43 protein-coding genes and 1 pseudogene are annotated in these 42,543 nt (G+C 65.5%); 15 read left to right on the forward strand and 29 right to left on the reverse strand.

Features of this window, described 5'->3' with window-relative positions:
* From ON44_RS29290 to mftA, 6 genes are all read right to left on the reverse strand, one after another.
* Positions 1–2,275, reverse strand: a 2,275-nt coding sequence (locus ON44_RS29290) for an AMP-binding protein (RefSeq protein WP_040695810.1), incomplete at its 3' end; no start/stop codon positions are given.
* Between the two features lie 431 nt (positions 2,276–2,706).
* Positions 2,707–4,062: a GAF domain-containing protein gene (locus ON44_RS29295; RefSeq protein WP_040695812.1), complete on the reverse strand. Its 1,356-nt coding sequence runs from the start codon at positions 4,060–4,062 to the stop codon at positions 2,707–2,709.
* A gap of 130 nt (positions 4,063–4,192) precedes the next feature.
* Positions 4,193–5,620 (reverse strand): mycofactocin dehydrogenase MftG, encoded by a 1,428-nt coding sequence (mftG, locus tag ON44_RS29300; RefSeq protein WP_040695813.1) that lies wholly within the window; start codon positions 5,618–5,620, stop codon positions 4,193–4,195.
* Positions 5,621–5,662: 42 nt separating this feature from the next.
* Complete coding sequence (gene mftF, locus ON44_RS29305) at positions 5,663–7,063, reverse strand: mycofactocin biosynthesis glycosyltransferase MftF (protein WP_040695816.1); 1,401 nt, start codon at positions 7,061–7,063, stop codon at positions 5,663–5,665.
* Positions 7,064–7,294: 231 nt separating this feature from the next.
* Positions 7,295–8,842 (reverse strand): mycofactocin radical SAM maturase, encoded by a 1,548-nt coding sequence (gene mftC / locus ON44_RS29310; RefSeq protein ID WP_083898215.1) that lies wholly within the window; start codon positions 8,840–8,842, stop codon positions 7,295–7,297.
* 14 nt (positions 8,843–8,856) lie between these two features.
* On the reverse strand, positions 8,857–9,057 hold the full coding sequence (gene mftA / locus ON44_RS29315) for a mycofactocin precursor MftA (RefSeq protein WP_083898214.1): 201 nt from the start codon (positions 9,055–9,057) through the stop codon (positions 8,857–8,859).
* 248 nt (positions 9,058–9,305) lie between these two features.
* Here mftA and mftR2 point away from each other — a divergent pair, with 248 nt between their 5' ends.
* Entirely contained in the window at positions 9,306–9,944 is a 639-nt protein-coding gene (gene mftR2, locus ON44_RS29320) for a mycofactocin system transcriptional regulator MftR2 (RefSeq protein WP_051182573.1), read from the forward strand.
* 40 nt (positions 9,945–9,984) lie between these two features.
* Positions 9,985–11,040, forward strand: a complete 1,056-nt coding sequence (locus tag ON44_RS29325; RefSeq protein WP_040695820.1) for a ferredoxin--NADP reductase — start codon at positions 9,985–9,987, stop codon at positions 11,038–11,040.
* 67 nt (positions 11,041–11,107) lie between these two features.
* On the opposite strand, the gene ON44_RS29330 is transcribed toward ON44_RS29325, so the two are convergent.
* The 3 genes from ON44_RS29330 to ON44_RS29340 are packed head-to-tail and all read right to left on the reverse strand — an operon-like array spanning position 11,108 to position 13,834.
* Positions 11,108–11,857, reverse strand: coding sequence for a DNA alkylation repair protein (locus ON44_RS29330; RefSeq protein ID WP_245567381.1), 750 nt, complete (start codon positions 11,855–11,857; stop codon positions 11,108–11,110).
* The gene (locus ON44_RS29335; RefSeq protein ID WP_040695822.1) at positions 11,844–12,605 is read right to left on the reverse strand and encodes a glutamate racemase; all 762 of its coding nucleotides are present in this window, start codon (positions 12,603–12,605) and stop codon (positions 11,844–11,846) included. The genes ON44_RS29330 and ON44_RS29335 overlap by 14 nt, the downstream gene beginning before the upstream one ends.
* Before the next feature lie 29 nt (positions 12,606–12,634).
* Positions 12,635–13,834 carry an NAD(P)/FAD-dependent oxidoreductase gene (locus tag ON44_RS29340; RefSeq protein ID WP_040695824.1) on the reverse strand — a complete coding sequence of 400 codons (1,200 nt, stop codon included), beginning with the start codon at positions 13,832–13,834 and terminating at the stop codon, positions 12,635–12,637.
* Between the two features lie 393 nt (positions 13,835–14,227).
* On the opposite strand from ON44_RS29340, the gene ON44_RS29345 reads away from it, so the two are divergent.
* Both ON44_RS29345 and ON44_RS29350 read left to right on the forward strand, forming a co-directional pair.
* Positions 14,228–14,584, forward strand: a complete 357-nt coding sequence (locus ON44_RS29345) for an SPW repeat domain-containing protein (protein WP_040695826.1) — start codon at positions 14,228–14,230, stop codon at positions 14,582–14,584.
* Positions 14,585–14,589: 5 nt separating this feature from the next.
* A complete protein-coding gene (locus ON44_RS29350) occupies positions 14,590–15,213 on the forward strand; it encodes a TetR/AcrR family transcriptional regulator (protein ID WP_085998642.1) in 624 nt (207 codons plus the stop codon).
* Between the two features lie 193 nt (positions 15,214–15,406).
* Here the strand turns inward: ON44_RS29350 and ON44_RS29355 are convergent, their stop codons facing one another.
* From ON44_RS29355 to hppD, 8 genes are all read right to left on the reverse strand, one after another.
* On the reverse strand, positions 15,407–16,216 hold the full coding sequence (locus ON44_RS29355; RefSeq protein WP_040695830.1) for an alpha/beta fold hydrolase: 810 nt from the start codon (positions 16,214–16,216) through the stop codon (positions 15,407–15,409).
* 353 nt (positions 16,217–16,569) lie between these two features.
* The gene (gene tuf / locus ON44_RS29360) at positions 16,570–17,760 is read right to left on the reverse strand and encodes an elongation factor Tu (RefSeq protein WP_040695832.1); all 1,191 of its coding nucleotides are present in this window, start codon (positions 17,758–17,760) and stop codon (positions 16,570–16,572) included.
* Positions 17,761–17,875: 115 nt separating this feature from the next.
* Positions 17,876–19,978 carry an elongation factor G gene (fusA, locus tag ON44_RS29365; RefSeq protein ID WP_040695833.1) on the reverse strand — a complete coding sequence of 701 codons (2,103 nt, stop codon included), beginning with the start codon at positions 19,976–19,978 and terminating at the stop codon, positions 17,876–17,878.
* Positions 19,979–20,118: 140 nt separating this feature from the next.
* Positions 20,119–20,589, reverse strand: a complete 471-nt coding sequence (gene rpsG, locus ON44_RS29370) for a 30S ribosomal protein S7 (RefSeq protein WP_014353063.1) — start codon at positions 20,587–20,589, stop codon at positions 20,119–20,121.
* A 1-nt stretch (position 20,590) separates the two neighbouring features.
* Positions 20,591–20,965, reverse strand: a complete 375-nt coding sequence (rpsL, locus tag ON44_RS29375) for a 30S ribosomal protein S12 (RefSeq protein WP_014353064.1) — start codon at positions 20,963–20,965, stop codon at positions 20,591–20,593.
* Positions 20,966–21,260: 295 nt separating this feature from the next.
* Positions 21,261–21,818 (reverse strand): DUF3558 domain-containing protein, encoded by a 558-nt coding sequence (locus tag ON44_RS29380; protein WP_040695884.1) that lies wholly within the window; start codon positions 21,816–21,818, stop codon positions 21,261–21,263.
* A gap of 11 nt (positions 21,819–21,829) precedes the next feature.
* Positions 21,830–22,357, reverse strand: a complete 528-nt coding sequence (locus ON44_RS29385; protein ID WP_040695838.1) for a DUF3558 domain-containing protein — start codon at positions 22,355–22,357, stop codon at positions 21,830–21,832.
* A gap of 197 nt (positions 22,358–22,554) precedes the next feature.
* The gene (gene hppD, locus ON44_RS29390) at positions 22,555–23,763 is read right to left on the reverse strand and encodes a 4-hydroxyphenylpyruvate dioxygenase (protein WP_040695840.1); all 1,209 of its coding nucleotides are present in this window, start codon (positions 23,761–23,763) and stop codon (positions 22,555–22,557) included.
* 159 nt (positions 23,764–23,922) lie between these two features.
* Here hppD and ON44_RS29395 point away from each other — a divergent pair, with 159 nt between their 5' ends.
* Together ON44_RS29395 and ON44_RS29400 are read left to right on the forward strand one after the other, a co-directional pair.
* Complete coding sequence (locus ON44_RS29395; RefSeq protein ID WP_040695886.1) at positions 23,923–24,447, forward strand: Lrp/AsnC family transcriptional regulator; 525 nt, start codon at positions 23,923–23,925, stop codon at positions 24,445–24,447.
* A gap of 46 nt (positions 24,448–24,493) precedes the next feature.
* Positions 24,494–25,660, forward strand: a complete 1,167-nt coding sequence (locus ON44_RS29400; RefSeq protein WP_040695842.1) for a low temperature requirement protein A — start codon at positions 24,494–24,496, stop codon at positions 25,658–25,660.
* A gap of 60 nt (positions 25,661–25,720) precedes the next feature.
* Here the strand turns inward: ON44_RS29400 and ON44_RS29405 are convergent, their stop codons facing one another.
* The 8 genes from ON44_RS29405 to ON44_RS29440 all read right to left on the reverse strand — a co-directional run bounded on the left by ON44_RS29405 (position 25,721) and on the right by ON44_RS29440 (position 34,063).
* Entirely contained in the window at positions 25,721–26,377 is a 657-nt protein-coding gene (locus ON44_RS29405; protein WP_040695844.1) for a GntR family transcriptional regulator, read from the reverse strand.
* Between the two features lie 31 nt (positions 26,378–26,408).
* Positions 26,409–27,401 carry an isopenicillin N synthase family dioxygenase gene (locus ON44_RS29410; RefSeq protein ID WP_040695847.1) on the reverse strand — a complete coding sequence of 331 codons (993 nt, stop codon included), beginning with the start codon at positions 27,399–27,401 and terminating at the stop codon, positions 26,409–26,411.
* Between the two features lie 27 nt (positions 27,402–27,428).
* On the reverse strand, positions 27,429–28,595 hold the full coding sequence (locus ON44_RS29415; protein ID WP_040695850.1) for a periplasmic binding family protein: 1,167 nt from the start codon (positions 28,593–28,595) through the stop codon (positions 27,429–27,431).
* A 19-nt stretch (positions 28,596–28,614) separates the two neighbouring features.
* Entirely contained in the window at positions 28,615–29,463 is an 849-nt protein-coding gene (locus tag ON44_RS29420; protein WP_040695852.1) for an ABC transporter permease, read from the reverse strand.
* Positions 29,463–30,185, reverse strand: a complete 723-nt coding sequence (locus tag ON44_RS29425) for an ABC transporter ATP-binding protein (RefSeq protein WP_051182577.1) — start codon at positions 30,183–30,185, stop codon at positions 29,463–29,465. The genes ON44_RS29420 and ON44_RS29425 overlap by 1 nt, the downstream gene beginning before the upstream one ends.
* 172 nt (positions 30,186–30,357) lie before the next feature.
* Positions 30,358–31,695, reverse strand: a complete 1,338-nt coding sequence (locus tag ON44_RS29430; RefSeq protein WP_040695890.1) for an amidohydrolase family protein — start codon at positions 31,693–31,695, stop codon at positions 30,358–30,360.
* 131 nt (positions 31,696–31,826) lie between these two features.
* On the reverse strand, positions 31,827–32,936 hold the full coding sequence (locus tag ON44_RS29435; RefSeq protein ID WP_040695854.1) for a winged helix DNA-binding domain-containing protein: 1,110 nt from the start codon (positions 32,934–32,936) through the stop codon (positions 31,827–31,829).
* A gap of 152 nt (positions 32,937–33,088) precedes the next feature.
* Positions 33,089–34,063, reverse strand: coding sequence for an NADPH:quinone oxidoreductase family protein (locus ON44_RS29440; RefSeq protein ID WP_040695892.1), 975 nt, complete (start codon positions 34,061–34,063; stop codon positions 33,089–33,091).
* Positions 34,064–34,210: 147 nt separating this feature from the next.
* Here ON44_RS29440 and ON44_RS29445 point away from each other — a divergent pair, with 147 nt between their 5' ends.
* Both ON44_RS29445 and ON44_RS29450 read left to right on the forward strand, forming a co-directional pair.
* The gene (locus ON44_RS29445) at positions 34,211–34,534 is read left to right on the forward strand and encodes an ESX-1 secretion-associated protein (RefSeq protein ID WP_245567383.1); all 324 of its coding nucleotides are present in this window, start codon (positions 34,211–34,213) and stop codon (positions 34,532–34,534) included.
* Entirely contained in the window at positions 34,531–35,670 is a 1,140-nt protein-coding gene (locus ON44_RS29450) for a transglycosylase SLT domain-containing protein (RefSeq protein ID WP_040695858.1), read from the forward strand. The genes ON44_RS29445 and ON44_RS29450 overlap by 4 nt, the downstream gene beginning before the upstream one ends.
* On the opposite strand, the gene ON44_RS29455 is transcribed toward ON44_RS29450, so the two are convergent.
* The gene (locus tag ON44_RS29455; protein WP_040695860.1) at positions 35,664–35,864 is read right to left on the reverse strand and encodes a helix-hairpin-helix domain-containing protein; all 201 of its coding nucleotides are present in this window, start codon (positions 35,862–35,864) and stop codon (positions 35,664–35,666) included. The genes ON44_RS29450 and ON44_RS29455 overlap by 7 nt on opposite strands.
* A gap of 137 nt (positions 35,865–36,001) precedes the next feature.
* Here ON44_RS29455 and ON44_RS29460 point away from each other — a divergent pair, with 137 nt between their 5' ends.
* Entirely contained in the window at positions 36,002–36,769 is a 768-nt protein-coding gene (locus tag ON44_RS29460; protein ID WP_040695861.1) for an acyl-[acyl-carrier-protein] thioesterase, read from the forward strand.
* A gap of 43 nt (positions 36,770–36,812) precedes the next feature.
* Here ON44_RS29460 and ON44_RS29465 read toward each other — a convergent pair whose 3' ends face one another.
* The gene (locus tag ON44_RS29465) at positions 36,813–38,483 is read right to left on the reverse strand and encodes an FAD-dependent oxidoreductase (protein ID WP_040695863.1); all 1,671 of its coding nucleotides are present in this window, start codon (positions 38,481–38,483) and stop codon (positions 36,813–36,815) included.
* A gap of 182 nt (positions 38,484–38,665) precedes the next feature.
* Between ON44_RS29465 and ON44_RS29470 the strand changes: the two genes are divergently transcribed.
* Positions 38,666–39,157 (forward strand): SixA phosphatase family protein, encoded by a 492-nt coding sequence (locus ON44_RS29470; protein WP_040695864.1) that lies wholly within the window; start codon positions 38,666–38,668, stop codon positions 39,155–39,157.
* 12 nt (positions 39,158–39,169) lie between these two features.
* Here ON44_RS29470 and ON44_RS29475 read toward each other — a convergent pair whose 3' ends face one another.
* Positions 39,170–39,373 (reverse strand): hypothetical protein, encoded by a 204-nt coding sequence (locus tag ON44_RS29475; RefSeq protein WP_040695866.1) that lies wholly within the window; start codon positions 39,371–39,373, stop codon positions 39,170–39,172.
* A 95-nt stretch (positions 39,374–39,468) separates the two neighbouring features.
* On the opposite strand from ON44_RS29475, the gene ON44_RS29480 reads away from it, so the two are divergent.
* Positions 39,469–39,837: a glyoxalase superfamily protein gene (locus tag ON44_RS29480; protein ID WP_040695867.1), complete on the forward strand. Its 369-nt coding sequence runs from the start codon at positions 39,469–39,471 to the stop codon at positions 39,835–39,837.
* Positions 39,838–39,907: 70 nt separating this feature from the next.
* On the opposite strand, the gene ON44_RS29485 is transcribed toward ON44_RS29480, so the two are convergent.
* Positions 39,908–40,486 carry a Uma2 family endonuclease gene (locus ON44_RS29485; protein ID WP_040695869.1) on the reverse strand — a complete coding sequence of 193 codons (579 nt, stop codon included), beginning with the start codon at positions 40,484–40,486 and terminating at the stop codon, positions 39,908–39,910.
* 159 nt (positions 40,487–40,645) lie between these two features.
* Here ON44_RS29485 and ON44_RS29490 point away from each other — a divergent pair, with 159 nt between their 5' ends.
* The 4 genes and pseudogenes from ON44_RS29490 to ON44_RS53800 all read left to right on the forward strand — a co-directional run bounded on the left by ON44_RS29490 (position 40,646) and on the right by ON44_RS53800 (position 42,384).
* Complete coding sequence (locus ON44_RS29490) at positions 40,646–41,116, forward strand: MerR family transcriptional regulator (protein ID WP_040695873.1); 471 nt, start codon at positions 40,646–40,648, stop codon at positions 41,114–41,116.
* Positions 41,117–41,237: 121 nt separating this feature from the next.
* Positions 41,238–41,531 carry a putative quinol monooxygenase gene (locus tag ON44_RS29495; RefSeq protein WP_040695894.1) on the forward strand — a complete coding sequence of 98 codons (294 nt, stop codon included), beginning with the start codon at positions 41,238–41,240 and terminating at the stop codon, positions 41,529–41,531.
* 64 nt (positions 41,532–41,595) lie between these two features.
* A pseudogene (locus ON44_RS53795) lies at positions 41,596–42,054 on the forward strand (carboxymuconolactone decarboxylase family protein); the annotation flags it as partial.
* A gap of 18 nt (positions 42,055–42,072) precedes the next feature.
* On the forward strand, positions 42,073–42,384 hold the full coding sequence (locus ON44_RS53800; protein WP_306306530.1) for a GNAT family N-acetyltransferase: 312 nt from the start codon (positions 42,073–42,075) through the stop codon (positions 42,382–42,384).
* The last annotated feature ends 159 nt before the right edge of the window (positions 42,385–42,543 follow it).

Below are 42,543 nucleotides of genomic sequence, written 5' to 3' on the forward strand. Positions count from 1 at the left end.
CCAGCGCCGCGGGCAGCGCCTCGCCGGACGCGAAGACCATACGCAGCGCGGTTCGGCCGGTGAACTCTGCCTGTGCCAGAAAGACTTCCAGCATTGATGGCACGAAATGTGCGGTCGTCACGTCATATTCGTCGATCACTACCCGCAGATAGGCCGGATCACGATGACCGTCGTGCTCGGCGAGCACCAGCCGCGCGCCGATCTGCAACGGCCAGAAGAACTCCCACACGGACACATCGAAGGTGGCGGGCGTCTTCTGCAGTACGACATCGTCTGCCGACAGCCGATACTGCTGCTGCATCCAGACCAGCCGATTCACGATCGCCTCATGGGTGACGGCCACCCCCTTCGGGAGTCCGGTCGACCCCGAAGTGAAGATCACGTACGCGGGCTGCCCCGGCCGGAGTGCGGCGGTGCGTTCCCGATCCCAGATCGGACCATCCGCGTAATCCGCGAGATCCAGCCCATCGAGACGGATGACCGGTACTCCGGCGAGCTCGGTGGCTTCAGTCGTCAGGACGCATGCCGGTCGCGCGGTCGCCAGAATGTGCGCCGTGCGCTCGGCCGGATGATCCGGATCCAGCGGCACATACGCCGCCCCCGCAGCGAGCCCGGCGTACATGGCGATTACCAGGTCCGGCGACCGACGGATGTTGAGCGCGATCAACGTCTCGGGTCCGACGCCGAGCCTGATCAAATACCGCGCCAGCCGATTACTGCGCGCCGCGAGCTCCCGATATGTCAGGTCCGGCACCCCCGCGAACCGCACCGCGACCGCATCCGGCGTCCGCGCGACCTGCGCCTCGAACATCGAAACCAGCGTCGGCGCACCGGCGACCGCCGCGGGCACATCGAATCCGGTCGAATTCCAGATCCGGGTGCTGACCTCGAGTTCCAGCTCGGTCGCCACCGCCACCGCCGCCAGCGGCGTATCGACCTCGGTCGCCACCAACCGCTCCAGATACCGCACGAACCGCGTCTGATGGCGCGCAATGTCATCGGCGGCATAGAGATTCGGATTCGCCTCGAAATCGACGTGCACGCTGTCGCGCTCGCCGTAATAGACATCGAGGCTCAGATCCTCCACCGGCCCGGTGGACAAAACGTGGTACCGGCCGACCGTACCGCCAAGGGTCAGCTCGCTGCCGAACAGCATGATGTTGGCCAGCGGTCCGAACAGCGCACGACGCGCAGGGCGCCCGTCGTGCTCGGCATCGCGGCGGATGTCCTCGTGCCGATACCGCTGGTGCCGCAGCGCACCCGCCACCTCGACGCGCGTCGCCCGCAGCAGGTCCCCCCAGGTGCCGTCGACCGCCAGCCGCAGCGGCACGATATTCGACAGCATTCCGGCCGACCGCCGCGTGAGCGCGGTGGTGCGTGCCGTCACCGGCAGACTCAGCACCACCTCGTCCCGATCGGTGAGCCGCCCGAGATATCCGGCGAAGGCCGCGAGCAGTACCACCGCCAGCGTCGAATCCTGGTTCGCCGCAAGCGTATTCATCCGATCGACGAGCGCGTCCGGCAATACCCGACCCACCACCAGATTGGTCGCCGAGCGCGGTGCCGTCCGCCCGTCCAGGCTGATCGCGCCGTCGAGCCCCGCGATCCGCTCGGCCCAGTGCGCCCGGTCGGTCTCGAAACGCGAACTGTCCCGGTAGGCGAGCTCACCGTCGACCAATTCGATCAGCGCACCCGGCTGGACCGCCTGCGGTTCCGTGCCGAGCACCCTGGCGGTATACAGCTGCGCCACCCGCTGCGTATTGGTCAACGCGCCGAACCCGTCGAGCACGATGTGATGCGCCCGCAGATACCAGAAGCACCGCTGGTCCGCGACGCGCAGCACGGCGCCGGCGAACAGTCGATCGGTCAGCATGTCGACCGGCGCGCTCGCATCCGCGCGCATCCATTCGTGCGCCGCGACCACCGGATCGGCATATTCGCGCAGGTCGATTGCCTGGATATCGACGGAATTCGCCGGATCTACGCACTGATTCGGCACACCGCCGGATTCGCCGAGGCGCACCAGCACCGATTCGTATTCCCGCGCCGCAATGACCGAAACCTCCTGCAGGATCGCACGATCCAGCACGCCGGGCACATCGACGTATTGGGCCACATTGATCGGCACGTCGGGATCGAGCAACTGCGCGTACCAGACCCCCAACTGCGCCGGTGCGAGCGGAAACGGCTGGTTGTCCGGAGCGTCCGGTAAACAGTCACTCGCCAGGCGCGCGGCCCCGTCCGGTCGCGCCCCACCCAACTCCGTACCGTGCACCAGAGCCTCCTTGTTCGGCGTAAAACAGCAGGCCGAACGCATTCGGGCAGCACGAATAAGCCGCTGCGGCAACACTGTTCAGCATTGACACATGGCTTCGACGCCACCACAAGAAGATTCGGCGAATGCGCGGGGCATGCGGACACCCGCGCGGGATCGAAACAGATTGCGCCCCGCGTGCGCCTAGCTCTTGATCGCTCCTCCAACGTCGCTGCCGCGGTGCGGGCGCCGCGGCGGTGTCAGCTACATCACACGGATGTGATCCGCATTGCGAACACTAGGCGCTTCGTTAATAAAAGGGAACTTTTTGCACTAAAAAAAGTTGGTCGGCCGTCCAGGGCGCTCAGCTGGGTCGACACAGCTGGGCAAAGCTGTGTTCGCGACCACAATTCGATCGCGGATGTGAGCCACAGCACTTTCGGATGTGCAGACTATGAGCGGGAACGTTGCATCCGCGTTGCATCGGCGCCGAGCCGCCGATCGAGTACCCGAATTTTGGCCTCGATCTGCGCATACAGCGGCGAATCGCGATCTACGGTCGCCCGATACGCGACCCAGGCCGCGGCGTCGTCACGCCCTTCCGCACATGCGGTCCATCGACGCAGTACCGCGGCGTCACCGGAACCGAGCACCGCGGCGCGCAGCCGGACCCGAAGTTCATCGCGGATATCGATAATTCCCGGCGCGGTCGAGCGTGGCAGCACCGGACCCGCGTACAGCCGTAATGCGGTATCGACAGCACCGGAATCGAGCGCGGCCCGCAGCGCCTCGATATCAGTCGCGACATGCACCCGCAACCGATATGGGCGCGAACCGAATACGTTCGGGCCGACCACCGCGCGCAACCGCGACATGGCGGCGCGGATGGTGCCGTTATCCAGATCCGTGTCGTCGAGCAGCAGTGCGAGATGATCCGCGCCCAGCCCCTCCGGATGTTCGGCGAGTAGCAGCAGAATTTCGGCGTGTCGCTGCGACAACGGAACTCGATCACCCGCGACGGTCAGCAGCGGCTGTCCGAGCCCGAGCACATCCAGACCCAACCGCGCCGCCGAGCTTTCACCGGTCGAACTCACCGTCCCGCGCTGACCCGCACGCATCGCGGTCAGCAGCAAATCCATTTCGGCCGCGGTGGAGGTCGCCTTCACCAAGGCCAGGATCTCCGGCTTCGCCACCCGCACGCCCCCGGCGATCATCAGCACCCCGACCAGCCTGCCGTCGGGATCGTGCACCGGCGCCGCGGCACCGGTGATCTGATGCATCCGGTGCAGAAAGTGTTCGGGCCCATGGATCCACGCGGCCCGCCCGGTGCGCACCACCAGGCCGACGGCATTCGTGCCGATGCGGCGTTCGCTGAGATCATCGCCCGCGCGCAGACCGATTTCGGCGGCGGCATCGACCTGATCGGGATTGCCGTGCACCCACAGCACTCGGCCGAACTGATCGGCGACCGCGACGATCAAACCCGTTCTGGCCGTGTCCTGTACGAGCAATTTGTCGATCAGCGGCATCAATGCGGCAATCGGATGCGCGTCGCGGTAGCGCTGCAGATCCGCGCCACGCAGGCCGCGCCCGTCGAGCGGATCCATCGGGTCGACACCGCCGCGCACACTGCGCAACCAGGATTCGAGCACGACCGGACGCAGCAGACCGGCAAGCTGCGACAGCTGCTCGCCACCCGCGCTAAGATATCCGTGTGCTTGTGCGGCATAGGCTTCCAGTGCGCCGAGCTGAGTGCCGGGTTCGACGCCGTGCCGTGGGGGCCGCCCACCTGCAAGATTGCTGACCATTTGCCTTTCTTTCCGCCCCAAACTGTACCGGCGCGCATAACTCGGACAAGGACGGTTGCCTTCGTTTGTCCGCCAGGTCACACCACGTTCAGACTTCGCGCAAATGTGACCTACCCATCTTCCAGACCCCCTAGGTGAGGTATTCGGCGACGCGTTCGGCGATCAGTACCGTCGTCGCCTGCGGACCGCGACTCAGCGGTACCGGAACAACGGAAAGATCCACCACGGATAAACCGGTCGTGCCGTGCACGCGGCACCGCTCATCGACTACCGCGCGTTCATCATCCGCACCGCCCATTCGGCAGGTGCCCGACAGATGTTGCGAAGTAGCCAGATTCGCGTGCAGCCACGCGTCATCCGGTATCGATTCCGGCGCGCGCACCAGCGGTATCGCGTGCAATATCTCGCGCGCCGCGGTAACCGCCTCCCGTAACCGAATCCGATCCGCTGCCTCGGATAGGTAGCGGTAATCGATGTGCGGCGGCACGGTCGGATCGGCAGAGCGGAGTCGGAGCACACCTTCGGAATGCGGGCGCATGAGCGCCACACCCAAACGTTGGGTATACGGGGTAAACGTTACGGCGTACGGACGGATTTCGACATCGTCGAGTTCCAGTACATATTCCAGCGGGATGCCTTCGGCGGTCGAGTGCGACGGATCGAAGCCGTAGTCGATGCCGATCTCGGGGTGATCGCTGAACCCGGCGCCGACGGGCGCGGGATGCACCACCGGAATATCCAGCGCCCGAAGTCGTTCCGGATCGCCGATACCCGAGCGCAACAGCAGCGCCGCGGATTCGATTGCGCCCGCGCACAACACGATGCGATCCGCGTCGAGTGCGCCCGGCTTGCCCTCGTGCACGTAGTCCACCCCGATGGCGCGTGTGCCGTGGAAACGGATGCGGGTCACCAGCACGGCGCCGGTCACCGTGAGATTCGGTCGCGCGAGTGCGGGTGCGAGATATGCCGATCCGGTGTCGACGCGCCTGCCGTCCTCGATATTCCACGGCACCGGCCCGAAACCATCGGCCGGACCTGTGCCGGGCAGCGCGTTCAGATCAGGTATGAGCGGAAGGCCGAGTGCGGTACATGCCGAGGCGAATTCGCAGCTCAGAGGCGCGGGAACAGCGGTGCGACGCACCGGTATCGGGCCTGTCGTACCGTGTCCCGGGTGGTCGCCGAAGTCATGGTCGCGCTCGAGTCGGCGATAGACGGGCAAGACCGCGTCGAAGGACCAGCCGTCGAGTTCCTTACTCCACGCGGCGAAATCCGCGGCCGTCGCCCGCACGAAGTAGCCGCCGTTGACCGCACCCGATCCGCCGATCACCTTGCCGCGCACGATATTCCCGGTGACCTCACCTGCCAGCGTGACAGGGTATCGCCACACCCACGGTGATTCGTGCCCGATCGGCATCCGAGTCGCATCGAGCAGTACCGCAGGATCGGTCGACACCGGCCCCGCCTCCAGCAGCCGAACCCGATGCTCCGGGTCCGCGCTCAGCCGGGCCGCAAGTACACACCCGGCCGAACCACCACCGATGATCAGTGTGTCGATCATCTACATCAGCTCATCGGGTGGTACAGCCATCACACGTTCGATTCAGCTCCGGGGCGTACTCGGCTTGAGCGATTCCAGACTGCGCGCGCGGAATGCGCCGAGCCACAAGCCCGTTCCGTAGGCGATATCGTCCATCCGCTTGTAGGCCACATAGCGGAACGGGTCGAGCCCGCCCGCGTCGCGATGGGTGAACCAATCGGCCAGACCGTCCGCCACCGCCATGGTGACCGCGATGCGCCGGACCCGCCGGGAAAGAATCATCGCCAACATGGTGACCGGCCAATAGTGCCGACACATCGCCGAGGCCAGTCGCCAGATACCCGCGAAATAGCCACGCGCCAGATAGATCGCCGCGATCCGGGTCGGGTTGTCCAGTCCGGTGAAGACCCGGCGTAGTCGGGCCAGCGCGGTCACCAGGGTGATGAGTCCGCCGAGCAGTCCCCACTTCGTCAGCGTGGCGAACAGCATGGTCGCGACCACCGTCCAGAACGGCACCGACAGCGGCGTCACCATCCCCGCATGCCGCTCGCCCAGCGGCGCGGCCCCGGTGCCGTAGAACAGCTTACGACCGAACCACGCGCGGAACGAGATTCGATGATCGTGCGCGACGTGCGCCGCAGGCTCATAGCGCAGCCGCCACCCCGCCTGCTCCAGCCGCCAGCACAGGTCGACGTCCTCGGCCACCTGCATCGTCTCGTCGAACCCGTCCTGCGCGAGCAGCGCCCGGCGGCGCACCAACATGGCCGCGCTGGGCACATACGAGACCAGTCCGCGCGATTGCACGGCCGATTCACGCCGACCGAGATCGAGCGAGGATCGGGTGTGCTCATAGCGCGCGAGCGCGTTCGACTCCGGATCCAGCGCGACGATCCGCGGCGCGACCAGCGCGACCTCCGGATCGCTGAAGTGTCCGAGCATCACCTCGAGCCAGCCGCTGCGCGGGACCACATCGGAATCCAGGAAGGCGACGAAGTCGGTTGTCGCGGCCCGCAACCCGGCATTGCGCGCGGCGGCCGGGCCCTGTCTGCGGTCGTGGCGCAGCACGGTCACCCGGCAGCGGGTGCCGCGGTTGCGCGGGATCTCGACAGGCTGATCCGAACCGTCGTCGACGACGATCACATTGTGTCCGCGCAATGCCGCGAGCAATCGGGCGAGGCCGTCGGCATTGTTGTGCAGTGGCACGATCACGGTCACATCGTCGAGGGACGGCAGCAACCGGGGGCGCGGATTACCGACGCCGGAGTCGAGCAGCCGTCTGGCAACAACGGCGGACTTCGGGCCGGTGACCTCGAGGTACCCGTCGCCGATCATCTCGGCGGCCTCCGGGGCAAGTCGCAGCAACCGGGCGGGTGAACCGCCGATCAGGATGCGTCCCCCGGAGTATGCGCGTACCCGTGGATCGATCCGCACCCCGAATCCGTCGGGCAGGCGATCGTGGCGCATTCCTGGCATGTTAGGCGGTGATTCGCGCATTGGCACCATCAGTCCGGAAAAAAGGATGGAAATCCGCACGAATCCGCCCGTGTGGCGCAAGAACTCCCGCCGAATCGTGTCTTCGGCGGGTCGCAAGCGACTCGCCGAAGACAGCTGGCAACGCGACGGCAATCATCGATTTGCCGCTCGATAGCCATCGTCGATCAACGAGATAGCGCATGGCTGGCTACCGGCCCGACATCAGTTCAGCGGACTTTCGTCGCAGGCCCGCGCGGGGCGCCGCTCCGGCGACTGGCGTTCGGACGCGGGCCGAGATACCGACAGTGTCAGCGGAATCGGGCCCGACTTACGCGAGCCGGGTCGGCTCGGCGCAATGCGCCGGGAGTGGTCCACCGACGAGCGCGGAATCATCCGCCCGGCCTCGGCCAGCGCCGCCTCGCCGTAGCCCTGGACACATTCCGGATCCGGTCCGTCGGCGGGCAGGCCGGTGAAGAACTTCGCCGCCATGCAGCCACCGCGGCAGGAGTCGTAGTGCGCACAGCCGGAGCACGCACCGCCGCCGCTCGGCTCGCGCAGTTCGGCGAAGAGATCCGATTCCTGCCACACGGTGCGGAAACCGCCGTCCGCCACCACATTTCCGGCGAGGAACTTGTCGTGGATGGCGAAGGGGCAGGCATAAACATCGCCGAGCGGATCCACCAGGCAGACCACCCGGCCCGCGCCGCACATATTCAATCCGGGCAGCGCCGCACCGAAGGCGGAGAGATGGAAGAACGAGTCGCCGGTGAGCACACCCTCGCCGTTGCGAACCAGCCAGTCGTAAAGCACCCGTTGCTGTTCCGGCAGCGGATGCAGGTCGTCCCACACATCGGCGCCGCGTCCCGACGGCCGCAGGCGGGTCAAACGCAGTGTGGCGCCGTACTTGTCGGCGATCGCCTTGAACTCGTCGAGCTGGGCGATATTGTGCCGGGTCGCGACCACGGAGAGTTTCGCGTCCGCGAATCCCGCGGCCGCCAGATTCTCCAGCGCCCTGATCGCCATGGCATAGGAGCCCGGTCCGCGCACGGCATCATTGACCTCGGCGTCCGCGCCGTCCAACGAAATCTGTACGTCCACATAGTCACTGGCGGCCAGGCGCGCGGCGACCTCGGGCGTGATGCGAACTCCGTTGGTGGAGAACTTCACTCCGACATGATGCGCGGTGGCGTAGTCGACGAGCTCCCAGAAGTCCGGGCGCACAGTAGGTTCCCCGCCGCCGATATTCACGTAGAAGATCTGCATGCGCTCGAACTCGTCGATCAGCGCCTTGCACTGCTCGGTGCTCAGCTCGCGCGGATCGCGGCGGCCCGAGGACGACAGGCAGTGCACACAGGACAGATTGCAGGCGTAGGTCAACTCCCACGTCAGGCAGATCGGTGCGGCCAAACCGTTTTCGAACTTATCGATCAGTCGCCCACCGGTGACGGTCGACGGCTGCCCGGCGAGCGGCAGCGGCGCGACCGCGGGGATCGGAGCACTGCCCGGCGCGGCCTGCCTGATCATGTCGGAGTCGGCCAGCTGATCCAATGCCCGAACATATTGTCCGGACAGGTCATCCGGCACGCCCGCCGCATGCAGGGCCGCGCGTGCCGAGACATGCGCGGGCAGCGACCGCACGATCTCGAGTATCCGCGGACTCTTCAGAAACGAGAGCTTCCGGGTGCCGAAGTGGTAGAGCAGCGCGCCGAAGGACTCCGGCCGCAGCGCCACCCGCGGATGCAGTTCCCATCGGGTATCGAGATCGAGCATGGTCACAGCGCCCGTCAGTAGACGCCGCACATACCGTCGATGGAGACCTCTTCGATGAGGGTCTCCTCGACCAGCGGCGCGTCCTCGATCGAACGGGACTCGGCTGCCCCGATCCGTCCGGTGTTGTCGGTATCGGTGTGTCCGATGGATCCGTACTCCGGCATGCCTACCTCCGAGATGTGACCGGGTTCCGCGGCCACTGCTGTAGCCGTCATCACACAATAACGTCACGAGCTGACAAAATGGAACAGGGAATGCGCAGCTCCCGCTCAACGCCCGTGCGGACGTACGCCGACCTACTCACAGCCGCGCGCTCTAGACTGCGGGTGGCAAGCAGCTGAACAGGACGTGACGGGCGATTCGACCCGCAGTGGTAGAGGTGGCATGGGAGTCGGACGAATGCAGACGAGCGGGGGCGGCGGCAATACCCCGCGGTGCGAGCTCAAGGCCCGGAGGCGGAAGCTTGCGTAACCACGTAGGGCCTGGGAGCACCGCAAATAGGACACTGTCGGAGTCCGAGATCGTCGAGGCCGCGTTGCGGGTGGTACGTGAGGATGGTGTGGAGAAGCTGTCGATGCGACGGCTCTCCCGTGAGCTCGGCGTTTCCCCGATGGCGCCGTACTACTACGTCGCGGATAAACGCGAGCTGCTCGATCTCGTCGCCACCGCGGCGCTGACCGGAGTTCGCAAACCACCGGCCGATTCCGGACCGTGGCAGCAGCGGCTGCGCGATCTGATCGACCAGATCGATGAGAAGCTGCGCAAGCATCCCGGACTCGGCGATGTGCTGATCGAACAGATGCTGGGCAAACAGCTCGACCTGATCGCCGCGATCATGGAGATCCTCTTCGAGGCCGGTTTCAACGATCGCAATGTGCTCGCCGGGTACGCGACGATCCACACCTACCTGTTCGGCCGTCGCCGGGTGAACCCGAGAGAGCCGCAACCGCTGGCGGATATCGCACTGCCCGAGTCGGTGGCACGAGCCACCAAATACATGCCCGACCTGCGCGGAAAGTACGCTTACGACTTCGGCATGGAAGTGCTGATCGCGGGTCTCGAGGCTCAGCTTGTCCGGCAGACCGATCCCGACGTACGATGAAACTGAAACACGTTCTAGTTTTGGTTTTCGAGAGGACGCCATGACCACCGTCGAGGTTCCACACGGTTCGCGTTCGGTCGTGCTGCGGGTAGCCGCGGTCATCACCGAGACGCCGGACACCTGTTCGCTGGTCTTCGACGTCCCCGACGACCTGCGTGAGCGTTTCAGCTATCAGCCGGGCCAGTTCCTCACCCTGCGCATCCCGAGCGATCTGACCGGGTCGGTGGCCCGGTGCTATTCGCTGGCCAGCTCGCCGTACACCGACGACAAGCCCAAGGTGACCGTGAAGCGCACCGTGGGCGGCTACGGGTCGAATTGGGTGTGCGACAACGTCAAAACGGGCGACGCGATCGAAGTGCTGCCGCCCTCCGGCGTTTTCACGCCGAAGGATCTCGATGACGATCTGCTGCTGTTCGGCGCGGGCAGCGGCATCACACCGGTGATGTCCATCTTGAAGTCGGCACTGGCGCGCGGCTCCGGCCGAATCGTATTGATCTACGCCAATCGCGATCACGAGTCGGTGATCTTCGCGGGCGAGCTGCGCGAATTGGCCGAGAAGCACCCGCAGCGACTGACCGTTATCCACTGGCTGGAGCACCTGCAGGGACTGCCGACCGCCGATGGTTTGGCCGCCCTGGTCGAGCCGTACACGAGCTATCACGCCTTCATGTGCGGGCCAAAGCCGTTCATGGACCGGGTGCACGACGCACTCGCCCGGCTCGAGGTGCCGCGCTCGCGCACCCACGCCGAAGTGTTCAATTCCCTTGCCGGAGACCCGTTCGCGGATCAGGCGCCGGTCGAGATGACCGACGAGGAGGCGGCCGATGCGGCCACCGTCGAGGTCGAACTCGACGGCGAGGTGCACGAGCTGAAGTGGCCGCGCAAGCAGACTCTGGTCGACATCATGCTGTCGAAGGGTCTGGATGTGCCGTACTCCTGCCAGGAGGGCGAATGCGGTTCCTGTGCGTGCACAGTACTCGAGGGCAAGGTCGAAATGGACAATGCCGAAATCCTCGATCCGGAGGATATCGAGAACGGCTATATCCTCGGCTGCCAGGCGCATCCGGTCACCGATCACCTGCGCATCCAATTCTGAGCTCCTGGGGTCCCCCGAACTGCGGGGCTTCGTCCCTTGGAACCTCCGGTCGGGCGGGCGCAACTCTCTACAGTTCGCGATAGTGGACGCGTAAGGCGGGATCGAGGCGTTCGGTCGCGTAACTCAGTGCGGTGCGGCCCATTTGCGGCGCGTGCTTGTCGAGGAAGCCGGTGAGCAGTCGCTCGTCGATGCGCTTGCCGACTTCGCGCAGCATCCAGCCGAGCGCCTTCTGGATCAGGTCGCGGCGGTCGTCGAGGAGCCGTTCGCCGAGTTCGAAGGTGGTCGAGGCATCGCCCGCCTTGATGAACGCAAAGGTTGTCAGCAGCGCTACTCGACGCTCCCAGAGCGAGTCCGCGCCTGCGAGTTCGAAGAGCAGGTCGCGGGGTCGGTCGAGTAGCCAGGGGCCGATGATGTTTTCGGCGGATACGTCGACCAGATCCCAGTTGTTCACCCGGCCTCGGCGCACTGCGGCGAGGTAGAGCTCGACCATTGCCGCCTGCGCATTGATATCGAGCGTACGCGGTTTGGCCGCCTCGGCGAATTCGGCGTTGAGGATGATCAGCGCGGCCAGGCGGTCCTCGTGCACGGCACTGTTCAGCAGTGTGTCGATCTCGTCGAGCGGAAGTGCCGCAAAGCGTTTCGCGATCGATCGCGTGACGGGCACGCGCACACCGAGGAAGACATCACCCTCGCCGTACTCGCCGGGCCCGGTCTTGAAGAACCGCTGCAAATGGATGGCATCAGCCGGGTCGGCGACCTCGGCCAGCGCCGCATGCACATCGGCGGCGGTCGGCAGCGCCGCGCTATCCCTGGGCACCCAGAATCCGCCCCGACTCGAAAGCCGCCGCGCTGGTGGGTAATTCACCCGGCCGACCGCTGTTCAGCACCCGCACCTCACCATTGCCGGTGGTCGGCCGGTCGAGCGCCGCCATGCGCCGAATCGTCTGCGCCGCAACGGCTTGTGCACTGTCGAACAGTCGCACGCCGTCCGGCAGTGCGGCCACAATCGCATCGATGACCAGCGGGTAGTGCGTGCAGCCGAGCACCACACCCTCCACATCGTCCGGCGTCTGTTCGGCCGCGCGCGCAATCGAATCACGGGCCGCGACCAGATCACCGCGATCGATCGAATCCGCCAGACCATGGCAGGCGATGCCGGCCACCTTCGCATCGCCGCCGAAGCGCGCGATCAGATCGGCCTGGTATCGGCTGGCCGTGGTCGCGGCGGTCGCCCACACCGCGACCGATTTGCATACCGCCGCGGCGGGTTTGATCGCAGGGACCGTGCCGATTACCGGAATACCGGGCCCAACCTCGGCGCGCACCTCGTCCAAGGCGGTGACGCTGGCCGTATTGCACGGCAGCACGAGCACTTCCGCGCCGAGCACCACCGAGCTCCGCGCGGCGTCGACCACCCGGTCGGTCACCCACTGTTCCGGCTTGGGACCCCACGGCGCGCCATCCGGGTCCAACTGGAGTAGCAGGTCGACATCGGGCCGCAGCTTGCGCAGCCAGGCGGCCGTGGGCAGCAGCCCCAGCCCGGAATCGATGAGCGCGACGATCACCCGACCACCGTATTACAACGGAATAATCGCTACGGCTGGGCGGCCTCGAGCAGGTCCGCGATCGGCGCACCCGCGGCGATCTTCGCGCGGACCTTCATCACCTGAGCGGTCTTTCCCGCGCCGACCACGCCGGTCAGATTGCCGTTCTGCGAGTAGTAGGCGAGGAACTTGCGGCCATCATCGGAGACGATGTGGATTTCGTCATCGGCATTCGGGGTGCCCAGCGCCTGGATCTTCACGTCGTACTGATCGCTCCAGAAGTACGGCACCCGCGCCGCGGTCGGCGGTTCGGCGCCCAGCAGCGCACACGCCAGCAGCCGCGCCTGCTCACCGGCATTGGTCCAGTGCTCGACGCGCTTGCGCTGACCGGTCTCGTGCAGCCATGCCGACACATCGCCGACCGCCCACACACCCTCGACCGAAGTGCGCCCGACCTCGTCCGCGAGTACGCCGCCACCGGCTGACGGTTCGGCGAGTGCGATACCGGAATCGGCGAGCCATTCGGTGACCGGCCGGGAGCCGACACCGATGACCACCAGATCGGCGGCCACCTCGCTGCCGTCGGAGAGCCGGGCGCCGCGGACTCGGTCGTTATCGGAGAGGAAGGTGTCCAGGCCGGTTGCACAGCGCAGATCCACGCCCTCATCACGATGCATGCGGGCGACCAGCGCACCGATCTCGGCGCCGAGCACCGAGGCCAGCGGCGTCGGCTGCGGTTCGACGAGTACGACCTCGACGCCGCTGGCCCGGAAGCTCGCGGCGAGTTCACAACCGATGAATCCGGCCCCGACCACCAGCGCGGTACCCGCACCGGACAATTCGTCGCGCAGTGCGGCGGCGTCGGCGTAGCCGCGCAGAACATGCACGCCCTGCAGATCGGGCAGCCCGGGCAGGCGACGTGGCCGCAGACCGGTCGCGATGATCAGCTGGTCGTAGTCGAGCGTGCCGCCGTCGGCCAGGCGCACCTGGCGGGCGGCGGTGTCGACGCCGACCGCCTCGGTATTCAGCCGCAGGTCGATCTGCTTCTCGTCGAAGAATTCGGCGGGGCGCAGGGTGGTGTCGTCGGTTTCACCGCGCACGAACTGCTTGGACAACGGCGGGCGATCGTAGGGCAGCCGCGACTCCTCGCCGACGAGGAGCAACTCACCCGCGTACCCGGCGCGGCGCAGTTCCTCCGCCGTGCGCAAACCGGCCAGACCAGCTCCGATTATCACAATCGGCCCGTTCATGCCTCCACCTCGCTGCGCTCGGCTCCGGCATGACCGGGCCACCCGGCTCTGTTGATGGTTCGCTCGCTGCGCTCACTCACGCGTGCCTCCACCTCGCTGCGCTCGGCTCCGGCATGACCGGGCCACCCGGCTCTGTTGATGGTTCGCTCGCTGCGCTCACTCACGCGACCTTCCCTTCGTCGTGCCTGGCAGGCGCCGGGTCGAGTTGGCATCCGTCACCGACGGGTGACGCAGCTAACCCTAACCTTTGCTTGGGTGCGAATCGCCGTGATGGCCGTCACTCCGCGTGACCCGGCCGATCGGTGCGCAATCGTAGCCATACCTATATTGATCGGGCGGTCAATCAGAGTTAGATCTGAGTAAGGAGAACAATTCAGCCTGAGGAGGCACCCCATGTTCACCGAAAGTCGCGCGCAGGACTTCCTAGCCGTTGTGCTGGGCGTCTTTACCGCGCTGTCACCCCTGTGGGTGACCCACAACGACAACGCCATGTGGACGCTGATCGTGCTCGGCGTGCTCATCGCCCTCACCGGCCTGGCGCAGATGTACCGGCCGACCCTGGCGGCCGCCGACTACGCGATGGGCCTGTTCGGCGCGTTGCTGTTCATCTCCCCATGGGCGATGGACTACACCGACTACCGCGGCGCATCCTGGACCGCATGGGTAGTGGGCGTGGTGACGGTAGCGGTCGCGGTGGCGGCGCTGCCGACGGTGTCGGGCCGGTTGCACGACATGGCGCCGCATCACTGATGCAGATGCCGAAAGCCCGGCGAGGCGGGCGTCGTCGTAGCGCAAAAGTCGACGGCGACGCCCGTCAGCTCATTCTCGATGCCGCAGAACGACTCTTCGCGGCACAGGGATTCGACGCGACGGCAACAGCGGCCATTGCCGAGGGCGCCGGTGTGCCCAAGGGTCTGGTCTTCTATTACTTCCCCACCAAGGATTCGATCCTGTCCGTACTGATGGCCGAGCGGGTGCCCGCCCAGCCCATCACCGATATCCGCACCGTGGTCACACCGGGCGATCCGGCGGCCAGTCTGATCAATCTCGATGCCGCGCTCAATCTGCGCGATCACCATTCGTCGGTGCTGCGCGTGATCATGTGGCGCGAGGCCGATACCCATCCCGACGTGCGCCGTCAATTGCGCCGCCTGCGCGATCAACTGCTCGACGTCACCGCTCGGGTGCTGCAGGCAAGCGCGCCCGGCCCGGTCCAGCCCGGCACGTTGCGCGCGTGTGCCGCGGCCTGGGTTTCGGCGATGTTCGCCATCGCCAGCAGTGATCGGCTGCATGCGCTCGACGGACTGCCGCTGCCGACGGCGGATGAAATCTGCAATGTGGCCCAGGTTGTCGCGGCGGGTATGACCCAACTCGGCTGAGCACCGAGATCTGAAAGACTTCGCCTTCTCAATGCGGGTGCACGGTGCGTGATACAAGTTCCAGTTGTGGAGATCAATCGAATCCTTCGAGATCTCACCGCCCCGAACACCTGAGTGCCGCCATCCTCGGCATCCCCTCGGTGCTCTCCTGGCTCGCCGCGCGCTTCCGCGGCGAACCAGCGCCGAACAACTGCTAGTCGGCGAGAAAGGCGACGACGTCGGGAACGAACCGCTTCACGACCCCGATATGCGTGGTATTCGGATAGATGATCAAGTGCGAGTCCGGGATGCCGTCGGCGGTGCGACGGAAGGTCTCGGTGCTGTAGGCGCCGTCACGGTCGCCACCGAGGACAAGGGTCGGCGCGGTGATATCTCCGAGCCGAGCGCCGAGGTCGAAGGAGTCCTCGGCACGGATGAAAGCCAGCGTGTCCGCCGGATTCTTCGGCCGCGCAAGGGGATCGGCCAGCCACATACCCGCAGCGGCGATGCGCTGCGCGATCGGCGAGGTGGAACCGACGGCGGCCATATGGTGCAGTGCGCGCCTACCGGCATAGGCCGCCTCGCCATAGGCCAGTTGCGCCGCGCGGGTGGCGTTTTCCAGGGTGTAGCCAGATGAGGCGATGATCAGCCTGCGCACCGCGGCAGGTCGATCCGCCGCGAGTTGCAGCGCCAGCGATCCGCCCGAGGAGACGCCGAGAACATCGACAGGAGCACCGAATTCGGTCCACAATGCGTCCGCGTGCTCGGCGGCGATATCGGCCATTGTCGTCCCCTCCGCCATACCGGGCGCGCGGTTCACCGCATACACCCGAAAATGCGCCGCGAGCGGCGCCAACGTCTTGATTTCGGACTGTCGCATCAACCCCGTCGGATTGGCATGATCCGGAGTGAACCACCGCAGGAAGACCAGCGGGCGCCCCGCTCCGAGCGCGAGATACGGCATACCGTGCGACAACGTCCCCTCGGTGACGTCGAGTGCGCTGGCCAGCGCCGAACTCCTCATTGCATCCTCCGATCAACCGGTCTTTACCCCTTTTGCCCGACGTTAACCAAAGTGGCCGTGAGACGCGATGACCACCGCGTCATGGACAGGAATACCGTCCCCCGGCAGGGCACACGGAAAACACGAGCGGCGCCGCACCTTTCGATGCGGCGCCGCATTTCGTCCAGGCGGTCGCGATGATCTGCTTCGACACGGACGCGAAGTCGGACGAATCCTTTTTGTGCACAACGCCATCCAGCAGCACGACGTCGACCACCGCTCGGGCCGGTTACCGAGGCACTCGAGAACGCTCCCGAAATGCCGAACGGCGCCGCCCCTTTCGGAGCGACGCCGTTCGAAAGCGATTCAGAGAATCACTTGATGATCTTCGTGACGCGACCGGCGCCGACGGTGCGGCCACCCTCGCGGATCGCGAAGCGCAGACCCTCGTCCATGGCGACCGGCTGGATCAGCTTGACGGACATCTCGGTGTTGTCACCGGGCATGACCATCTCGGTGCCCTCGGGCAGGGTCACAACGCCCGTCACGTCCGTGGTACGGAAGTAGAACTGCGGACGGTAGTTGTTGAAGAACGGGGTGTGGCGGCCACCCTCGTCCTTGGACAGGATGTAGGCCTGACCCTCGAACTCGGTGTGCGGGGTGGTGGTGCCCGGCTTCACGACGACCTGGCCACGCTCGACATCTTCGCGCTTGATACCACGAACCAGCAGACCGACGTTGTCACCGGCCTGGCCCTGGTCGAGCAGCTTGCGGAACATCTCGATACCGGTGACGGTGGTCTTGGTGCTCTTCTCGCGGATGCCGACGATCTCGACTTCCTCGTTCACGTTGATCACACCGCGCTCGACACGACCGGTGACGACGGTGCCACGACCGGTGATCGTGAAGACGTCCTCGACCGGCATCAGGAACGGCTTGTCGGTCTCACGAACCGGGTCCGGGATGGACTCGTCGACCGCGTTCATCAGCTCAACGATCGCCTCGGTCCACTTCGGGTCGCCCTCGAGCGCCTTCAGACCGGAAACACGCACGACCGGCGCTTCCTCGTCGAACTCCTGGGCGGCCAGCAGTTCGCGGACCTCCATCTCGACGAGCTCGAGGATTTCCTCGTCGTCGACCATGTCCGACTTGTTCAGCGCGACCAGGATGTAGGGCACGCCGACCTGACGGGCGAGCAGCACGTGCTCACGGGTCTGCGGCATCGGGCCGTCGGTCGCGGCGACCACGAGGATGGCACCGTCCATCTGCGCCGCACCGGTGATCATGTTCTTGATGTAGTCGGCGTGACCCGGCGCGTCGACGTGTGCGTAGTGGCGCTTCTCCGTCTGGTACTCGACGTGGGAGATGTTGATCGTGATACCACGAGCCTTCTCCTCCGGCGCCTTGTCGATCTGATCGAAGGCAAAGCTCTCGTTCAGATCCGGGTACTTGTCAGCCAGCACCTTGGTGATCGCTGCGGTCAGCGTGGTCTTGCCGTGGTCGACGTGACCGATGGTGCCGATGTTGACGTGCGGCTTCGTCCGCTCGAACTTCGCCTTCGCCACTTGGTGTCCTCCTGGACTTGTTGGTGCGTGCAGTTGCAGCAGTGCGGTTTACATATTGGGGGTCGTGCATGACTCCCGGCTGATAGGGGCAAGTCTTGCACCTGCCCCAATCGGACTATTCGCCGGTCGCCTTGGCGATGATCTCCTTCGACACGTTGGCCGGAACCTCCGCGTACGAATCGAACACCATGGAGTAGTTCGCCCGGCCCTGGGTCTTCGACCGCAGATCGCCGATGTAACCGAACATCTCCGAGAGCGGAACCAGCGCCTTGACGACACGGGCACCACTGCGTTCCTCCATGGCCTGGATCTGGCCACGGCGGGAATTCAGGTCGCCGATCACATCGCCCATGTAATCCTCGGGCGTGATGACCTCGACCGCCATCAGCGGTTCGAGGATCACCGGACCGGCCTTACGGGCCGCTTCTTTCAGGGCCTGCGAGCCGGCGATCTTGAAGGCCATTTCCGACGAGTCGACGTCGTGGTAAGCGCCGTCGAGCAGCGTGACCTTCAAGTTCACCAGCGGGTAGCCCGCGAGCACACCGTACTGCATGGCATCCTGCGCGCCCGCGTCCACCGAAGGGATGTATTCGCGGGGCACGCGGCCACCGGTGACCTTGTTCTCGAACTCGTAGGTCGCGCCGTCCTCGCCGACGAACGGCTCGACGGCGATGATGACCTTCGCGAACTGGCCGGAGCCACCCGTCTGCTTCTTGTGGGTGAACTCGAGCTTCTCGACCGGCTTGGTGATCGTCTCGCGGTAGGCCACCTGCGGCTTACCGACGTTCGCCTCGACCTTGAACTCGCGCCGCATGCGGTCGACGAGGATGTCGAGGTGCAGCTCGCCCATGCCGCCGATGACGGTCTGGCCGGTCTCCTGGTCGAGCTTGACCGAGAAGGTCGGGTCCTCTTCCGAGAGGCGCTGGATCGCGGTGCCCAGCTTCTCCTGGTCGGACTTGGTCTTGGGCTCGATCGAGACCTCGATGACCGGGTCCGGGAAGGTCATGGACTCGAGCACGATCTGGTTCTGCGGATCGCACAGGGTGTCGCCGGTGGTGGTGTCCTTCAGGCCGATGACCGCGTAGATGTGACCCGCGACGGCCTCGGTGACCGGGTTCTCCTTGTTGGAGTGCATCTGGAACAGCTTGCCCAGACGCTCCTTCTTGCCCTTGGTCGAGTTGATGACCTGGGCGCCGGAGTCGACCTTGCCCGAGTACACGCGGACGTAGGTCAGCTTGCCGAAGAAGGGGTGCACGGCGATCTTGAACGCCAGCGCCGAGAACGGCTCGCTGGTGTTCGCGTCGCGGTGGATGATCTCCTCTTCCTTGCCCGGGACGTGGCCGTCGGTGCCACCATCGTCCAGCGGGGTCGGCAGGTAGTCGATCACGGCGTCGAGCATGGGCTGCACGCCCTTGTTCTTGAACGCCGAACCGCACAGGATCGGGTACAGCTCGGAGTTGACCGTCATCTTGCGGATGGCGCCCTTGATCTCCTCGATCGAGAGCTCCTCGCCGCCGAAGAACTTCTCCAGCAGCGCCTCATCCGATTCGGCGACGGTCTCGAGCAGCTCCTGGCGGTACTGCTCGGCCTTCTCCTTCAGATCGGCCGGGATCTCTTCGATCTCGTACTTCTCGCCGAGCTTGGTCTCGCCCTTCCAGACCTTGGCGTGCATCTCGACCAGGTCGACGACGCCCTCGAAGGTGTCCTCGGCGCCGATCGGCAGCTGGATGACCAACGGCTTGGCGCCGAGGCGGTCCTTGATGGTCTGCACGGTGAAGTAGAAGTCCGCACCGAGCTTGTCCATCTTGTTGACGAAGCAGATCCGAGGCACGCCGTACTTATCGGCCTGACGCCACACCTGCTCGGACTGCGGCTCGACGCCTTCCTTGCCGTCGAACACCGCAACGGCGCCGTCGAGCACGCGCAGCGACCGCTCCACCTCGACGGTGAAGTCGACGTGCCCGGGGGTGTCGATGATGTTGATCTGGTTGTCGTTCCAGAAGCATGTGGTGGCCGCGGAGGTGATGGTGATACCACGCTCCTGCTCCTGCTCCATCCAGTCCATGGTGGCGGCGCCATCGTGGACTTCACCGATCTTGTAGGTGATGCCGGTGTAGAAGAGGATGCGTTCAGTTGTGGTCGTCTTGCCCGCATCAATGTGGGCCATGATGCCGATGTTGCGGACCTTGTTCAGGTCGGTGAGCACGTCCTGTGCCACGGAAATCTTCCCCGCTCGTAGCTAGTTGGGATTTTCGGGGACGACCCTGTGGTCGTCTCTATGTCAACGCCGGAAGCGGCAGGTAAGTGCCGCTTTCCGACTGTGCCTCCCGACCCAGAAAACGACGGGCCGGGTAGACGTCACCAGCGGTAGTGCGCGAAGGCCCGGTTGGACTCGGCCATCTTGTGGGTGTCCTCACGACGCTTCACCGAAGCGCCGAGGCCGTTGCTGGCGTCGAGCAGCTCGTTGGCGAGGCGCTCGACCATGGTCTTCTCACGACGGGCGCGCGAGAAGTTGACCAGCCAGCGCAGCGCCAGGGTGTTGGCACGGCCGGGACGAACCTCGACCGGCACCTGGTAGGTGGCGCCACCGACGCGGCGGGGCTTCACCTCGAGGGACGGCTTGACGTTGTCGAGCGCGCGCTTGAGGGTGACGACCGGATCGGTGCCGGTCTTCTCGCGCGCCTGCTCCAGCGCGCCGTAGACGATGCGCTCTGCGGTGGACTTCTTGCCGTCCAGCAGGATCTTGTTGACCAGCTGAGTAACCAGCGGCGAACCGTAGACCGGGTCGTTGATCAGCGGACGCTTGGGTGCGGGGCCCTTGCGTGGCATATCAGCTCTTCTCCTTCTTGGCGCCGTAACGGCTGCGGGCCTGCTTGCGGTTCTTCACACCCTGGGTGTCGAGCGAGCCACGGATGATCTTGTAGCGGACACCCGGAAGGTCCTTCACACGACCGCCGCGAACGAGCACCATCGAGTGCTCCTGCAGGTTGTGGCCCTCACCCGGGATGTAGGCCGTGACCTCGACCGCGCTGGTCAGGCGAACACGCGCGACCTTGCGCAGCGCGGAGTTCGGCTTCTTCGGGGTGGTGGTGTACACGCGGGTGCACACGCCACGACGCTGCGGGCTCCCCTTGAGGGCCGCAGTCTTGGTCTTGGCGACCTTGTCGCGACGACCCTTGCGGACCAGCTGGTTGATGGTTGGCATAGACCGGCTTTCCTTAATTAGTTAACGCGGTGTCTGGAACTTCATGTCTTTGTCATCGAGCTTTCACTCGCACGTCCGGCCGCGTTTCTCGCGTCCCGAGGTCGGGCGTGTCGCACGCAAGACATATCCCGAATTCCGGGCACGCCGGAAAGGTCAGCCGCTCTCGCTGGCCTACGTTTGCGCACGAACTTGCCCGCATGCTTCCGGGCACAGCGGTCCACGATACTCGTGGACGCGACACAGGGTCAAAGTGGGGTCGGTTCGCACGCCCTACTGCCCTTTACCACCTGCCAGGCTACCGCGCCAGATTCAGCGTCAGCTCGACCAGTTTCTGCGCACCCGCGCACGGATCGGGATGGCCGCCGGGATGGTAGTTGATCCACCAGCCGATGATGCCGGTGTCGGCGGCTCCCGCACTCACCCCGCACGAGTCGGGATCATTCGGACGCGTCGTCTTCAGACCGCGTCGCCCCTGCACGGTGATGTTCTCGGTGTTGTAGCCGAGCTTGTCGTTATTGGACTTCTCGTTGTTCAGCGAGCCTTCCTCGTACCAGTTCAGGGTCACCATGGCCGAGCCGCCGGGCGCGTCCTCGACATCCCACATGCACACCGCGCCGTTGAAGGATGGGGAAACGACCGACGCATTGCCGACCGCCGCCCCGATCTGGTCGAGCCCGACCACCTCGCATTCGCGCAGCAATTTGTCGAAATTGGTATTGATCGTGGTGGTGCCGCTGCCGCCCGCCGGATGCGCCGAACCCTTGACGGTTTTGCCGCAGCCGCCCGCGGACATCGCGACCGCGAGCACCGCGGCGGCGACGGCCGCAACCCGCAGACCAGGACGTGAACTCATCCGCATTCCCCTCATTGCAGCCGCTGCACGGTCAACTCGGCCAGCTTGCGGGTCCGGTCACACGGATTGCCCTGCTCGGAGAACAGTCCGTAGGACATCGACCATTCGAAGAAATCGTCATCGAGCTGCACCGCGAGATCGCAGACCGAACCGCTGGGATCGAGTGCCTGGAAGCCCTTGCGGCCACCGACATCGATGGTCTCCGGATCGCGCCCGACATTGGAGACCCAGGCCTTCTCGCGATCGATCGGGCTACCCCGATAGGACGCGAAAGTGACACTCGGCGAAGCGAGTCCGGCGGATTGGAAGTTGCAGCCGACCGAATTCCGGTTGACCCGCGCGAGTTGGCTCAACCCGGCGATATCGCGCACCTCTTGATCGGTGACATGGCCGCACTCACCGACGAACGGGCCGAGCGTCGCGACCTTCGGCGGCGGGCGCAGCGGAGCGTTCGAGGAATCGGAGTCACCGTCCGAGCCGCAGGCCGACAGCGTCAATGCCAAGGCCAGACCGGTGATGATCGCCGACGGGATCCGCATGCGATGAACTCTACTGAATATTTGGCAGCGCCTCCGGCGCTGCGTGTTCGCGGCCCCCCGCTGTCTCGCGTCCGAGCCGTCGAGACTCGCGACTACGTCGCATGCGCTTCGACGACTCGGACGCGAGACGGGCCGCGAACTCCTCGCTCGTAAGACTCGCTCCGTCGTGGCTGGTAGTGCGGTAATCGGACGTGCGGCTAGAGGTTTCCGCGGGCGGCTTGTTCGCGTTCGATCGCTTGGAACAGGGCCTTGAAGTTGCCCTTGCCGAAGCCGAGTGAGCCGTGGCGTTCGATGAGTTCGAAGAAGACGGTCGGGCGGTCGGTGAGCGGTTTGGTGAAGATCTGCAGCAGGTAGCCGTCTTCGTCGCGGTCGACCAGGATGCCGCGGCGCTGCAGCTCGCGCACCGGGACGCGGACGTGACCGATGCGAGCGCGCAGTTCGGGATCGGAATAGTAGGTGTCCGGCGTTTCGAGGAATTCGACGCCCTCGCGGCGCAATACATCGACGCATTCGAGGATGTCGCTGGTGGCCAGCGCGATGTGCTGCACGCCCGGGCCGCGGTAGAACTCCAGGTATTCGTCGATCTGAGAACGCTTCTTACCCATCGCGGGTTCGTTGAGCGGGAACTTCACCCGGTGATTGCCATTGGCCACCACCTTGCTCATCAGCGCCGAGTATTCGGTGGCGATATCGTCGCCGACGAATTCGGCCATATTCGTGAACCCCATGACGCGGCGGTAGAACTCGACCCACTCGTCCATCATGCCGAGCTCGACATTGCCGACGACATGGTCGATGGCCTGGAACAGCCTGGTCGGAGTGCCGACGCGGGGCTGATATCCGGAGCGGCGGGCGACATATCCGGGCAGATACGGCCCGTAGTACTCGGAGCGGTCGATCAGCGTATGCCTGGTCTCGCCGTAGGTGGCCAGGGCGGCCGAGCGGACGGTGCCGAATTCGTCTGTGTCGTCATGTGGTTCGACCAGGACCGTCGCGCCGTGCGTGCGTGCCCATTCGATGCAGCGGTCCACATCCGGAACCTCGAGCGCGATATCGACAATGCCGTCGCCGTGCCGATCGTGGTGTGCGACCAGCGGACTGTCCGGGGCGACCGCGCCGCTGACGACGAATCTGGCCGCGCCGCTGCGCAGCACATAGGCCTTGTGATCTCGGTTGCCGGTCTCCGGCCCCGAGTAGGCCTCCAGCCGCATGCCGAAGGCGGATTCCAGGAAGTGCGCGGTCTGGGTCGCGTTGCCGACCACCCAGACCAGTGCATCCCAGCCGATGACCGGGAACGGATCGACGCTGTCGTCGTGGTCGACCAGACCGACCAGCCGGCGCAACTCACCGTCGGAGGGCAGCGGGCCGCTCTGTCGCTGGGCGTTCCGCAGATGCTCGATGGTCATGATCCAAGGAAATCGCCGACCCTTCGGATAGGCAACATCATCGATTTCGGTTAGACACTATGGCGAAATCGGCTAGCAAGTCACCCCTGATGCTGGACAATTTGAATAGCACCACAAGTGACCCGCACCACGCCGGTCGCGCCCCGAACGGAGGCCGTCATGTCGCGCACGCCCGCGAAACTGGATGAACTCGATCTCGCCATCCTCACCGCGATGCACGAGTATCAGAAGGCGGGCATTCTCGAGCTGTCCCGGCGCACCCGGGTCGCCAGGGCCACCGTCCAGTCGCGCATCGGGCGGATGGAGGAGTCGGGCGTCATCTCCTCCTATGATCCGCAGATCGATGTCACCGCAGCGGGTTTCGATGTGCAGGCCTTCGTCACCTTGGAGATCGCACAGGGTGCGCTGGATGCGGTGGCGACCGAACTCGACGCGATTCCCGGTGTGCTGGAGGCATATGCGACCACCGGCTCCGGCGATGTGCTGTGCCGGATCGGCGCGGATTCACATGCCGGACTCCAGACGGTGTTGTTGAGCATCGACCGGACGAGTTCGGTGGTGCGCTCGCACAGTGTGATCGTGCTGTCGACGGTGGTCGCGCACCGGACGCTGCCGCTGTTGCGCACGCTCACACCGACCGGAACGACGAAAGCGCCCGCGTACCGGGACACCCCGGAGCGCTGAATCCATCTAAGCTCGTACTTCCTGTGTCACCGAGTACGAGATTTCGATGAGCGAGCCTGCCGAATCCACTACCGCAACACCCCATGCCCGCGCCACCTGGGCGGAACTATTCTTCGACCTGGTCCTCGTCTTCGCGGTCACGCAGACCGCGCATGTGCTCGGCCACCACACCTCGATCGGCACGCTCGGCCATGCGCTGGTGCTGTTGGCGCCGCTGTGGTGGGGGTGGGTCGGGGTCACCATCCTGGTGAATACGGTGGAGGAGAACAACGCTCAGCGCTTGGTGCTGTTCGGGTCCGGGCTGTGCATCTTCCTGATGGCGGTGGCCGCGCCCGCCGCGCTGGACCAACCACGCGGGGCCGCAATGGTTTTCGCGGGTGCGCATCTATTGCTGCGGATCGTCTTGTTCGTCGCCGTCATCCGCACCAATGGGTTCGCGACCACCATCAACCCCTTCAGCATCGGATTGGTCACCGGCATAGCGATATTCGCGACCGCGCCGCTACCTGAGCACACACGGATATGGGCCTGGACCTGCGCGCTCGTCGTGCAGTTGGCAGCACCGCTGCTGTACGCCCGGGCCTTGCGCGATCGGACGATCGGGGTCTCGCATCTGGTGGAGCGGTTCGGTCTATTCATCATCATCGCGCTGGGCGAATCGGTGGTCGACGCGGGCGCGCAGGCCACCGCGACCGGCCTCGATCCGGCGGTGGTGACCACGTTGGTGCTGGCCTTCCTCGTCGGCGCCGGGCTGTGGTGGATCTATTTCCACCGCTCGGCGCGACTGCTCGAGCACGCCCTGGCGACGATGCCGACACCCGGGCTGATCGTGCGAGATGTGCTGAGCTATGGGCATTTAGGGCTGGTGTCCGGGTTGGTCGCGGTGGCTGTCGGGCTGGGGCATGCGGTCGCCGATCCCGTGCACACCGCGCACGGGGTCGCCGCCGCGCTGGCACCGGGTGGTGCGGCGCTATTCCTCGTCGCCCTGGTGGTGAATCGGTGGCGGATGCTCCGCAATGTGGCCACGACTCGCCTCGCCGCGGCCATCGCGTTGATCGTGGTCGCCATGGTGTCTTCGACGCTGCCCGCCATCGCCGTGGTGGGACTCACCGCAGGTGTGCTGATCACGACCGATATCGTCGAGCAGTTGGTGGCCGGGCCCGGTCAGCCGTTGCCCGCGGTACGGGTCGGACGTCGACCACGTTCGACGTAGCGCAGGAGTGGCGACCCCGCGACACGAATCCGCTACCGCCGCAGGCAAACCCGATACCGGTCAGCGTCGGCCGAGGCGGGTGGTGAGTCCGCGGACGTGCGCCTCGGCCGCCGCGCGCGCGTCCTGCGCGTGCCCGGATTCGAGGGCTTCGACGATGCGGCGATGTTCGCGCAGGGCGACGCGACGGTTGAGTTCGGAGCGCCAGAGATCGCCGCGGTAGAGATGCGCTTGGGCTTCGAGCCGGGCCAGTTCGTCGGCGAGCGGGCGATTGCCGGCCCGGTCCCGGATGAAGGTGTGGAACTCCAGGTCGAGTTCGGTATCGCGGGCGGTGTCGGCGGCGCCGCGCAGGTTCTCCTCTTGCTCGGCCAGGATCGTCGCCAGCTTCGCCAGATCGGCCTCGGTCAGTTTCGCCGCTGCCTCGGCAGCGGCCAGGCCGTCCAGTACGGCCCGCACCGCGAGCACATCGCGCACCTGGTCGTCGTCGATTGCGGCAACCCGAGCGCCCGCGTGCGGGACATTGACGGCCAGGCCCTCATAAATGAGCTGCTGGACGGCCTCGCGCACCGGACTGCGGCTGACGCCGAGCCGGGTGGCCAGCGCCGGAACGCTCAACGGCGCGCTCGGCTCCAGCTCACCCGTCAGCACCATCTGCCTGACCTGCCGGTGCACGGAGGCGCCGAGCAGCGCGGAGGCGGTCGTCGCATCCGGGTCGGTCATCGCAGTGTTTCCTTTCGTCTCGCTGCTGAAATTACCCGTGCGACCGGTAGTTGGCCTGGACACGCTGGGTGAGGAAGTCGGCGGCGGTGACCGGCGGGTAGGTGCGCCGTGGCCCCTGGATCACGGCGTCGCGGTCGGCCTGGGCGAAGTAGGCGATGCTGTAGCGGTCGCCTTGGTATTCGCCCGTGCCCGGGCTGCGCACCCGGTGGAAGTTGGAGGGCAATTCGTCATCGCTCCAGCGGGTCAGCATATCGCCGATATTGCAGGTGATCAGCGCGGATGACGGGGTGATCGAGGTCCACTGCTGCTCGTGCATCTCCTTGCCGGGGCACACCTGCAGGCCGCCCTGTCCGTCGCGCTGGAAAAGCAGGGTCAGACAGTCGAAGTCGGTGTGTGCACCCGCGCGCCAGCGACCGGGAACGCCTTGCAGTTCCGCTGGCACCGGAAAGTAGTGCAGCAACCGCAGCGTGCTCTGATACTGCGCGGAATTCGGATCGTGCGCCTTGGTGAAGTGGTCGCGCTCGAAGCCGAGGCGATCGGCGAAGCAGGACAGCACGCGCATTGCGACGGTCCATGCCCGATGCTCGAAATCCAAGATCTCGCTACGGAATCCGGCCATTTCTGCCTCGCTCGGCCACAGCTCGGTCATATGCGGGCGGGTGATCTGATAGGACTCCTTCTGGTCGGGCACGCCGATGGACGGGCGCACCTGGCTCAGGCTCTCCCAGCCTGCATTGTTCGCTTTGACCAGGGGGTACTGCGCCTTGGTCGCTTCCGGGAGCGCGAAAAACTCTGCGGTGCGGGCGAATACGTCATCGATCCGGTCCTGCGGGATGCCGTGGCCGGAGAGCTGGAAGAAGCCGATCTCGGTAGCCGCGGCCCATAGTTGTTCGGTGATCTCGGCGCGACGCTCGTCGAAGTCGGTCAGATCGATGACGCGGATCTCGCGGGCGTCGGTCTCCGCACCGAGTCCGCCCATCTGCTGCTCACGCGATACTTCGGACAGGTCGTAACTGGCGGTCATGGTGTCCGTCCTTGTCTGCGTTGGGTTTCAGCTGCCGACGGCGATCGTCGGGTCCAGGAATTCCTTGGTGACGATGGCATCGGCGGTCAGGTTGTTCGGCACGTTCGCGCCCCCACGGCGCAGGATCGGGGCGAATTCGTCGATCACGCGTTGTACCCTGGCGATATCGAAACTGCCGACCGCACCGTCGGTGTCGTTGCCGATCAGGCCGCCATCGATGAGCGCCTTCGAGCCGTAGGCGGCGAGTTCGGCACTGTAGGGGCTGAACTTGGGGTTCTTCGAAACCACGTCGACGACAACATCATTCACGTGCGACGGGTCGGCACGGAACTGCGCGGTCGCCCGCTGGATCATCGGGACGAGCCGCTGCAGACAGGGGCGCAGCTCGTTCAGTCGGTCGGCGCGGACGTTGACGGTGCGGGCGTAACCTTCGTAGCCGACGTCGCGCAGCAGCTGATAGCCGACCGGCTTGCCCCAGGCGCGGACCTCATGCTCGTAGACGTAGGGCTCGGAGTTCACGAAGCCCTGCTGCGCGAAGGACGGGCCCGCGACGAAGCGGGACGGCGAGTTGTCGTAAGAGGCATCGATCTGTTTCGGGTCGACGAGTCCCCGCGCGGCCAGCCAGTCCGGATAGAGCTGGCCCTGCGAAACGACGATCGGCGCTCCGGATTTCCCGATATCGGCGATTCCGTGCCAGTCGGGGTGGGTCTTGGGATCCCACATCAGCAGCTGCGGGCTGTTCCGCAACAGCGTCGTCACCGCGACGATCGGCTGCTGGCCCGCCGCGGCTATCGAATGCTCGGAGTGGGCCAGCCCGAGGGTGATGCTCTGGTCGACATACATCTGCGAGGGCACGGTCTGGAAGCCGATGGCCGGTCCGCCCGCACGGATCTCCAGGTCGACCCCGGTGTCCTTGCCGTCGACCACCAGCGGGCCGGTGACCTTGTTGTTGTCGGCATCGACCCGATAGCCGGGGCCGAGCAGTCCGAAGATCGGGCCGGAGTCCGTCTCGGGTTCCCATTGCAGCTGCACGACAACGGTATTCGGACACTTCCCGGCCAGCTGCTGTTCAGCGGGCGCGGCCGGGAGGTCGACGGCGGCGGTTTCGGTGTCGGAACCGGAGCAAGCGGCGCCGGTGGCGACCACCAGGGTGGCGATGGCCGCGATACTGATGCGGCGCAAGGGTATTTTCATGGGTTCTCCTGGAATGGGGCTAGCGGCCCGAGCCGTGCCAGCGGCCGACGGTGAGCCGCTGGGCGGCGGTGAAGATCGTGAAGACGAGGACGCCGAACAGGGCCGCGAGCACCAGTGCGGCAATGAGGTCCTCGGATTGCAGTCGGGCGCGGTAGTTGTCGAGCAGGGTGCCGATGCCGGGGCGGCCCTGCGCGAAGAACATGTCGCCGATGATCGCGCCGGTCACCGAAAGTCCGGCGGCGGTACGCAGACTCGTCATGATCGAGGGCAGTGCGGCCGGTAGTTCGAGTGCGATGAGCCTGCGCCAACGACCGGCCCGGCCGAGGGTGAACAGTTCACGCAGGTTCTGATCGATGGATTGGATGCCGAACAGCGTCATCGCGATGATCGGGTGGATCGCGATGAGCACACAGACGATGGTGCGGGCCGAGGTGCCATAGCCGAACCAGAGCCCGATCAATGGAACCACCGCGAGCACCGGGATCGCCTGCAGGACGACGGCGTATGGATACACCACCTGCTCGATCGGCTTGGCCTGACTCATCAGCACGGCAATGGCGACACCGAGCACGGCTGACACCGCGAGCCCGGTGACCGCGACTTTCGCGGTCACGCCGAGTGCGCGCAGCATCACCTCCAGCTTCGCCGGATTCGCCAGCGATTCGGTGAGGACGACATGCGGTGGCGGGAGCAGGAATCGGCGATCCGGGGCCAGCACCACCAGGGAGACCAGGTACCAGGCGGCCATTGCCAGTCCGATCGATATCACCGGTGTCGCGACCTTGGCGAGGGCGCGTGGTCGCACCCGCAGCGAAAGCCGTTGTGCCGGTTCGGCGGAGGCGGCGACCGGTGCCACGATACTGACCATCAGCAAGCCTCTTTCAGCGAATCGGAGGCCCGCCCGACCAATTCGGTGAAGGCGGGCTCGAAGCGCAGCTCCTGACTGCGCGGGTAGGGCAGATCGACGTCGATCACCTCGTGCAGACACCCGGGTCGGGCGGACATGACGACCACGCGCGAGGCGAGGAAGACCGCCTCGGATACCGAATGCGTGATGAACAGCGCGGTGAAACCGTTGTCGCGGTATAGCCGCAACAGTTCTTCTTGCATGTTCAGGCGGGTCATCTCGTCCAGCGCACCGAACGGCTCGTCCAGCAGCATCAGCCGTGGTTCCAGTGACAACGCCCTGGCCAGCGAGACGCGCATGCGCATGCCGCCGGAGAGCTGGCCGGGCAGGCTGTTCGCGAATTCGGCAAGGCCGACCGCGGCGAGTGCGCGAGTTGCCCGCGCGCGCCGAGTCTTTCGGTCGATTCCGCGCAGTTCGGCGGAGAGCTCCACGTTGCGCGACACCTTGCGCCACGGCAGCAGGGTGGCCTCCTGGAAGATGAACCCGATCGAATCCGTACGCACCGCAACGGCTCCCGAGCTGACCGGCTCGAGCCCGGCCGCCAAGCGCAACAGCGTCGACTTGCCGCAGCCGGACGGGCCTACGACGGCAACGAATTCGCCCTGCCGGATATCGAGGCTGATATCGGCGAGTGCGACGGTGTCGCCGAATCGCTTGTGCGCGTTGGCAAACGACACCTCCATGCCCGAGAGCAGCGTCCTCGCATCGGCGTCCTGGACCGTGTTGTGCAGTATCTGCCTCACTTGACCTTCTCTCACCGACCATCAGGTCTTGCGTGCAACCATTGCTTGCAATCAGTGTTATTGATCTCGATTACATGCAATTGCTGGCTCGTTTCCAGTTAATTAACTAAGATCACATGCTACGAAGACGGTCCGCCAGTGTGTCGGTATCCACCCGGGTGCTGACGCCGTCGCGAATCACCGGTTCCCCGTCCACCCAGACCGTGTCCACCACGCGCGGCGAGGCCACGGTCAGCAGGGTGGCGCCGGGATCGAGCACCGGCAGGCAGGCGAAATCCCGGTCGAAGCGGATCAGCGCGCAGTCACCCCGGTCCCCCACCGCGAGGCCGGGACCGGTCACCGGGTGGCCGAGCGCGCGCTGGGCGCCGCAGGTGGCCAGCCGCATCATGTCGTCGAAGCCCAGGATGTCTGCCCGTTTTCGGATGACGCGCTGCAGATAGGAGCCCATGCGCAGCGCGAGCAGCATGTCCTGAGTGTCGTTGCTGGCGGCGCCGTCCACGCCCAGGCCGATACCGATTCCGGCAGCCAGCATCTCCAGCACGGGCGCGGCGCCGCTGCCGAGGCGCATATTGCTCAGCGGGTTGTAGGAGACGGCCACGCCACGGTCGGCGAACACCGCGAGGCCCTCGGCGTCGAGGTGGACGCAATGCACCGCCAGGGTCCGGTCCCAGAGCAGGCCGCCCGCGTCGAGGTAGTCCACCGCTGAACGGCCTGCATGTAATCGGCACATGTCCTCGTCGGTGGAGGTTTCGAGTACATGTATCGACACGGTCTTGCCGGTCCGCTGGGCATATTCGCGGGCAGCGGCCATGCCGTCGGGAGTCAGGCACCGCGGATTGGGGATCGCGAGCGCGGTGTCGATGCGCGAACCGGCCAGCCGGGCATCGAGGTCGTCGAGATGTGCGAAAACCTCCGGCAGCGGCTGCATCAGTCGCGGATCGATACCCCATTTGCGAGTGACATCGGCGCGGTCGGCGACGCCGCGACCGAGGATGACCCGGATACCCAGTTCATTCAGCGCGCGAATCATGGCGTCGTGCACGGCCGTCGAGCGATTCGGCCACAGATGTTCGACCACGGTGGTGACGCCACCGCGCAGCAATTCGGCGCCACCGGCGAGGGCGGCGAGATAGGTCTGCTCGGGGGTGGCGAGGACGGTGCGCTCACCGACACAGTGCAGCCATTCCAGCAGCGGCAGGCCCTCGCCGATGCCGCGGAGTACGGCCTGCTGCAGGTGGGTGTGTGTGTTGACGAAGCCGGGAATCAGATGACCGCCGTCGCCGTCGACGAACGGCAGCGCACGGTGGTCGCGCCCCGCGCCAGTGCCGATCGCGGTGACGACGCCGTCCACCACGACGACGTCCTGGCCCGACAACCATTGCGCACCCGCGCCGACACGGGCATAGACGGTGACATTGCCGATGACAGACGAATGGGGTCGATTGCGCACCACGCGGCATTCCTCCTGGGAAATGCGGCTGGTTCGCCCGCCCGGATTCGGCGGCCCCCGTCGTCCGTTTCAGCCATGAACGACGTGCGAGCCAGATTAACGACCCCGTATTTCGGCGGTGTTAAACCTGGTCAGGGACGCAGATCGGCGTGCACGTCGAGGATTTCGACGCGCCGCTGCTTATCGGCCTCCAGGAACCCGACAAGCGCATGGGCTTCGGCGTCCACCGCCGTGCGCTCCGCGGCCGACCACTTCCGGGTCGGAGTGATGCGCAGTCGAGCGACGCCCCTCTCCATGAAGATCTTGTAGAACCCGGCGAGGTAGCCGTCGACCAGCACCGGCGATACCGCGGCGGCGAATGCGCGCAGGGGTGGCGCTATGCCGTCGGGCACGATTCGGGTCCGATCCTGATGCGAGAGGATCGCATTGTCGTACCAGCCGAGCAGGCGAACCGGCGCGGGCAGGTCGGGATCGGCGAGTTCGCCGTCGACGATGTCGTAGAGGGTGCGGCCGCGTTCATCGGTGTAGGTGCGCAGGCGGTCGCCGAGCTGTTCGACGGCGGCCTTCATGCCGGTCAGCTTCGACCAGGTCTGCATATCCATGGTGCTGGCCGGACCGAAGGCGCGCAGGTAACGAAAGACCAACTCCGCCAACGGATAGTCGTGTTCGAGCGGAGCCCCGAGCCAGGGTTCGACGCGGGACCAGACCGGCCTGCTGTTGTCCTTCCACCTGCCGCGCGGCGGAGTCTGCAATACGGGCAGTTGGTACAGCCAGGTCTGCAGCACCGCACCGGCATCGCGATCCGGGTAGATCGCCGCGGCCTTGGCGCGCAGGTCAGCCGCAGACATCGGCTCGTCACCGAGCGCGGCCTCGCCGTGCTCACGCACCTCGTCCGGATCCAACCCGACCATCGCGCCGTAGTTGAAACCCTTTCGGAAGGGGACCTTTTCGAGCTCGGGCTGGATATGCGGTGCGATGCGCAGCGCATCCGACGGCGTGACCATATGAATCGTCCCGCGCATCAAGGTGATTCGCACCAGCGTGCGATCCTCCAGGGCCGCCGAAACGGTCGCAGGATCGAAATCCGCTATGCGGCTCCACAATCCGACGAACGGCGGCGGCGAATCCTGGGCCTGCAAGCCCACCAGATGCTCGCACATCTCGAAAACATTCAGCGCCGAACGCTCCAGCAGATGCTGGCGTGCGAGCAACGTCCGGTTCAGTACCCGATTAGACAGCATCTGCGCAGCGATTCCATGAGGGGTGGTGGTCGGGCGAGAGGTGGGCCGGCTTCATGATCAGATCACCGTACCGCCGGGCGCGAATTGTCGCGCCGTGCATCGAATGGTCGGAGAATTCGAGAGCGGCGCACCGATTCGGGCGCGGCTCGAGGTCAGCGCAGGGTGACGACGACCTTGCCGGTGGCGGTGCGGTTGTCGAGGGAAGCGACCGCATCGGCGGCCCGCTCCAATGGGTAGAGCACCGGCTTCGGTGGGGTGATCTTGCCGGAGGCCAGCAATGGCTCGACTTCGGCCCACTGCTCGGTCAGGTAGCCGGGGTGGGTCATCACCCATTCGCCCCAGGCCGCGCCGATCACCTCTACGTTCTTGAGCAGCAGTCGATTCACCTTGACCGTCGGGATCTCACCGGCGGTGAAGCCGACCACCAGCAGACGGCCCGCCGGAGCGAGGCTGCGGATGCTGTCGGTGAACCGGTCGCCGCCGACCGGATCGAGCACGATATCCACACCGCGGCCACCGGTCAGCTCCTTGACGGCCGCGAGCCAGCCGTCGGTCAGCACCACATCGGTGGCGCCGTTGGCACGCGCGACCGCCGCCTTCTCCTCGGTGCTCACCACCGCGATGACCCGGCTCGCACCCAGCGCGACCGCCATCCGCAGTGTCGAGGTGCCGATGCCGCCCGCCGCGCCGTGCACCAGCACGGTCTCCCCCGCGGCCAGCCTGCCGCGGTTGCGCAAGCAGAAGTGCACGGTCAGATCGTTGAACAGGATTCCGGCCCCGGCCTGCAGAGATACGTTGTCCGGCAACCGGAACACCATCTGCGTCGGCGTGACCGCCACCTCGGCGAGGGCATTGCCGAGCATCGTCAGCGCGACCACCCGATCCCCCGCCGTTATGTGCGCGCCCTCCGGAGCCTCGCGCACGATCCCAGCCACCTCGCCGCCGACAACGAACGGCAGCTCTGGCTTTATCTGGTACAGACCCCGCGTCATCAGCACATCGGGAAACGCCACCCCGGCCGCGTGCACGTCGATGACCACACCCCCGGGATATGCCGCCGGCTCCGGAATCTCGACGACCTCGACCGCTTCCGGCCCCTCCAGCTTGCTGACCTGGGCTGCACGCATATGCCGACCTCTCTGTCCATTCGGCGACACCCACATCATCACCGACGCCATGACCAACCTAACCACCCACCGTCGACCCCCTGTCCACACCACCCGATTTTGCTATGCTGACCGCGACCTGAGGTGGGGACGAAGGGGGAGTTTTTCGTGGTAGATCAAATAGACCCGGGCATGTTGCGGGTCGATGCGGGCGCGCTGCAGACATTCGCCAAGAGTCTGGGCGATGAGGCGAATGGCATCAAGAGACTCAATGTCGGTGATGGCTTCAGCATCGCGGTAAACGCACTGCCCGGCACCCAATTCGGAACTGCGGTGCCACCGGCCACCGATGCCGTCAACCGCAGCCTGACCCGAATCGGCGAGCGCCTCGAGAAAATCGCCTCGATCACTCACAACGCCGCGGGCGCCTTCGAAGTCGCCGAAACCGACTTCACAAACAACCTGAAGATGATCGGCCTGCAACTGCCATGACCCTCAGTCTCGACGATGTCGCGAAGTGGGAGCCGGAGCATCTCACGACCGCCGGAAACAACGCGTTCAAGATCTCGACGGATCTGGATGCCGCAATCCGCAAAGGAACCGAAGACACCGCGAAGCTCGGAACCGACAAGGTCTGGTCCGGTGCCGCAGCCGCTGCGGCCAACACGCGGATGGGAGCCGAGCAGACCCGTGCCTCCGAAGTCAGTACGCGGTTGCACGAACTCCAGACGGCGTTCCAGGCCGAGGTGGGTCGACTGCAGCACCTCAAGGACGAGATCGTAAAGCTGCGCAATATGATCCAGACCGCCTCGCCGATTCCGGCGGACGGCCAGGGTCTCATCACCGGCTTCACGGTGAACTCCGACGGAACCATCGATCCCACAGCCCGGATCGCCGAGTTGCTCGGCCCGTTGTCCGGCCAGGACAACCAGAACGCCGACACCCAAAACCTCACGATACGTGCCCAGACCGACGCCGCGAACTGGTCGAACCAGATCACATTCAAACTGAAGGAAGCAGAGCAGGCCGCCAACGACGCAAAAGTCAAGGTGGACACCGCCGTACAGAATCTGGAGAAGGCCTTCAGCGGCCTCGGCGACCCGAATTTCACTGCGTCACAGACGCAGAGCACCAGCACGACGCCAGCCTCCAATGCGAGCAGGCCCAGCTACGTGTCGAGCAACCACAACGGCAGCGGCTCCGGAACCTCCTCCGGCAGTTCGCATTCGGGCAGCACGACGTCATACAACGTCCCCACCACCATGCCGACCGGCGATCAGAAGAAGTGGATCGAGGAAGCCATCAAGGCGCTGCGCGAAAAGGGCTACAACATCAGCGACAGCGACGCCGCGATCATCGCCACCATCATCGAGAAGGAATCCGGCGGCAACCCCAACGCCATCAACCTCTGGGACAGCAACGCCGCGGCGGGCATTCCATCCAAGGGCCTGATGCAGACCATCGACCCGACCTTCAACTCCTACAAGCTGGACGGCCACGACGACATCTGGAATCCGGTCGACAACATTATCGCCGGCACCCGATACGCGATCGAGCGATACGGCTCGCTCTCGAATGTCCCGGGTATCGCGGCGATGAGTCAGGGCAACGGCTACGTCGGCTACTGACGCGGCGCGAAGCTCTGGCCGCGTTCGGTGAGGGCCGTACGGAGTTTGGCGATGGCGGTGGGACCGACGCCGTGCAGTGCGGCGAGATCACGTTCGGTCCATGCGGTCAGGTCGGCCAGGCGGTGGATTCCGGCGGCGGCCAGGGCGCGCTCGGCCGGTTTGCCGAGTTTTGCGGGGAGGTCGGAGTCGGGCATGGCCCCATACTGCCCCGCGGGTCCGACAACTGTGAGTAGAGGCGGCTCGACGCGAGTGTGTGACGTACGCCCCGTAAAGTCGTCTCAGAACAGCAGCGTAAGAGAACGCGGCACACCGTGCAGCGCGAGGAGCACCAGTGTCACTCGATCAGCCACTCGCCCCGCTTCCCCAGGAGGGCATGGGGTTTGCGTCGGCGTGGCCCATCCGGGCTGGCGATGTAGATCCGTACAACCGCTTGCGGTTCGACGCCGTCGCACGTTATCTGCAGGATATTGCCTGGGAACAACTGCAACAGACGAATCTGCATACGACCGATCCGAGCTGGATCGTGCGTCGTACGGTCATCGACGTCATCCGGCCGATCCTGTGGCCCGACGAGGTACGGCTGCTGCGGTGGTGTTCGAGCATGTCCACCCGGTGGACGAATATGCGGGTGCGCATCACCAGCGCGAACGGCGGATTGATCGAGACCGAGGGCTTCTGGATCAATATCAGCGAGTCCAACAATATGCCCGCCAGGATCAGCGATGAGGGCCTCTCATACCTGGCGCAGACCACCAATGAGCACCGCCTGCGCTGGCGGCCCTATCTCACCGACTCCACCCCGCCGGAATCGGATACCGATATGCCGTTCCCGGTGCGGGCCACCGATATCGACCAGTACAACCACGTCAACAATGCCTGTTACTGGCAGGCGGTGGAACAGTTCCTGGTCGAATATCCCAAGCTGGTCGCGGGGCCGCATCGCGCGGTGATCGAGTACGTCGCGCCGGTGCTGGCTCGTCAGCATGTCACCGTGCGCAGCCGCTACGAACCGGGCGACCGCTCCGGACGGCCGGTGCTGCGGTTGTGGTTCGTGGTCGGCGGCACGACCACGACCGTCGTGCGCATCATGCCCCTGTAAAGAAAAACCGGCTCCGTTCACTGGGAACGGAGCCGGTCGCTGTTCAGTCGCGCGCGGCCTTGAGCAGATCCTCACGGGTAGTGAGCTTGACCCGCGGACGGCCCGACGCCTTACCCGCGGACTTCTCCGCCGTATCGATCGCCTTCCAGCCCTCACGGTCGACCAGATCGGCCTGCCGTTGTGCGATCAGCGCCTTCAGCGCGGCCCGATCGGCCTGTGGCACACCGAGTTTGCCCGCAGTGAAGTCGGCGAGAAGGAGCTCGACGGTCTCCTCGGAGTCGACGCGGTTGGAGCCGATGACACCGCGTGGACCGCGCTTGATCCAGCCGCTCACGTACACACCGGGCAACGGAATACCATCCTCGCCAATGACGCGGCCGTGCTCGTTGGGGACGACGGCGCGGCGCTCGTCGAAGGGCAGATCCTTGATCGGTTCGCCCTTGTAGCCGATGGAACGCAAAACCAGTCCGGCGTCCAGGGTCTCGCTGCGATCGGTCGTGCGCGCCACCAATTGGCCGTTCTCGCTGACCAATTCGTTGTGCGCGAACTCCACCGACTCGACGTGATCGGCACCGTGCAATGCCGTCGGCGAGACCAGGTAGCGGAAGACGATCCGCTTATTGGCCGGATCACGCCGCCCCGCCGCGTATTCCTTGGCGAGGGTGTACTTCAGCTCCAGCGACGGCTCGACCTCGGGATCGTCCAGCAGCGCCTGACTGCCCGGGTCGAGCGTCAGGTCGGCCTCCTCGACGACGATATCGACGCCCTTCAGATGGGTCAGTGCCAGGAATTCCGGCGAGGTGTAGGCCGCCTGCAGCGGACCGCGCCGGCCGAGCACGACGACCTCGCGGATATTGCTGCCGCGCAGCGCATCCAGGGCATGGTCGGCGATATCGGTCTTGGCGAGTTCGTCCGGGTCCACTGTCAGCACGCGGGCTACATCCAGCGCGACGTTGCCGTTGCCGACGATCACCGCGCGCTCACCGGACAGGTCGAACTTGCGATCCGCGTAGTCCGGATGGCCGTTGTACCAGGCGACGAATTCGGTCGCCGAATGGCTGCCAGGCAGATCCTCGCCCGGCACGCCCAAACGGCGGTCGGCGGACGCGCCGACGGCGTAGATGACCGCGTGGTGGTGAGCGAGCAGTTCCTCGTGGCTGATGTGCGAGCCGACCTCCACGTTGAGGTAGTACTGCAGCGTCTCGCGCCGGAAGGCCGACTCGAACAGCCCGGAGACCGTCTTGGTGCCCGGGTGGTCGGGGGCGACGCCCGCGCGCACCAGACCCCACGGCGTGGGCAGCCGATCGAACATCTCGACCTCGACATCGCAGCGGCGCAGCAGCTCGTCGGCCGCGTAACAGGCCGCGGGTCCCGCGCCGACGATCGCGACGCGCAGCGTGCCGAGTTCCTTGGGCGGACGCGCGGGCGTGACGATCGGATCGAAGTTCGATTCGAGTGGATGCCGTTGGAAGTAGGCGGCGTTGATGTCACGGAACCTGGCCAGCGACGCGGTCAGATCATCCTCGGAGAAGATGGCCTCCACCGGGCACGCGTCGACGCAGGCACCGCAGTCGATACAGGTGTCGGGGTCGATGTAGAGCATCTCGGTCGTCGCGAATTCCGGCTGGTCCGGGGTGGGACGGATGCAATCGACCGGGCACTCAGTGACGCAGCTGGCGTCGTTGCAACAACGCTGCGTGATTACGTAGGCCATATTGTGCAGATCCTCGAAAATGTACCTGGGCTATAGCCACCCAAGGGGGTCGGGAGTGGTCGGGAGCGTCATCGTCGCGGTGCCGGCGGAGGGTGCTCCATGAGGCGCCGTGATGTGATGCCGCTTTCAGTTTGCCTCGAGTGTGTTCGAGGCCTCTCCTCCGGAGGGCTTACGGTATCTCCATGGTGCGGACTCTGATCCTCATGCGGCACGGTAAGTCGTCCTATCCCGACGGTATCTCCGATCACGAGCGTCCGCTCGCTCCGCGTGGTCAGCGCGAGGCCGGACTTGCCGGTCAGTGGTTACGCGAGACCCAGCCGCCGATCGATGCGGTACGGTGCTCGACCGCCACACGCACGCGCGAAACGCTCGCCGCCACCGGAGTTACCGCGCCGGTGGTCTACGAGGCGGGCATCTACGAAGCGTCGCCGCGCACGCTCATCGAATTGGTCCAGCTCAGCGACGACGATGTCACGACGCTGCTGGTCATCGGGCATGCGCCCGGAATGCCGTGGACGGCATGGGAGTTGGCGAGCAATCGCGACTCCGAACCGGCGATCGAGCTCAGCCGGAAGTTCCCCACATCGGCGCTGGCAGTACTCGAATTCGACCGGCCGTGGGCGCAGGTGGACGAGGGCACCGGCGATCTGGTGCGCTTCCACATTCCGCGCTGATCGCGGATGGCATCAGTGCAGTAGTTTGCCGCCCACGACCACGACGACGCCGAGGACGACGAGCAGCACAAACGCGGCGAATCCGCCGAGCAGCCACCACACGACGCCGAGCGCCACCACGAACGGCGCCACCGCGATGGCGGTGATCACCGGGCTTTCCTTGACCGTGGCCCAGGCCGAGCGGGCCCTGATCCGGTCGATGTCCTTACCTGGCATGTCACCAGGGTAGGTGCGAAAACCGGTTCTCGCCGTCGAGCGGGTGAGATGCCTCCGCTGGTGACTGCTTGCAGGTCACTCGAAATAATCAGCAGATGGATTGGAAAATCGAACTGGTCGCAATTCCGGTTACCGATGTGGACCGCGCCAAGGACTTCTACACCAAGATCGGCTTCAACGCCGACCACGACCACCGCGTCGACGAGAGCCTGCGCTTCGTCCAGCTGACCCCACCCGGCTCCGGCTGTTCCATCTGCATCGGTGAGGGCCTCACCGACGCCGCACCGGGCAGCGTCGAGGGCATGCAGGTGGTCGTCGCGAGCGCCGAGGACGCGTACCAGCAGCTGGTCGCGGCGGGTGTGGAGGCGTCCCCGGTGGTGGATATGGGTTGGGGCCTGTTCACCTTCTTCACCGACCCCGATGGCAACAAATGGGCCGTGCAGGAGCTGCCCAAGCGCGACTGAACCTGCGATACGGCTCTCGTCGGTCATCGCCGCGCAGCAGAAAGCGCGGCGATGACCGCGTTCGGGCGCGTCAGCCCAGCTGATCCAGCCGAATCGTGAGAGGACACGGCGAATTCGTCGTGAAAGTGCCCGTGACCTCATCGTTGTCGACGTAGCCGAGTTCGTCTGTAAACCGGAAGGCCAGCAGGCTCACCGGCGGGGTCAAGTCGAGCACCCAATAGTGCGGAATCCCGGCATCAGCGTATTCGCCACGCTTGATCTTGTAATCCATCCGCCGGGAACCGGGCGACACGATCTCGACGACAACGTGGACACGCGACGACCGAAGGATGCCGCCTTCGTCCTCCACCCGCTGATACTCGCTGCTGTCCACTACCACCAGGTCGGGCCGACGGACTGTGGCAGGCCCGTCCTCGGGAACCAGTTGCAAGTCGATGTCGACATCCGGGGCCGCTCTGAGATCCGCCGGCAATTGCTCGTCCACCTGACTGAAGAGTCGAGCGCCCGCCACGTTGTGGCGCGGTTTCGGTGATGGCGACATCACAAGGATCCCCTCCTGCAACTCCCAGCGATACAGATCATCCTCACCGAGCGCTTCATACTCAGCGATTGTCAGCTGCCGCCGCCATGGCTCAGGAAGTGCCGTCACCCTCGCTCCTCAGCTCGCCCCACCCCTGGTCGGCTCCAGTGTCCCACGCAAAGTACACGGCAGGCGGCAAGCGGATCCGATGTTCGGCAGAATTGGACTTGCTTGGAGTGCGCTCCAAGTGACTAACGTCGGTTGTGTTCATCGAGAAGGGCGAGTGCAGTGGGTGGAGCCGTAGGTCAGGTTGTCGGTGATCAGCAAGTTGTCGAAGCGGATCGGGAGAAGCCGCAGTATTCGATCGGCGAGGCGGCCGATCGGTCGGGACTGAGTCGCGACACGCTGCGCTGGTACGAGCGGATCGGGCTGATGAACTACATCGGGCGCGATCACGCCGGGAAGCGACGGTTCAGCAATCGCGATCTGGAGTGGTTGGCATTGATCGGCAGGTTGCGCACCACCGGGATGTCGGTGGCGGACATGGTCCGCTACGCCGAATTGGTGCGCGAGGGGGAATCCACCGTGCCCGAGCGGCTGCAGATGTTCCGCAATACCCGCGCGGAGGTGCTCGCCAAGATCGACGAACTCCGTCAGACCCTGGCCGTACTCGATTACAAGATCGACCTGTACGAGGGCAAGACCGCCGCCGTCAAACCGGCCGCACTCACGCAGCCATGCGAAGGGGTCAAAATATGACCTCACTTCCGACTGCAGCACTGGGCGCGAGCGGCATCCAGGTGGGCACACAAGGCCTGGGCTGCATGGGAATCAGCGATGCCTGGGAATGACCGACCACGCAGCAGATCAGGAGGCATCGGTGTCCACACTGACGCTCAATGTCCGATTTACCGCCAAGCCCGGTCACGAGACCGAACTGCGCGAGACGCTCGAGGATTTGGTCGCGCCGACGCTCGCCGAGGCGGGCTGCATCGCCTACGAGCTGTACCTGCACCCGAGCGACCCGAGCCGGGTGGTGCTGCTCGAGGAGTGGGTCGACGAAGCGGCGCTCGCGGCGCATTTCGAAACCCCGCATCTGGAGGAGGCCGCGGTCGTGTTGAACGAGATCCTGATCGAGCCGTTCCAACTCCGGCGGTTCCACGAGGTCGCCTGATCCCCAGCGCAGCAGGGTGAACCGGACCGCAGTCCGGCCACCGTACTGCTCTACTATCCGGACCATGGAGTCCTCCGGCAGACGCGTGTTCATCGATAAGCAGATCCCCGAGGCGTTTCGAGCGCTGAACACCGTGGCCAGCGCGGTCCGCGCGGCCGGTGCCGAGGCCGGACTCGACCGCAGGCTCATCGAACTGATCAACGTGCGCGTCTCGCAGATCAACGGCTGCGCCTACTGCCTGGACGTGCACCATCGCGCCGCTGTAGCGGCCGGGGCCACCGAGCGCGAACTCGCCGTATTGTCCGCATGGCAGCGGACCGAGCTGTTCACGCCGCAGGAGCGGGCCGCGCTGGCACTTGCCGAACTCACCGCCACGCTGCCGGACGAGGCGACGATGGACCGTGAGTACGCTCTGGCACGCGAGCATTTATCGGATGAGCAGGTCTCGGCGATCCTCTGGGTCGCCACCACGATCGGCGCGTTCAACCGCGTGTCGATCCTGAGCAAGCACCCGGTACGTCCGACGAAGGAGAAGTCGACCATGACCGAATCGACCCCCGAGAGCAACGTCGTTCGCAACGACGAGAAGAAGCGCTACGAGGTGTTCTACAGCGGCGAACTGGCCGGATTCGCCGAATACGAGGAGCGCGACGACGAGACGGTGTTCATCCACACCGAGATCGATGGCGCGTTCTCCGGTAAGGGCCTCGGAAGCGTTCTGGCTGAGCACGCGGTCGAGGATGCGGTCGCCCGCGGCCGGGTGATCCGGCCGCTGTGCCCGTTCATCAAGGCCTACCTGGAGAAGCACCCGCAATACGACGAGCATGTGGTCGGCAAGGGCGTCACCCGATGAGCGAGCGAACAATCGACACAGCCGACATATCGGTCATGCCGGAGCCGAGCGCCAGCGAGGCGCAGGCATGAGCGAGCGTAGCGAGCGAACAATCGACACAGCCGACATATCGGTCATGCCGGAGCCGAGCGCCAGCGAGGCGCAGGCATGAGCGAGCGT

The organism is Nocardia vinacea NBRC 16497 (assembly GCF_000308835.1).
In the GTDB taxonomy this organism is placed as follows: Bacteria; Actinomycetota; Actinomycetes; order Mycobacteriales; family Mycobacteriaceae; genus Nocardia; species Nocardia vinacea.

Coding starts and splice junctions, on each gene's coding strand:
- ON44_RS29440 (WP_040695892.1), bottom strand. CDS start 34,063: ATGCGTGCAGCCCAGGTCAGCAAGCTGGAGGGGCCGGAAGCGGTCGAG.
- ON44_RS29450 (WP_040695858.1), top strand. CDS start 34,531: ATGACCCTCAGTCTCGACGATGTCGCGAAGTGGGAGCCGGAGCATCTC.
- ON44_RS29410 (WP_040695847.1), bottom strand. CDS start 27,401: ATGACCGCCAGTTACGACCTGTCCGAAGTATCGCGTGAGCAGCAGATG.
- ON44_RS29385 (WP_040695838.1), bottom strand. CDS start 22,357: ATGCGGATCCCGTCGGCGATCATCACCGGTCTGGCCTTGGCATTGACG.
- ON44_RS29350 (WP_085998642.1), top strand. CDS start 14,590: ATGCCGAAAGCCCGGCGAGGCGGGCGTCGTCGTAGCGCAAAAGTCGAC.
- mftG (WP_040695813.1), bottom strand. CDS start 5,620: ATGATCGACACACTGATCATCGGTGGTGGTTCGGCCGGGTGTGTACTT.
- rpsG (WP_014353063.1), bottom strand. CDS start 20,589: ATGCCACGCAAGGGCCCCGCACCCAAGCGTCCGCTGATCAACGACCCG.
- ON44_RS29325 (WP_040695820.1), top strand. CDS start 9,985: ATGACCACCGTCGAGGTTCCACACGGTTCGCGTTCGGTCGTGCTGCGG.
- ON44_RS29405 (WP_040695844.1), bottom strand. CDS start 26,377: ATGACCGACCCGGATGCGACGACCGCCTCCGCGCTGCTCGGCGCCTCC.
- ON44_RS29480 (WP_040695867.1), top strand. CDS start 39,469: ATGGATTGGAAAATCGAACTGGTCGCAATTCCGGTTACCGATGTGGAC.
- ON44_RS29380 (WP_040695884.1), bottom strand. CDS start 21,818: ATGAGTTCACGTCCTGGTCTGCGGGTTGCGGCCGTCGCCGCCGCGGTG.
- ON44_RS29465 (WP_040695863.1), bottom strand. CDS start 38,483: ATGGCCTACGTAATCACGCAGCGTTGTTGCAACGACGCCAGCTGCGTC.
- ON44_RS29420 (WP_040695852.1), bottom strand. CDS start 29,463: ATGGTCAGTATCGTGGCACCGGTCGCCGCCTCCGCCGAACCGGCACAA.
- ON44_RS53800 (WP_306306530.1), top strand. CDS start 42,073: ATGACCGAATCGACCCCCGAGAGCAACGTCGTTCGCAACGACGAGAAG.
- mftC (WP_083898215.1), bottom strand. CDS start 8,842: ATGCTCGATCTCGATACCCGATGGGAACTGCATCCGCGGGTGGCGCTG.
- ON44_RS29345 (WP_040695826.1), top strand. CDS start 14,228: ATGTTCACCGAAAGTCGCGCGCAGGACTTCCTAGCCGTTGTGCTGGGC.
- mftA (WP_083898214.1), bottom strand. CDS start 9,057: ATGACGGCTACAGCAGTGGCCGCGGAACCCGGTCACATCTCGGAGGTA.
- ON44_RS29400 (WP_040695842.1), top strand. CDS start 24,494: ATGAGCGAGCCTGCCGAATCCACTACCGCAACACCCCATGCCCGCGCC.
- ON44_RS29425 (WP_051182577.1), bottom strand. CDS start 30,185: ATGGAGGTGTCGTTTGCCAACGCGCACAAGCGATTCGGCGACACCGTC.
- ON44_RS29475 (WP_040695866.1), bottom strand. CDS start 39,373: ATGCCAGGTAAGGACATCGACCGGATCAGGGCCCGCTCGGCCTGGGCC.
- ON44_RS29435 (WP_040695854.1), bottom strand. CDS start 32,936: ATGCTGTCTAATCGGGTACTGAACCGGACGTTGCTCGCACGCCAGCAT.
- ON44_RS29340 (WP_040695824.1), bottom strand. CDS start 13,834: ATGAACGGGCCGATTGTGATAATCGGAGCTGGTCTGGCCGGTTTGCGC.
- ON44_RS29395 (WP_040695886.1), top strand. CDS start 23,923: ATGTCGCGCACGCCCGCGAAACTGGATGAACTCGATCTCGCCATCCTC.
- ON44_RS29455 (WP_040695860.1), bottom strand. CDS start 35,864: ATGCCCGACTCCGACCTCCCCGCAAAACTCGGCAAACCGGCCGAGCGC.
- ON44_RS29295 (WP_040695812.1), bottom strand. CDS start 4,062: ATGGTCAGCAATCTTGCAGGTGGGCGGCCCCCACGGCACGGCGTCGAA.
- rpsL (WP_014353064.1), bottom strand. CDS start 20,965: ATGCCAACCATCAACCAGCTGGTCCGCAAGGGTCGTCGCGACAAGGTC.
- mftF (WP_040695816.1), bottom strand. CDS start 7,063: ATGCGCCACGATCGCCTGCCCGACGGATTCGGGGTGCGGATCGATCCA.
- ON44_RS29355 (WP_040695830.1), bottom strand. CDS start 16,216: ATGAGGAGTTCGGCGCTGGCCAGCGCACTCGACGTCACCGAGGGGACG.
- ON44_RS29470 (WP_040695864.1), top strand. CDS start 38,666: ATGGTGCGGACTCTGATCCTCATGCGGCACGGTAAGTCGTCCTATCCC.
- ON44_RS29415 (WP_040695850.1), bottom strand. CDS start 28,595: ATGAAAATACCCTTGCGCCGCATCAGTATCGCGGCCATCGCCACCCTG.
- hppD (WP_040695840.1), bottom strand. CDS start 23,763: ATGACCATCGAGCATCTGCGGAACGCCCAGCGACAGAGCGGCCCGCTG.